Here is a 55,790-nt window from a genome sequence, read left to right as displayed (position 1 = left end):
CGCCGAAAGGCAAGGTCCAGGTCAGATGGGCGCCGAAAGCAGAGGTGTACCAAGCGGGGCGGAAGCCGATCTGCTGAAAGACGACGCCGATGCCAAGGCTGATAATGATCGACGGCACGACGAGGCTGGCGACGGCCAGATAGAACAAGGCAGTTGCGCCGCGAAATTTCTGCCGGAAGGCAAGGCCGGCAAGCAGCGACACGACAACAGTCATCACCATCACCATCAGGCCAAGGACGAGCGAGCGTTTGAAACTGCCGCCGAAATCGCCGACTGCCTGGCGCTCGAACAGATTGGCGAACCAGTGCAGCGAAACGCCGTTCAACGGAAATGTCAGGCCGCCATTCTCGCCTTGGAAGGACAGTATCAGGATCGCCGAAAGCGGGCCGTAGAGGAACAGCACGAAAACCGCGAAGAAGGCCGCCAGCACATAGAATTCGAAGCTGCGCTTGTCGTGGCTCATCGCCTCACAGCTCCTTGCGAATGTCGACGATGCGCAGGATGCCCGCGACCATCAGAAGCACCAGCACCAGCAGCACGACCGCGTTGGCGGCGGCTGCCGGATATTGCAGCAGCGACATCTGGTTCTTCATCATCAACGCGACGGAAGCGCTCTGCCCGCCGGACATCACCTGCACCGTCGAAAAGTCGGCCATCACCAGCGTCACGACGAAGATGGTGCCGATCGCCATGCCGGGCTTGGCAAGCGGGATGACGACGTTCCACAGGATCTGCCAGCCGGAAGCGCCGGCGTCGCGCGCGGCCTCGATCAGCGACTTGTCGATGCGCATCAGCGTGTTGAAGATCGGCGTCACCATGAACAGCGTGTAGAGATGCACCATGGCCAGCACGACGGCGAATTCGGAATAGAGCAGCCATTCGATCGGTTTAGGGATCAGCCCCATCTGCACCAGCGTCGAGTTGACCAGGCCATTGCGGCCAAGCACTGGAATCCACGAGATCATGCGGATGATGTTGGAGGTCAGGAACGGCACGGTGCAGACGAGGAACAGCACCATCTGCATGGCCGTGGTCCGGATATGGAAGGCGAGGAAATTGGCAACCCAGAAACCGATGAACAGCGTCAGCGCCCAGACGATGGCGGCGTATTTCAGCGTGTTCAGATAGGTTTTCCAGGTGACCCAGGAGCCGAGCGTGTCGGCGTAGTTGGTGGTCAGGAAATCCGGATACATCGCCGCGAAATCGTAGTCCCAGAATGAGACCACGGCGATCATCAGGATCGGCAGCAGGAGGAACGCACCGAGGATCAGCGCCAGCGGTGCCGCCTGGAGATAGGGTGCGACGCCGGCAAAGGAGCACCTAGGTCTGGCCGGCTTCGCAGACGTAACGTGCGTGGATTGTTCGAGCGCTACTGCCATCTATCTCTCGGTCCAAGTCGGCGATGCGACTGAGGGGTGTTCCCTTCTCCCCGTGTGGGAGAAGGTGGCCGAGCGAAGCTCGGTCGGATGAGGGGTGTTCCAGCTTGGCACCAACAGTGCTCCGTCCAGCACCCCTCAACCGTCTTGGCGCTGCGCGCCAATCCACCTTCTCCCACAAGGGGAGAAGGCAGAGGGCATCAAGCGGCGATGAACTCATTCCAGCGCTTTACCATATAGCGGTCCTCGTCCATGACCGAGTTCCAGCAGGCGACCTTGCCCATGCGCTCTTCGAACGAGCCGCCGTCACGCACGGCGCCTGCCTTTTCCATGACCTTGCCGTCCGGCGACAGGATTTCGCCCTTTGCCGGCTTGCCTTCGATCCAGTAGCCCCATTCGTCCTCGGACATGAACTTCTTGGCCGACACCATGTTGGCCGAGTAGTAGCCCTGGCGATTGAGGTAGCCGCCCACCCAGCCGGACGTGTACCAGTTGATGTATTCATAGGCGGCATCGAGTTCGGCGCCGGAGAGATGGGCTGCCAGGCCAAGCCCGCCACCCCAGGACCGGTAGCCTTCCTTGAGCGGCTGGAACCGGCACGCGATGCCCTTGGAGCGGACCGCGGCCACCGCCGGCGACCACATTGACTGGATTACCACTTCGCCTGAAGCCATCAGGTTGACGCTTTCGTCGAAGGACTTCCAGAAGGCACGGAACTGGCCGTCCTGCTTGGCCTTGATGAGGAAATCGATCGTCTTGTCGATCTCCTCCTTGGTCATGTTGCCCTTGTCGGCATATTTGATGTTGCCAGTGGCTTCCATGATCATCGCCGCATCCATGATGCCGATCGACGGGATGTTGAGGATGGCTGTCTTGCCCTTGAAGGCCGGATCCATGATGTCGGCCCAGGTGGTGATGTCACGGCCGACGAGGTCGGGGCGGATGCCGAGCGTATCGGCATTGTAGATCGTCGGCACCATGGTGAACCAATTGGTCGGCGCCTTGGCGAAAACCTTGCTGTCCTGCGCCTCGACGTAACCGACCGTGTGCGGCGCGGTGCCCTGGGCGATGACGCTGTCCGGCGTCAGCTTGCCGGTTTTGAACAGCGGCACGAGCTCGTCGTAGTATTTCAGCTTGGTGACATCCATCGGCTGCAGGACGCCTGTCGGAAACACCTTCTTGCAGATCCAGTATTCGATATCGGCGATGTCGTAGCTGTCGGGCTGCGTTACCGCGCGCTGGGCGGCGGCATCGGAATCGGTTGCCGTCATCTCCAGCGTGATGCCGAGATCCGCCTTGCACTTGTCGGCGATGGCATTGAGGTTGGACACGCCGGTGCCGAACTGGCGCAACGTGATGTTCGATTGCGCCCAGATGGTCGGAAAGCCTGATATGGCGCCGGAACCGGCGGCAAAACCGACGGCGGCGGCGCCTGTCTTGAGCAGCGAGCGACGCGATATTCCAGTCTTCTTGTCTGTGGTGTTGGTCATGTTCAGTTCCCCTGTTTTGGTTGGTTATGCTGGATTTCAGGAATCGAGACGGCCAAGGACGATCGCGTCCTCGGCGTCCCAGGCGATCGGCACTGCGTCGCCGACGGCAACCGGTTTGGCGAAGAAGCTGGTGTCGTTGACGATCACCGTGAAATCCTCGATGCCGGCGCCGTTGACCGAGAGTTTCACGGTCGAACCGCGGTATTCGACATTTGCGATGATGCCGGTGAACCCGAGCCCTGCGGCCGGCGGGTCGCCGATCCGCACATGGTCGGTGCGAATGGCGATATCGATCGGCTGGCCGATCTCCCTGCCCTGCCCGCTGGCGGCGAGCGTGACACCGCCGGGCACATCGAAAACAACCATGCCGTCACGACTACCGGTGACGCGGCCGGAGATGACATTGTGGTCGCCCATGAAACGAGCGACGAAGGCCGTGGCCGGCCGCTCGAACACCGTGCGAGGGTGCGCCGCCTGCTCGATACGGCCGTCGTTCATGACCACGATCAGGTCGGCCAGCGCCATCGCCTCTTCCTGGCTGTGGGTGACGTGGACGAACGTGATGCCGAGCGACGTCTGCAGCTTCTTCAGTTCGGCCCGCATACGGATCTTCAGGAACGGATCGAGCGCCGAAAGCGGTTCGTCGAGCAACAGCGCCTCGGGATCGGTGATCAGTGCGCGCGCAAGAGCAACGCGCTGCTGCTGGCCGCCCGAAAGCTGCGCCGGACGGCGGCTGGCATATGCCTCCATCTGCATCAGCTTCAGCATGTCGAGTGCCTTGGCGCGGCGCTCCTCCTTGCCGACGCCTTTCATCTTCAGGCTGAACGCGACATTGTCGATCAGGTCGAGATGCGGAAACAGCGCGTAGGATTGGAACATCATGGCAGTGCCGCGCCTGGCCGGCGGCAGGTCGGTGACCACTGTGTTGCCGAGCCGCACATCGCCGCTCGATATGCTCTCGTGCCCGGCGATCATGCGCAGCGTCGAGGTCTTGCCACAGCCGGACGGACCGAGCAGGCAGCAATAGGTTCCCGCAGGGATTTTCAGGCTGATGCCTTCGACGGCAGTCGTCGCGCCATAGACTTTCGAAACGGACACAATGTCGATTTCGGCGGCTTTGGACATCCAGCTTCCCCTTTGGTCGGATTAGCCAAAGCATCATGCGTGCCAGTTGCGCGCCGCCGCACCAACCGACTGAATCCTCGAAGAAATCAGGGCTGCATCGACATGGCTGCCGATATGGCATCCTTGTGCAATGCACAAATTATAGGCGATTGCCGCCGATCCTCGCAAAAATCGCATGCAATCTTTTTCATCCCTGTATTCACTTTGTCTCTCGTCCAAGCGATGCGATTCAGGGTAGAAGGACGCAGGATCACCGCCATGAACATTGCCGACCAGACTTTCCCTGCTATCGAGGCCGCCAACGAGGATCGCGCGCAGGCGATCCGCGACCAGTTGCGCGACGCGATCGTCGATCGCCGGCTGGCGCCCGGAACCAAGCTTTCCGAAGGCGAAGTCGGCACGCTGTTCGATGTCAGCCGCACCGTGGCGCGCGCCGCACTGCAGATGCTCTCCTTCGAGGGATTGGTGCGCACCGAGCGCAATCGCGGCGCCTTCGTCGCCAATCCGTCGCCGGAGGAAGCGCGGCAGGTCTTTGCTTCGCGCCGGCTGATCGAACCCGGCATCGCGATTGCCGCCGCCGGGCGGATGACGCCGGCGCATGTCGCCGCGTTCAAAGCCCAGCTCGACGAAGAAGGCCGTTTCATCGCCGAACGCGGACCGAACGCAAGGCGATCGGAGATCAAGGCGTCGGGGGATTTTCACCTGCTTCTGGCGTCGGTCGCGGGAAACGTCATCCTGCAGCGCTTCATGGAGGAATTGGTCGCTCGTTCATCTCTGGTGATCGCGCTCTATGGCCGCTCGGGTATCTCGAGCTGCGGCCACAACGAGCACACGCAGATCCTCGATGCGCTGGAAAATGGCAATGCCGAACGCGCCAGCGCGCTGATGCTGCACCACATCGACCATATCGAGGCCGACCTCGATCTGCGCGTCAGGAGCGGCCCGGCACTCAGGCAGGCGCTCGAGTTCTGAGATCACGTCAACGCACGATCCTCACGCACATCGGCGTGCCAATGCCGATGGATCGGCCGGTGTCGGTCAGCCGGCCGGTTGCGGCATCACGGGCGAAAATCGAGATGCGGTCGGCATTCTGGTTGGCCGAGAACAGATGGCCGCCCGAGGGCGTCAGTGCCAGATTGCGCGGCGTGGCGCCGCCGCAAGGCGTATAGTCGACAAGGGCAAGCCTGCCGGTTTGCTGGTCGATCGAAAACACCACGATGCTGTCATGGCCGCGGTTGGAGCCGTAGAGGAAGCGGCCGTCGGGCGAGATCTGGATATCGGCGCAGTGATTGCCGTCGCGTGCCTCGGGCGGCACGGCCGGCTTGCTGTCGACCACTGTAAGCTTGCCTGATGCTTCGTCCAGCGCCAGCGAGACGACCGTCGAATCCAGCTCGTTCATGACGAACACGAAGCGGCCGCCCGGATGCAGCGCGAGATGGCGCGGACCAGCACCCGGCGCAAGCGCCGACTCGGCCAGTTTGGTCAGGCTGCCGTCTGAGCCGATGCGATAGGACACCAGCCGGTCGATGCCGAGGTCGGCGACGATCGCAACACCGCCGGCAACCGTCTCGGTTACGCTATGGGCATGCGGCCGCTCCTGGCGTGCGAGGTCTGGTCCGGTCCCGCTATGGGCGACGCTCGACAATGGCGCGGTCAGGCCGCCATCGTCGCGCAGCCCGAAGACCACGACCGAGCGGTCGGGGCCGCCATCGCCCATGCCGTAATTGGCAACCAGCAGCTTCGTCCGGTCGCGCGTGATGGTGTTGTGCGCCGTGATGCTGCCCAGCGTCGGCTGCTTGTTGATGTAGGACAGCGTGGCGGCCTGCCTGTCGAAACGGTAGGCCGAGACCACGCCTTCGCGCCAGGTGAACACTTCGGAATTGGCGTAGATGTAGGAGCCATCCGGCGTCACCGACAGGAAGGTCGGATTGTCGATGCCTCCCGTCTCGGCCAGTTTCTTCGTCTCCAGCGTCCCCTCGTCGAAACTATAGACGCCCAGCCCGACACCGCGCGCGCCCTGAAAATATGGGGCGTCGCGGTTGAGGCTGCCGACGAAAACCAGACAGGCATTCTGCATCATTTCCTCCTGTTCCGCCGGCGTTGGCCGCCGCGGATCGCAGCAAAATTTCGCCGAGACTCGCTTGCAACACAACCCCATATGTGAAAATACTATTCACAAAAGAAGATTGACGGGAGGATCGATCATGCATTTCGCTGGTCTGCGGCGCGCCCTGATGGACGATTCCCGCTGCCCGGGGAAGTCGTCATGAGCGGCTTCGCGCCAACCGTTGGCGTGGCATCGACACACCCCGCCAACATGCCGAGGGAACACGCCGACCTTCCCGTCTGGAACGCGGAGAACTGGTTCTACGAAGACTGGCCGGTCGGCCAGAAGATCCGTACGCTGCGCCGGACCATTGCCGAGGGCGACAGCCATCTCTTCAACACGCTGGTGCTCGACATCCATCCATACGTGCAGGACCAGATGTTCGCCGAAACGGAAGGCATCTTCGGCAAGCGGCTGGTCGCCGGCGCTTTCGTGTTCTCGGCCGGGCTCGGGCTCGTCGCCACCAATTGCATCAACGCCTTTTCGTATGGCTACGACAAATTGCGCTTCATCAAGCCGGTGTTCATCGGCGACACGATTTATTCGATCCGCTCCAACCTCGACAAGAAGCCGAAATACAAGGAAATGGGGCTGATCCGCGCCAGCTATGAAGTCTTCAAGGGCGAAGGCGAACTCGTGCTTTATTGCGAGCACCTGCAGACGGTGAAGTACCGCAATCCGGCCGACTTCGCCGGCAAGACGGAGAAATAGGCAATGGCTGCCATTGCCGAACTGCCGCTGATCGGGCTCATCGTCGTCGATATGAGCCAGTTCCTGTCCGGGCCTTACTGCTCGCTCAGACTGCTCGACCTCGGCGCCCGCGTCATCAAGATAGAACGGCCGGATGGCGGCGACCTGTCGCGCCGGCTTTATCTCAGCGACACCGAGATCGGCGGCGATTCCACAATTTTCCACGCGATCAACCGCGCTAAGGAAAGCCTTGCCATCGACCTGAAGGACGAGGCCGATCTTGCGGCGCTGCGCGGCCTGCTGGCCAAGGCCGACGTGCTGATCCAGAATTTCAGGCCCGGCGTCATCGAACGCCTGGGCTTCGATTACGAGGCGGTGCGCAAGATCAATCCGCGCCTGGTCTATGCCTCGATCAGCGGCTATGGCGAGGAAGGCCCGTGGGTCAAGCGGCCCGGGCAGGATCTGCTGGCGCAGGCCCGCTCCGGCGTGATGTGGCTGAACGGCGACGAGGACCAAGGGCCGGTGCCCTTCGGCCTGGCGATCGCCGACATGCTGGCGGGTTCCGCCGCCGCGCAAGGCATCCTCGCCGCACTGGTGCGGCGCGGCGTGACCGGCAAGGGCAGCCATGTCGAGACCAGCCTGCTCGAAGCGCTGGTCGACTTCCAGTTCGAGGTGCTGACGACGCATCTCAATGACGGGCGCCGGCTGCCGCGGCGGTCGAGCTTCCGCAGCGCGCACGCCTATCTCTCGGCGCCCTACGGCGTCTATCCGGCCAAGGACGGCTATCTGGCGATCGCCATGACGCCGATCTCGAAACTCGCCGATCTCCTCGGGCTCGAGGAGCTTGCGCCCTATCGCGACCAGCCGTCGACCTGGTTCACCGCCCGCGACGAGATCAAGGCGATCATCGCGCAAAAGATCGCGACGAAAACGGTCGATGAGTGGCTTACGATCCTCGAGCCCGCCGATATCTGGTGCGCCAAGGTTTTGACCTGGCCGGAGATGATGGCCAGCGAAGGCTTCCAAGTTCTCGACATGCTGCAGACGGTGACGCGCGAGGATGACGTTTCGATCCTCACCACGCGCTCGCCGCTCAGGGTCGACGGCATCCGCGCCAAGGTCGAGCGGGCCGCGCCACGCATCGGCGAGCACAGCGCAAAAATCCGCGAGGAGTTCGGGCTGTGAGCGACGTGACGCTCAAAGGCATGACCTGGAGCCATCCGCGCGGCTATGATCCGATGGTCGCCTGTTCGGCGCTGTGGACGGAACGCACCGGCGTCGCCATCGAATGGGACAAGCGCTCGCTGCAGGATTTCGAATCCTTCCCGGTCGAGGAATTGGCCCGTGCCTATGATCTGATCGTCATCGACCATCCGCATATCGGCCAGATCACCGCCGAGAATTGTTTGACGCCGCTCGATGCGGCCGGCCGGGACGCCGAACGTGCAGCACTTGCGACGGGCAGCGTCGGCCGGTCCTATCCGAGCTACAACTGGCAAGGCAGGCAGTGGGCGTTTCCGATCGACGCGGCCAGCCAGGTGGAGGCCTGGCGGCCGGACATGCTTTCGGCTGCACCGGCGAACTGGGCCGATGCGCTCGATCTGGCCCGGCAAGGCCACGTGCTGTTGCCGCTCAGGCCGCCGCATGCGCTGATGGTGTTCTACACGCTTGCCGGCAATCTCGGCCGGCCCGCCGGCGAAGGCCCCGGCGACCATGTGGATCCGGCAACGGGCAAGCAGGTTTTCGAGATGATGCGCGAGATCGCGGCCCTCGTCGATCCGGCATGCCTTGGCATGGATCCGATTGCGGTTCTGGAGCAAATGGCCGGATCGGGATCACGGATCGCCTGTGCACCGCTGATCTATGGCTATGTCTCCTATGCCATCGCCGGGTTTCGACCCAACCGCCTGGCTTTCGCGGATATCCCGGCCGCGGGCAATGCCGGCCCCAAAGGCTCGGCGCTCGGCGGGACCGGCATTGCGGTGTCAGCTTTTTCGAAGGCCAGGCAGGCGGCCATCGACTTCGCCTACTGGATCGCCAGCGGTGACGTGCAGCGCGGCCCTTACGCCTCGGCCGGCGGCCAGCCCGGCCATGCGGCAGCCTGGGAGGATGCCGCCGTCAACGCTGCCACCGGCAATTTCTACAAGGACACCCGAGCCACGCTCGAAGGTGCCTGGGTCAGGCCGCGGCACGACGGCTACATGTCCTTCCAGCAGGCGGCGTCAGATCGCATCAATCTCGGCCTGAGCGAAAGGCACAATGCCGCTCGCGTCGTTGCCGATCTCAATCGCCTGTTTCGGGAAAGCCTTTCGACGCAGGTGTCCGGCGTTGCCGGCGGAGGAGCCTGAAAACAACCGAACGGAGGAGAACATGAACAGCCTGATCCGCGGCCTTATGGCCGCAACCGCACTTGCATCGCTCACGACCATAGCCTGCGCTCAAGACGTTTCGGGCGTGATTGCTGGATTGCCGACCGAACTGAAGGCGCAATATGACGGCGCGCCGCAGAAGATGCTGCCGTCGGCCTGGGACAATTTCACGCCGCCGCCAAAGCCGTGGAAATGGTGCCACTCCGAGTCCTACCAGGGCAATCCGTGGCGCGTCACCGTCACCAAGGAGTTGAAGCGGCTGGTCGACGGGCTGATCGCCGACGGCACGGTGGCGAGTTTCGAAGTGTCGGATTCCAACAACGACGCCAGTCAGCAGATCAACCAGATCCGCGCCTTCATCGATAAGAAATGCTCGATCATCACCTCGATCCCCGGCTCGGCGACGGCGTTGGACGATGCCATCGATGCCGCAGCCAAAGCCGGCATCCCGTTCATCACGGCGGCTGGCTCGGTGACCAGCCCGAATGCCATCAATGTCGATTCCAACTATGCCCGCTGGGGCTACGACATGATGACCGCGATCGGCAAGGCGATGCCGGACGGCGGCAGCGTGCTTATGGTCGAAGGCATCGCCGGCCATCCGATCGTCGTGCAGGAGCGCCAGGGCGGCGACAAGGCGCTGGCCGAAAATTCAAAGCTCAAGGTCTCGCGCAGCGTCAACGGCAACTGGACGGCCAATGTCACCAAGACCGCGGTGCTGCAGGCGATCGCCACCAATCCGGCGCCGATCGATGCGGTGTGGACGACCGGCAGCGAAAGCCGAGTCGTCGCCGAGGCCTTTGCCGAAGCCGGCCGCCCTGCCCCGCTGATCACCGGCTCGATCACCGGCGATGCGCTCGGCTACTGGAAGGCCAATCCCGACAAATACCGCTTCGAAGGCCATGCGGTTCTGCCGCACTGGACGGCCGAGACGCTGTTTCGTGTCGGCGTGCGCATGCTCGATGGGCAGAAGCCGAAGCTCAACACGCTGCTGATCCCGATTCCGCCGGTGCACAATGCCGACCTCGGGGCCTGGTACAAGGACTGCATGACGCCGGACGCCGTCTCGATCTTCCCGGTCCCGCCGAAGGATCCGATGCCGGAGGAATGGCTCGATGCCTACTTCGCCAATCCGGCACCGACCAAGGGCTGGGACTATTCGAAGGTGCCGGACGCCTGCGCCAAGTAGCATTTATGAGGGCCGGCTCCGCACCAGCGGTGCCGGCTTTCTCCATCAGGATTGCTCATGCTGGAAGTCCAGGCCATCTCGAAACGCTACGGCGAAACGATTGCGCTGGCCAATGCCTCCATCGCGTTCCGCGCCGGCACGATCCACACCATCCTGGGCGAGAACGGCTCGGGCAAGAGTACCCTGGTCAAGCTGCTGTCCGGGATCGTCCAGCCGGACAGCGGCGCGATCCTGCTCGACGGAGCGCCCTTTGCCGGCCTCTCGCCGGCGGCGTTCCAGGCCGCCGGGTTGGCCACCGTATTCCAGGAAGTGCTGATCGCGCCTGACCGTTCGGTGACGGACAACATCCTGCTCGGCCTCGACGGCTTGCTGACGCGCACCGTGCCGCGCGCCGAGCGGCGGCAACGCGCCCAAGCGGTGCTGAAACAATTCGCGGTGACCGAGATCCCGCTCGACCAGTTGGCCGGGCAATTGCCGCTGGCGGTTCAGCAATTGATAGTGCTCGCCCGCGCCGTGGTCCGCAACCCGCTCATTCTCATTCTCGACGAGGTGACGGCGGCGCTCGACTTTGCCGATCGCGAGGCGGTTTTCGCCATGATGCGCAAGCTTGCTTCGGAAGGCTGCCTGATCCTGTTCATCACGCATCGCATGGACGAGGTGATGGCGCTGTCCGATCGGATTTCCGTGCTGCGCGGTGGCAGCGTGGTGACGACTGAGGAGCGCGGCACGTCCACCGCATCCGAACTTCTCAGGGCGATGGCGCCTCGTACGGCGGCGGAGCTGGCGCATGGCTGAGCGCGCCAGCCTTTTGGTGCGGGGCCTGGTGATCGCGCCGGGCGCAAGCCCCATGACGCAAACCATTGCGCCAGGCGAGATCGTCGGCCTTGCCGGTCTCGACGGCCATGGACAGGAGCGGTTCCTGAAAGTGCTGGCCGGTCTGGAAAGCCCGGCTGGCGGCGAGGTGACCGTCGAGGCGCCAACCGGCGCGCGCGCGATCACCAATTTCCGCAAGGCGGTCGCCGGCGGCATCGCCTATTTGCCGCGCGACCGGCGCACTACCGGCATTTTTCCGACCCAATCCGTCCTCGACAATTTTGCCGTTTCGACATTGTCGCGCGACATGCGGTACGGCCTGCTCAGCTTCGCCGGGCGGCGGCAGCGCTATGAGAGCTACCGAGACAAGTTGTCCATCATCGCGCCGCGACCGGACGCGCCGATCACCACGCTTTCCGGCGGCAATCAGCAGAAGGTGCTGCTGGCCCGCGCATTGGCGCTGGAACCGGCAATCCTGCTCCTCAACGATCCGACGCGCGGTGTCGACGTGGCGACGCGCCATGTCCTCTACGATGTGTTTCGTGGACTGGCGGCGGACGGCATGGCTCTGGTCATCCTGTCGAGCGAGATCGAGGAGATCCTCCTGCTTTGCCATCGCGTGCTGGTATTTCGCGAACAGCAGGTCGCGGCCGAAATCACCGGAGACGAAATGAAAAGCGATACGGTGATCGCCGCCATGTTCGGGCGCGCGGCATGAGCGGGTTTCGGCGCATGGCGGCGCGATGGCGCGGCGCGGGCTTTGCGGCAGTGCTGCTGGCCATCCTGATCGCGGTCAATCTGCTGCTCAATCCGGCGCGCTTCCATCCTGCCGCCTGGGGCGCGCTGATCGGGCTCGCCGCGCCGCTGATCGGCGCAGCGGTCGCCTCGGCTCCGGTGATCCTCGCCGGGCGCGGCGGCATCGACATTTCCGTCGGGCCATTGATGGGCTTCGTCAATGCGATGATGATCCAGCTGCTGTTTCTCAAGCTCGGCATATCTTCGCCGCTGGTCATCGTGCCGGCGGCACTTCTGATCGGCGCGATCGTCGGCGCCGCCAACGGCTTTCTGGCGACCATCGTCCGCATCCAGCCGATCGTCGCAACGCTCGGCACCTATCTGATCCTCACCGGCATGACGCTGACCGTCCTGCCGGCGCCGATCGGCCCGGCGCCTGGCTGGCTGAAGGCAATGGCCGGACCTTGGTCGGCGCTGCCGCTGGCGCTGATCTTGCTGTTCTGGTGGCTGGTGCGGCAGACGCCTTATTACGACCAGCTGATGGCGGTGGGCAGCGACGACCGCGCCGCCTACACGGCCGGCATTCCGGTGACGAAAGTACGTTTCATAGCCTATGTCATGACCGGCATACTTGCCGCCTGTGCCGGCCTCATGCTGACCGCGCTGATCGGTTCGGCCGACCCTAATATCGGGCCAACCTACACGCTGATCGCGATTGCCGCGGTGGCGCTCGGCGGCGTCAGCCTTGCCGGCGGACGCGGCGGGCTCGCCGGTGCCGCCATCGGCGCTGTCGACATCTTCCTGCTGCAGAGCGTGCTGACCGCCTTCAACGTCTCCACCTATGTGCTGCAGATCGCCTATGGCGCGATCCTGGTTGTGGCCGTCATCATGACGGCGCTGCAGGAGCGGCTCTCGGGACGGAAAGGCTGAGAAGCATGCGCCAGACCTGGTTCCAATCCACCAATGCCCGTGTCGCCGGTGCCTTTGCCGTCGCTGCCGCCTTGCATCTCATTGGCACCTTGCTCATCCCGGGTTACTCCCAGCCGTTCGCCATCCGGGCGCTGCTGGTGATCGCCTCGCTGCTGGCGGTGGCATCGATCGGCCAGACCCTCGTCGTCATCCTCGGCGGTATCGATCTGTCGATCCCGTTCATCATCGGCTTTGCCAATGTCGTTGCCGCACAGCTCTACGGCGGCGGCTGGAATTTTGCTCTTGTCTGCGCGGTCGTCGGCGCGCTCGCCATACTGATCGGGGCGCTGAACGGCCTGATCTCGCGCGGGCTCGACATCCACCCGCTGATCGTCACGCTCGGCACCGGCATGATCGTGCAAGGTGCCGTCCTGTTGTGGACCGGTGGCTTTCCGTCCGGATCGGCGCCGCAAGCGGTTTCCGCCTTCGTTTCGATCGGCGGTTCGGTCGGACCGCTGCCGGTGCCGGGGCTGGTGCCATGCGTCGCGGTGCTGACCTTGCTGGTGGCGCTGGTGCTGGCGCGCACGCCATACGGCCGCCGTCTCTACGCGCTCGGCAGCAATCCAGGTGCTGCGCCGCTGGCGTTGATCGATCCGGTCCGAATGTGGACCGCGACCTATGCCGCGAGCGCCTTCTTCGCCGCCGCGGCCGGCGTGCTGCTGCTCGGCTTCACCGGCTCTGCCTATGGCGATGTCGGCCAGCCCTATCTGTTCCAGACGATCGCGGCAGTGGTGGTCGGCGGCGCCGCCCTTGTCGGCGGCCGCGGCAGCTATTTCGGCACCATTGCCGGCGTGCTGGTGCTGACGGAGATCAACACGCTGCTGATCGGGCTCGGCTTCCGGCCTTCGACCGTGCAGGCGGCACTTGGCCTGGTCATCGTGCTCCTGGTTTCGCTCTACGGCCGCGAGCGGCACGTGTCGGCGACGATCTGAGCCGCTTACAACCTCCACAGCCGCTTGGCGTTGCCTAACAGCAGTTTTTGCCGCTCATCGGCGCTGGCACCGCTGAGCAGCGCGTGCGTTGCCGCAATCCAGGTCGCAAGCCCGCCGCCGAGCGTGCAGACCGGCCAGTCGCTGCCCCACACGACGCGGTCCCAGCCGAAGCATTCGATGGTGTGCTCGACGTAGGAACGCAGCGTTTCGACAGTCCAGGATCCGGCATCCGCATACGCGACCACACCGGAAATTTTGCCGACGACGTTCGGGCGCCGCGCGATCTCCGCCATGTGCTCGCGCCAGGGGTGCTCGGCACCGCCCTTGATGTCGGGCACGCCGCAATGGTCGAGCACGAACTGCACATCCGGCGCGAGATCGGCGAGTGCGATCGCCTTGGGGATCTGGTGGGGCAGAACGACAAGATCGAAGGTCAGGCCGGTGCCGGCTAGCCGCTTGATGTTTTCACGAAACAGCGCGCCCTCCGACAGCTCATCCGGCATGACGTGCAGCACGCGGCGAAAGCCTTTGACGAAAGGATCTGCGCGCTGCGTTTCCAGATAAGCGGCAAAGCCGGGCTCTTCCGGACGGCAGGAGGCAATCGCTCCCCTCAACAAACTGCCCTTTTGCCGCGACAGCGCTTTGACATGGCCGGTTTCGGCCTCGATGTCGGCTGGATCGACATCGACTTCCATGTGCAGCGCCGCCTCGATGCCAGCGCGACGGGCCTGGACTGCATATTCGTCGTAGGAGAAATCGCGGTTGAGCGCCGGCACGCCGGCCAGCCAGGGGTAGCGCAGGGCGGACTGGTCGATCAGGTGCAGATGGGTGTCAAAGATCATGGTGGCGCGCTCCTCCTTGGCGACTCGAGATCATCTCACGGAGAAATTCTTCATTCAAATAAGAATTCATCTCGATTGCTTGACAGTCGATCCCGCCAGTTGCGACAGCTTTTCGGTCGCTGCCAGCAACAGCTCTATCGTCCTGGTGATGTCGGGCGCCTTGGGTGCGTTGACCAGGGTTATGTACGGGATCGACAGTGCGGCGATTGCCTTGCCGTCCGAGCCGAGAACGGGCGTCGACAGGTTGAACACGCCGGCCGTCTGCATCGACGCCATCATCTCGTAGCCGCGTTCACGAATCTGGTCGAGGCGGGCGAAAAACTCCGGCGATTGCGGCGGCTTGTCGGTGCTGCGCAGATGTTCGGAAATCATCATCTGCCGCTCTTCCGGCGGGCGGAACGCCAGCAACACATGGCCGGAGCCGGTGTCGAACAGGCTGATATGCGAGCCGACGCGGATGGAGATGCCCCAGTAATCCGGCGCTTCCTGCTGTGCGATCACCACGGCGGAGCCGCGATCGAAAACGACGAGCTGGTTTGCCTGCTGTGAGGTTTCGGCCAGATCGCGCATCAGCGGCGTCGCATAGGAAACCAGCCGGCGCACCGGCGCGTGCAGCTGCGCCAGGCCAAACAGCTTGAGCGTCAGCGAATAACGGTCGCCATCCGGCCGCGTGACGTAGCCGCGCCGCACCAGCCGATCCAGCATGCGATAGAACTCATTCGGGCTGCGGTCGAGTTTCTTGGCGATTTCCGCCTGCGTCAAGCCGCCGTCGACGCCGGCCAGCAGCTCGAGGATGTCGAGCCCCTTGTCCAGCGCCGGGGCTCGATACCGGTCGTCTTCCTCGTCCTCTGCCATTGCGCCTCTCCAGTGAATTTCACTTTTCATATACGCAACAGCCTTGCTTCCGAAAGAACTTTCGGCTTGACGATCCTATAAATGTTTTGTTTGTATATGAATGAAGCTGCCGATCGACCTCGCTACGCGATCGATGCAGGCTCTTTGGGAGGATACCAATGACGAAACTGTTTTGCGGCCTGTCGGCCGGCGTAACGCTACTCGCATTTGGTGCTAGTGCTGCCCTTGCTGCCGAACTGCCCGGCAAATTTGACGGCGTCACCATCGACGCCAAGCTGATCGGCGGCCAGCAATATGAAGGGCTCTACGCGCGGATCGGCGAATGGGAAAAACTGACCGGCGCCAAGGTCAACGTGATCTCGAAGAAGAACCACTTCGAGCTCGACAAGGAGATCAAGTCGGACATCGCCTCCGGCAGCATCAACTGGTGCGTCGGCTCGAACCACTCGTCCTTCGCGCCGCAATATCCTGATATCTACACCGATCTCAACAAGCTGCTGCCGAAGGAGGAGATCGACGCCTTCGTGCCGTCGACGATCAAGGCCTCGACGCTCGAGGGCAAGCTGGTCATGCTGCCGCGCGCGCAATTCGACGTCTCGGCGCTCTATTACCAGAAGAGCCTCTACCAGGACGAAGCCAAGAAGGCCGCCTACAAGGCCAAGTACGGCAAGGAGCTGACACCACCCGACACCTGGGACGAGGTCGCCCAGCAGGCGGAATTCTTCGCCAGCCCGCCCGATTTCTATGGCACCCAGTTCGCCGGCAAGGAAGAGGCGATCAACGGCCGTTTTTACGAGATGCTCATCGCCGACGGTGGCGAGTACCTCGACAAGGACGGCAGGCCCGCTTTCAACTCGGAGGCCGGCGTGCACGCGCTCGACTGGTTCGTCAATCTCTACAAGGCCAAGGCGGTGCCGGCCGGCACCACCAACTATCTGTGGGACGATCTCGGCCAGGGTTTTGCCTCGGGCACCGTCGCCATCAACCTCGATTGGCCTGGCTGGGCAGGCTTCTTCAACGATCCAAAGTCGTCGAAGGTCGCCGGCAATGTCGGCGTGAAAGTGGCGCCGAAGGGATCGGCCGGCATTCGCACCGGCTGGTCGGGGCACCACGGGTTTTCGGTCACCGAAAACTGCGCCAGCAAGGAAGCGGCCGCTTCGCTGGTCTGGTTCCTGACCAATGAGGACAGCCAGAAGCTCGAGGCGGCAAGCGGACCTCTGCCGACCCGCACGGCGGTGTGGGACTGGGACATCCAGCAGGCGGCAAACGATCCTTACAAGAAGGAAGTGCTGGCGGCTTTCCAGGAAGAGGCAAAGCACGCTTTCGCCGTGCCGCAGACACCTGAATGGATCGAAATCTCCAACGCCGTCTATCCCGAATTGCAGGCCGCCATCCTTGGCGACAAGACCTCCAAGCAGGCGCTGGACGACGCTGCCGCCAAGGCCACCCAGATCCTCGAGGACGCCGGCAAGCTTTGACCATTCTCCCAAGGGGGCGCCGCGCTCATTGAAGAGCGGCGCCCCCGAACTTTTTTCGAACCATGCGCAACCCGCTTTGTCTTGATCCCAGCTCGCCGATGGCGGGCTTCGGTGTCCGGGCACCAACCAGAACCGGATCGCCATGAAAGGCTGGAGACCCTCGCCACCATTGCTGCTCCTGCTGCCGGCGGTGATCGTGCTGGCGGCCGTGGTGGTGGTGCCGTTGCTGCTGTCGCTCTACTCCAGCTTCACGCCGTTCCGGCTGACCAGGCCTGAGACGTTCTGGGTCTTCATCGGCGCCCGCAACTACGTCACCATCCTGACCAGCCGCGATTTCTGGATCGCCTTTGCCCGTACTGTGGTGCTGCTGACGGTGGCGCTCAACCTGGAAATGCTGATCGGGCTCGGGCTGGCCCTGCTGGTGGAAAAAGCCTCGCGCGGCCAGCGGGTCCTGCGCACCATCATGATGTTTCCGATGATGTTTTCGCCGATCCTCGTCGGCTTCCAGTTCAAATTCATGTTCAACGACAATATCGGCCTGGTGAACAACGCCCTGCAGGCGCTCGGCCTGACCGATCGCGCCATCCCGTGGCTGATCGACGGCAATCTCGCCTTCATCGCCATCCTGACCGCCGAGATCTGGTCGTCGACTTCGGTGTTCGCGATCCTCATCCTGGCCGGGCTGCTGGCGATGCCGCGCGAACCGGTCGAGGCGGCCCGCGTCGACGGCTGCACGCCATGGCAGACATTCCGCTATGTCACCTGGCCGTTCATCATGCCGTTTGCCTTCATCGCCATGACCATCCGCTCGCTCGACGTCGCGCGCGCCTACGACATCGTCAAGATCATGACCGACGGCGGCCCTGCCGGCCGCACCGAGCTGGTCTGGACGCTGGTCGCCCGCACCGCCTATGGCGATGCCAGAATGGGCATGGCCAATGCCATGGCCTATTTCTCGATCCTGCTGTCGATCCTGTTCACCGTCTATTTCTACCGCAAGCTCGCCGCGGCGCGCACGCAGATCGCGGCGGAGTGGTGAGGATGGACCAGAACAGCCTGCATCGCGCCGGCAACAAAGCGCTTCGGATCGTCCATGGCATCGGGCTGTTCCTGGCCATGCTGGTCATCTGCCTGCCCGGCATCTGGATCGTGCTGTCGTCGCTGCGGCCGACTGTCGAGATCATGGCCAAGCCGCCGGTGTGGATTCCGCAGCAACTCTCGCTCGATGCCTACGTCGCCATGTTCAGCGGCGTCGGCAAGGGCGGCATTCCGGTGCTCGACTATTTCCGCAATTCGCTGATCATCTCGGTGACCTCGACGCTGATCGCCATCGCCATCGGCATGGCGGGCGGCTATGCCTTTGCGCGCTATCGCTTCCACGCCAAGTCGGCGATGTTTCTCGGCCTGATGCTGACGCGCACGGTGCCCGGCATCGCACTGTCCCTGCCGCTGTTCTTCGTCTTTGCGCGGCTCGGCATCATCGACACGCATTTCGGGCTGATCCTGGTCTATGTCGCGCTCAATGTGCCCTTCACCATCTGGCTGATCGACGGCTTTTTCCGCCAGGTACCGAAAGACCTTGCCGAGGCGGCGCAGATCGACGGCTGCACGCGCTGGCAGGCCTTCTGGCAGGTCGAGTTTCCGCTCGCCGGGCCCGGCATCGCCTCGGCCGGAATCTTTGCCTTCCTCACCTCGTGGAACGAGTTCGCGCTGGCCTCGCAGCTGACACGCTCGATTAACTCCAAGACCCTGCCGGTTGGCCTGCTCGACTATACGGCCGAATTCACCATCGACTGGCGCGGCATGTGCGCGCTCGCCGTGGTCATGGTCATACCGGCGCTCACGCTTACCTTCATCGTCCAGAAACACCTCGTCGGCGGCCTCACTTCCGGCGCGGTGAAAGGCTGACATGGCAACCGTATCGCTCAAGAATCTCACCAAAAGCTACGGCCCGGTGGCGGTGGTGCACGGCATCGATCTCGAGGTCGCCGACCGCGAGTTCATCGCGCTGGTCGGGCCGTCCGGTTGCGGCAAGTCGACAACCCTGCGCATGATCGCCGGCCTCGAGGCGATCAGCGACGGCGTCATCGAGATCGGCGGCCGCATGGTCAACGACCTGCCGCCGCGCTCGCGCAACATCTCGATGGTGTTCCAGTCCTACGCGCTCTATCCGCATATGACGGTGCGCGAAAACCTCGGCTTCTCGCTCAAGATCGCGGGCGCCGCGAAAGAAGAAATGGACCGTCGCGTCGCCGAAGCGTCCGGCATTCTCGGCCTCGACCAATTGCTCGACCGCCGGCCGTCGCAGCTGTCCGGCGGTCAGCGCCAGCGTGTCGCCATGGGCCGCGCCATCGTGCGCGATCCCGATGTCTTCCTGTTCGACGAGCCACTTTCCAATCTCGACGCCAAGCTTCGGACGCAGATGCGCACCGAGATCAAGAAGCTGCACGCCAAGGTCAAGTCGACGGTGATCTACGTCACCCATGACCAGGTCGAAGCGATGACATTGGCCGACCGCATCGTCATCATGCGCGACGGCTTCATCGAGCAGGTCGGCACACCCGACGAGGTCTTCCGCCGGCCGCAGACACGCTTCGTGGCCGGCTTCATCGGCTCGCCGCCGATGAACCTGCATGAGGCGGTCGTCGACGACGGACAGCTGCTGTTCGCCAGCGGCGAGAGATTGCCTCTGCCCAGCCAGTTCAAGGCAAACGTCGAGGCCGGCGACAAGGTCGTGTTCGGCCTCAGGCCCGACGACATCTATCCGACCGGACACGGCATCAGCTCCGGCGAAGAAGTCGACGTCCATCAGGTGGAGTTGCCGGTGACCGTCACCGAGCCGCTCGGCAATGAGACGCTGGTGTTCGCCGAATTCAACGGCAGCGACTGGGTATCACGGATGCTCAATCCAAAGCCGCTCAAAGCCGGCGACCGGGTCAAGATGAGCCTGGACCTGTCGCAGGCCCATCTGTTTTCTGCTGAAACGGGCAAGACATTGCGAGGTTAAAATCATGGCAAAGATCGAGAAAGTCGAACTGCGCATGGTCGACTTGGTGCCTAAGGTCAAGCGCACCGATGCCATCCAGAGTTTTGTCAGCCAGGAAACACCGATCGTCACCATCACCGATGCCGACGGCGCGGTCGGCTCCGGCTACAGCTACACGATCGGCACCGGCGGCTCGTCGGTGATGCGACTGCTGGCCGACCACCTTGCGCCGCGGCTGATCGGCCGCGACGCCGACATGATCGAGGCGGTCTGGCGCGAGTTGGAGTTCGCCACCCATGCCACGACGATCGGCGCGATCACGGCAATCGCGCTGGCGGCCATCGACACTGCCCTTTGGGATCTGCGGGCGAAGAAACAGAGGCTGCCGCTGTGGAAGCTGGCCGGCGGCGCCAAGGACCGCTGCCCGCTTTACACGACCGAAGGCGGCTGGCTGCATATCGAGACCGAGGCGCTGGTCGCGGATGCGCTGGCCGCCAAGGCCAAGGGTTTTCGCGGCTCGAAAGTCAAGATCGGCAAGCCGCACGGTTCCGAGGATCTTGCTCGGCTGACGGCGGTGCGCCGGGCGGTCGGAGACTCCTACGAGATCATGACCGACTGCAACCAGGGCTTTTCGGTCGACGAGGCAATCCGCCGGGCCGAACGCTTTCGCGACCTCGACCTCGCCTGGATCGAGGAGCCGCTGCCGGCCGACGACATTGACGGCCATGTGCGGCTGTCGAGTGCGACGTCGACGCCGATCGCGGTCGGCGAGTCGCTCTATTCGATCCGGCATTTCCGCGAATATATGCAGAAGGGCGCTTGCTCGATCGTGCAGGTCGATGTCGGCCGCATCGGCGGCATCACGCCGTGGCTGAAGGTGGCGCACGCGGCCGAGGCGTTCGACATCCCCGTCTGCCCGCATTTCCTGATGGAACTGCATGTCAGCCTGACATGCGCCGTTCAGAACGGCAGATATGTCGAGTATATTCCCCAGCTCGACGAGCTGACCGGCAAGAAAATGCGTATCGAGGACGGGCATGCATTGGCGCCGGACGAGCCCGGCATCGGCATCGACTGGGACTGGGATGCGATCAAGGCGAAGAGCATCGCGGAATTCACCACGACGATAGTGAAATAGGAGGCGGACATGCAGCGAATGGGAATGGTGCTCGGCCTCAAGCCGGAGAAGGTCGCCGAGTATGTGCGGCTTCACGCCGCCGTCTGGCCGGACGTCCTCAAGAGGATTTCCGCCTGCAACATCAAGAATTATTCGATTTATCTGAGGGAGCCGGAGCACCTTTTGTTCAGCACCTTCGAGTACCACGGCACCGACTATGCCGCCGACATGGCCAAGATGGCCGCCGATCCCACGACGCAGGAATGGTGGGCGCTGTGCATGCCATGCCAGGAGCCGCTGCCGACCCGCAAGGAGGGCGAGTGGTGGGCGTCGATGGACGAAGTCTTCCATTATGACTGATGACATTTTCGATCCTGCCTCGCTCTCCCAGGCCTGGGCACAGCCGTCAAAGCCCAGGCCGATCGTGATTTTCGGCGCCGGCTCGATCGTCGGCGATGCGCATTTCCCGGCCTATGGGAAGGCCGGTTTCCCGGTTGCCGGGCTTTTCGACCCCGACCTGGCCAAGGCCGAAAAACTGGCGCAGAAATGGGGCGTCACCGCTTACCGGTCGGTCGAGGAAGCTGGGTCAATCAAGGACGCCGTCTTCGATCTGGCGACGCCGCCGGCCTATCATGCCGGCGTGCTCAGGGTGTTGCCCGATGGTGCGGTGGCGCTGATCCAGAAGCCTATGGGCAGCAATCTCAGCGAGGCGACCGACATCCTCGAAATCTGCCGCTCCAAAGACCTCAAGGCCGCGGTGAATTTCCAGCTGCGCTTCGCGCCGATGATGTTGGCGCTCAGGGATGCTATCGCCAAGGGCTGGTTGGGCGACGTGGTCGATTTCGACGCATGGCTGGCGCTGGCGACACCCTGGCAGCTCTGGGAATTCCTGTTGCAGGCGCCGCGCGTCGAGATCGCCATGCATTCGATCCATTATCTCGACCTGATCCGGCAATTGCTCGGCGACCCAAGGGGGGTTCACGCCAAGACACTCGGCCATCCCGGCCATAAGGTTGCGCAAACGCGCACCAGCGCGATCCTCGACTATGGCGACACCGTGCGCTGTGCACTGTCGATCAACCACGATCACAAATTCGGTCGAAAACACCAGGCCTGCGAATTCCGCATCTGCGGCACCGAAGGCGCCGCCTACCTCAAACTGGGCGTCAACCTCGACTATCCGCGCGGCGAGCCGGACATCCTCGAAATCTACCCCAAGGGCGGCACGGACTGGATTGCGGTTCCACTCGTCGGCGCATGGTTTCCGGACGCCTTTGTCGGCCGCATGGCCAATGTCCAGCGCTACGCATCGGGCGAGGACGCCGAGTTTGTCAGTTCCGTCGAGGACGGTTGGAACACTATGGCGCTGGTCGAAGCCGCCTACCAATCGAGCGCGGCGCCGGCAACACCGATAGCGGCGAGGCCCTGACATGGAGCAGACTGTCTATTTCGAGGACTACCAGATCGGCTCGTCGCGCATGACCAGCGGGCGCACCATCACCGAGACCGACTTCGTCGTCCATGCCGGCCATACCGGCGATTTCTTTCCCCACCACATGGACGCCGAGTTCATGAAGACGACGCCGTTCGGCCAGCGCATCGCCCACGGCACGCTGGTCTTTTCGGTCGGCGTCGGGCTGACGGCGAGCGTCGTCAACCCGGTCGCCTTCTCCTATGGCTACGACCGGCTGCGCTTCATCAAGCCGGTGTTCATCGGCGATACGATCAAGACCCGCGCCACCATCTCGGCCAAGGAAGACGACCCGAAGCGGCCCGATTCAGGCCGGGTCGTCGAGCGCTGCGAGGTGATCAACCAGCATGGCAACGTGGTGCTGGTCGCCGACCACATCTACATCGTCGAGCGTCGCGACAAGCCGAGCAGGGCCTCGACGGACGGCCCCGAAACCTGAAACAAAAAACCGCCTTGCGGCGGGTCCTCGGTGCGAATCAGCACCATACGCGAATTAGTAGCATAGCTGCCGGCACAAAGCAAGAACAAAATGTGGCGCTGTCCACAAAAAAATGCGAATTCACTTCACCCGTTCCCGTCTTTATCCGCTTGCCGAGATCGCGCTCAAGGCTGCCTGCCCCGGAACGTTAAGGTGGAACTGTCGGCAGGCAGCGGATGGTGCCGGCATCGGGAATTGGTCACACCCGGTTGACCGGATATACCGCCTTGCCGCCGCGCAGGACCGCTGCGACGTCGGCAAACACCTTGTTGCGAACCTCCGCGTAAGACTGCGTCGAGTAGTGCGCCGCGTGTGGACTGACCAAGACGGTGTCCAGCGCCAGCAGCGGATTGTCGGGCGAAGGCGGCTCCTGCTCGAACGTGTCGATGCCCGCGCCTGCCAGATGGCCGCGCCGGATCAGATCCGCCAACGCGACCTCGTCGACGAGGCCGCCGCGGGACACGTTAATGAATATCGCTCCTTCCTTCATCCGCGACAGGGCATCCGCCGACATGATGTTTCTGGTCTCCGGTGTCGCTGGAACGTGCAGCGAGACGATGTCGGCCCTGGCTAGCAGCTCGTCGAAGCCGACCGGTTCGGCACCGCCGGCCATGATGCGCTCTGCCGGCATATGCGGGTCGTAGGCGATGATATGATAGCCGAAGACCCGCGCCCGCTCGGCAGTCAGGCGCCCGATCTGGCCGAAGCCGATCAGCCCGAGAATCTGCCTGTCCGGCCGCGTGATGCCGGCACCGTCGGTCATCGCCGCCCAGCGGCCGGCGCGCACCGCGCTGTCGAACTGCTTCAGCCTGCGCGCCAAGGCCAGGATCAGGGCCATGGCGTGGGTGCTGACTTCCACCAGATTGGCGTCCGGCACGTAGGTTACCTGAACACCGGCACGGCTAGCGGCCTCGACGTCGATCGAGTCGAGCCCTACGCCGAACCGCCCGATGACCTTGAGGTTCTTCAGTTCCGCCAAAACGCGAGCCGTGATCGGCTCCCGCAATACCATCAATGCGTCGGCGTCGCGGCAGTGTTCGATCAGGGCATCTTCTGTGAGCAGCGTCTTTTCGACAAACTCGGCGCTCAAGCCGTCGAGGTAGCGCAGCTGCTCCTCCTCGACTGACAGCACACCGTCGGTCTTGATGATCTTCATGGCAAACTCTTGCTATGAGGCGCTGCGCGCCGAGGCGACGCCGGCGGCAAGGCCGGCGCCGAGAAACATCGTGTCGCTGGCCAGCATGTAGAAGCTGATGCCGTGCCGCGACCATTTGCCGACATCATCCGCCGAAGGGCGAAAGATGCCGACGGCCTTGCCGGCCGCGCGCGCTACGGCCGCAATCCTGGTGATCGCGGCATTGAGCTTGTCCTGGCCGGCCGGCCCCATGGCGTCGATCGAGACCGACAGGTCGCCGGGGCCAATGAAGATCACGTCGACGCCGTCGACCTGGACGATGTCGTCGATGTTGGCCAGGCCCTCTGCCGTCTCGACCTGGATGGCGACCGTCAGGACCTCGTTGGCCGATTTGAGGTAGTCCGGAATCCTGTAGCCATAGCCGGCGGCGCGGCCCGGGCCGACACCGCGTGCGCCGACCGGCGGGTAACGGCAGGCCATGACCACCATGCGGGCTTGCTCGGCCGTCGAGACGCGGGGTACCAGGACGCCCGACGCGCCGGCGTCGAGCGCGGCCGCCATCCATTCCGGCGTGTGGCCGGGAACGCGCACCATCGCGGGAACCTTGTGGACATCGGCGGCGCGAACCAGATCCTCGAGCCGTTCGCGGCCGATCTGCGAATGCTCCCAGTCGATGCACAGGAAATCGACCCCGCTGGCGGCCGCCACTTCGACCGCCACCGGGTGCGGGATGGCGCAGAACGTGCCGATGAGGCGATCGAGAGAGACACATTTCTTGCGAAAGTCGTACATGAAATCTCCAGAGATTTTTCGGCGTCGGCAAAACCTGTTTGCGCTATGTGGCCCGCGGCAAAGGATGCACGGCTTCCGTCGACATCGGGAAATGCCGGCTGCCGCCTGAAAACGGCGGGAAAGTCTTGTAGTCGGCGCGCATCTCCAGCCGCACCGGCGACTGCAGGGCGTGCGTCAATGCCGCGGGGCTGTCGAACATGACCCGGTTGCGCTGCATATGGTCGATGCGCGGCCAGGGCAGCGAACCGCACCAATCCAGTCGCGACAGAACCTCGATGTGGCGAATGCCGGGGAAGCCCCGCATCAATTGCGGATGATGCGTCACATAGTGGTAGAGCCAGACATTCATGTCTTCGGCCGGCCCGGGGTAGTGGACAAGATAGCTGCAGGGGAGTCCCGACGTCTGGACGCCAGCGTCGTCGACGGGAAACGGACGCACGCACATAGCCTGTTGCGTCGGCCTCGAACCGGCGACGCTCGACAGCATACCCGGTGCGGCAAGCGCCTGCAGATGGCCGGACGGCGCCAGCGCCGCCTCCATGTCCGCCAATTCGTCGAAATAGAGCTGGAAGCCAAAGACCGGCGGTGGGCCATCCTTGTTGAACATGTCCGTCGCCACTTCGGGCAGATAGATGTTTGCAAGCGCAAGGCCCGGCGTCGATGCAATCACCCGCCGCACGGCATCAACGTCTTCACCGGCGATGGCCAAATTTGCCTCGCGGTCATCATGGAAGAAAGCAAGATAGGCAAAGCGCATTTGGACACCTGCTGGATCGAGTTCGACTAGATCAAATTCGGAAGAAAGAGAGCGATCTGCGGAAAGAGGACAATCAGCAGGATCAGCAAAAGCGTCAGCGCGATGTAGGGTGCCGCTGACATGGCAACCGTCTTGAGCGATGTGCCTTTCGGCGCAACACCGATCATGATGAACAGCAGCAGACCAAACGGCGGCGTGGTGAAGCCGACCTCGTAGGCGAGCAGCAGGATCAGCCCGAACCATACCGGCTCGTAGCCGAATTGGTGGGCGATCGGCAGGAAGATCGGCAGCGTGATCAGCATCATCGAGACCTGATCCATGAACATGCCGAGCAGCAGGATGACGAGCACCATCATGAGCAGCATGGGATACGGTCCAAGATCATAGCCGACGATGAACTGGATAAAGCCGTTGGAGGCGCCGGAGAAGGCGAATATCTGCGAAAACGTCGTCGAAGCCGAGATGATCAGGAAGGTCATGCCGGTGACCTTCATCGCATCGTCCAGCGACTTCCAGACAACCGACCAGCTGAACCGCCGGTAGACAAACAACAAGGCGAACACGGCGGCACAGCCGAGTCCCGCCGATTCCGTCGGCGTCGCTATTCCAAGGATGATCGTGCCGACCACCATGAACACGATGACGCTCATCGGAATGATGTTGACGGCAACCGCCCTCACCTTCTCGGCCGCAGGAACGGCGGGCACCGGATAGTGCGGAGCGGCGTCCGGATCGATCTTCGTCTGTGCGAAGATCAGCGCCGCGTACATGACAACGAGGAGCAGTCCGGGCAAAGCCCCCGCTATGAGCAGCGCGCCGACGTCGATCTGGGCCAGCGAGCCGAGCAAGACAGCCAGCGAGGATGGCGGGATGATGACGGCAAGGCTTCCGGCGCCAAGCACCGGGCCGTAGGCCATATGCGGCTTGTAGCCCCGCTTCAGCATCTCCGGCACCATCAGCGAACCCATCATGCCGGTATTGGCGAGGCTCGAGCCCGACAGCGCGGAAAAGATGGTGCCGGCGGCGAGAACGACATAAGCGAGGCGTCCGCGCAGATTGCCGATGCACAGGTCGAGCGCGTAGATGACCTTCTCGCCGAGGCCGGAGCGGAAGAACAGGCTGCCCATGACAAGAAACATCGGCAGCGGAGCGAGCGCATAGGTCGAGACGGCGTCGGAGAAGTTGGCGACCATCTGCGTCACGCCGATCGAACCGCCGAAGAACAGGTACAGCCCGATCACATTGGTGACGAAGAAAGCGAAGGCGACCGGCAGCCCAAGCCCCATCAACACGAGGATGGTGCCAACAAGCACGGCGAATGGAAACAGCCAGGCCACCGGTCAGAGCCCTTCCATTTCCAGCGGATCGAGCGTGTACAGCGTGTCACGGCCGAGGAGATATCTGAGCCATTCCAGCGCAGAGAGGTAGAAGGCGAGCATGATGGGCAGAAAGACCAGCCATTTCGGCATGTCGAAACTGCGCGTTTCATATTCGCCGCCCGCCACGGCGCTTGTCAGGGACGACAGAGCGACGCTGCCAAGATAGAGGCTGACGCCGATGCAGGCGAGATAGACCAGTTTTTCAAGCACCGCCCGAGCCCGCATCGGCAGCGCCTTGCGCAGGAACTCGACGAAGACATGGCCCTTGCTGTGGACCAGCCAGGGCATCGGCAGGAATGCCGCGTAAAGCAGGCCGTATTCCGTCGCCGATACCGCCCAGGCAAGCGGCCTCAGGCCCAGATTGCGGACGCACACATCAGCAACCACCGCGACAATGATGAGGCCAAGCACCACTTTTGCCGCCGCCGCCAACGCAAGGCTCAGCTTCCCAATCGCTGCAAACAATCTGTCCATGCCCGACGACCCTCATGTCCACCTTTGCCCAGCTTTGATGGAGGGCACACAAGGCACCCTCGGCTCGGGCTATTGGAAGAATTTCTTCAACTGATCGATGTTGGTGGGATCGCGTTTGGCCATTCTCGCCCAGCTCGCCTGCGTGGCAGCCGCCAGGAATTTGTCGCGGCCGGCACCGGTCAAGCTGATCACCTTCTGCCCGCCGTCGATCATCGCCTGTGCCTGCTTTTCCGACTCGGCAAGATTGGCGTCATAGCTCGCGCGCTCGTATTCGACGGCCGTGTCGGCAAGCAGCTTCTGCGCCTCGGGCGACAGCGTGTCCCATTTGGCCTTGTTGATCGAGATCAGCACGTCGGTTTTGAAGAATTGCGGGTCGACACGGTATTTGGTGAACTTGTCCCAGCCGAACGACGCATAGCCAAACACGGTATAGGCGTTGGCATTGACGACGCCGCGCTCGAGCGAGGTGTAGACGTCCCCTGGCGCTTGCACGATCACCGTTGCGCCCAGGGATTCAAGGAAATCGCGATAGAGCGGCGACGAGCGGATCTTCAGGCTGCTCCAGTCGATGCTGCCTTCGCTGTTGAGCTTGGGTTCGTCGATGGTGAAGACGTTGAAGCCCGAGCCCGCGTCGACATGCGCCAGCAGATGGGCATTGGCCTTCTTCTCGAAAATTCCGCTGATGAAGTCCCAGCCGCCATTCTCGCGAACCTCCCACGGCGTCTTTGTCGATGCGGAGAACACCTCGCCTTCGGGCACGAGCTCGAGGAACTGCCCTGCCGGCGTGTCGATCACGTCGATCAGGCCGCTCCTGAGCGCCGCGCCCTGCTGGATCGGCGGAATGACCTCCGGCCCGCCACGCACGTTGATCTGGACCACGCCCTTGCCCTTTTCGTTCACCTTCTGAACGAACTTCAGGAAGCTCTGGGCATAGCCGTTCTGCGTCGGCGTGAAATGCACGGCGTTGAGGACGACCTCCTCGGCCGCGGCGATACCCACCACACCCGACAGGAGTGCAGCCAGAACAAGGGATTTCCAAATGCGCATTGCCGTACTCCCTTTGATAGTTCGCCCATGATCCGGCCCGTGATCGGGCCGATCTGAAAATTACAATCGCTGCGCCGCCACGCGAACGGCGGTTAACTGGCATCATCTCCTACTGTCAGGAACCGTCCATGTGCGTAGAAGACCGGCGATCGGTCAGCGCGGTCCAGCGCGACGCCTGAGACGATGCCGATGACGATCATGTGCGACGCCCGCACAATGATTTCGGCGACCCGGCATTCGAACATTGCCCGCGCGCCGACAAGCAAGGGCGCGCCGGTTTCGCCACGCACCCATGATCCGGACGAGAACCGCGCGGCCCCCTTGGCTTTGGTCATGCCGCCAAAGGCACGCACAACGTTCTCCTGGTCGCCGGCTGGCAGATTGACCGAAAAGGGCAAGCCTTCGCGAATGGCCGAGGCAAAGGTGCTGCTGCGGTTGACGCAGGCCAGCAGCGAAGGCGGCTCGGCACTGAACGAGCAGAGTGCTGTCGCCGTGATGCCGCAAAAGCCGATCTCGTCATGTTCCGACGCGAGGATGGCGACCGAGCCCGCCACGGCCCGCATTGCCTGCTTGAAGGCGCGCGGATTGATGGCGTCGTGTCCATCCACCCACGGCGTCGGAATGGCGGCCGCCGGCATCAATTTACTCGAAGCCCGGCCTGGCGCATCAGCGGCAGCACGCGGTCGCAGAAGAAGGGCAATTCGTAGGTATAGTTGACGAATGTGAGGGCGGCGCCGGAATAACCCTGGTCCATGATCGCAGTGAGGTCGTCGACGATCTTTTCCGGCGTGCCGATGAGCGGGAAAGTTCCAGCACCGCCGGCGAACCTTTGCCGATATTCGGTGAAGGCCTTCGCATCATGCGAGTTCGCGAATTCCTTCTTCTTGCGCATATGCTCGTCGACGGCGCCCTCGTCCGCGCATTCCAGCGCGTAATGCCGGTAATAATCCTCGGCTTCCTGCTGGGTTTCCCGGCAGACGACGTGACAAACCGTATAGACGCCGACTTCGCGTCCGACTTCGGCCGCTCGGTTGGTGATGTCGACCACATGCGCACGGCCGTCGGCAATTTCGGAAAAAGTCGAAAACAGGTAGTCGCAGTGGCGCGCCGCATAGTTGCGCCCCGGCGCGCCGAAGGCGGCGTTCATGGTCACCGGTCGTGGCGCCTGCAGGCTTGGCGGCCGGCTGACGACACCCTTCAGATCATAGAACTCGCCGCTGAAGTCGAACGGCTCCCTCGATTGATAGGCACGCACGATGATGTTGATCCATTCCTCGGCCTGATCATAGGTCCGCTCGCCGACCGTCTGCCCGAACATGGCGAACTCGTCCGGGTTCCAGCCGCAGACGATGTTCAAGCCGGCACGCCCGTTGGAGATGTGGTCGACCGTCGCCAGCGCTTTTGCAGCCTGCAGCGGATGAACCAGCGGCACATGCACCGTCATGAACAGGCCGATGTTTTCGGTGGCGACAGCAAGACCCGCCGCCCAGGTGAACGTCTCGAACGACCATTCCCGCACATGCGTCAAACCGCCGAAGCCGCGCCACCGGGCGATCGGCAGCAGAAACTCGAGGCCGGCGCGATCGGCGATGCAGGCGGAGTTGAGGTTGTCTTCCCAGCGGGCACGCCAGCGCTCGGGGACGGTGGTCATTGCCAGGCCGCCATCGGCGTTCATGGAAAAGACGCCGAGCTTGAACCTGTTCGGCCCTTTCAGCGGGTGCTGCTTCCTGATCATGATTTCCCCCGCCGTGACATGCTCTTGCCCTCGCCGTCGGAGTTTTGAAACGGTGGGCTCAGCTTCATGAAACGCTCCTCGGCGTTCTGAATGAAGTGCGTCATGCAGTCGTAAGCGGCGACGGCGTCGCGCTTGACGAATGCCTCGTAGATGGCGCGCATGCCGGCCACGATAACGGCCTGCGTCGGCTGGTGCGACAGCGTCCTTAAACGGACGACGAGTACATGGTCGGCGAAGCGGGCAATCGTTTGTGAAAGACGCTCGTTCGCGACCGCGCCAAGCCAACAATTCCTGAATGCCGAATTGGCCTGGAAAAAGCGGTCGGCATCGCCATCTGCGGCCGCAGCCTCTGCCTCCCGGAGCGCGGCTGCCAGGGTCTTGAGGCCAGCGGCGTCAAGTGTCCGTGCGGCGTGCGCGGCGGCCCGCGGCTCGAGCAACCGGCGGACCTCGAAGATGTCGGCGACATCCGTTGCGGTAAGCGTGGGCAGCGTGAAGCCGCGTGTGGTGCCGACGAGATAGCCCTCATGCACCAACTGCATCAAGGCGTCGCGGACAGGCATTCTGGAAATGCCGAGCCGGGCGGCAATATCGACATCGACCAGCTTCTGGCCAGGCGCCAATTCGCCATGCTGTATCGTCAGCCGGACTTGTTGATAGACCTGGGCACGCAGATTGCCATCGCCAACCCGTTTGAGCTCTATCGTTTCCGTCATCCACGCCTTCCCATGCGAAGATTTCGTATATCGTTTGAGGCTGTGATCTCGCAGTCGTGCCGTTGAAATGCAGCCATATATCGGCAGAAATCGACCTGTCAGCCATGTTCCCGGCTCAAGTGGAGCACAGGCTGGATCACCTGGCAAGATATTTCAAGTCTATAATGTATACTGTTTGAGCTCGCTGTCCGGAGGGCAGAGGATCGCGCCGTCTGTGCTGCCGCGCCGCGCGACGGCGGGGACAGCTAACGATCCGCGCGGTTCGGTAAAAAACGTACAGACGTTTTTCCGTGACACATCGAAGTTGGCGGATTTAACTAAAATTACTTGCGATCTGCGCGCGCCGGCACGCCCACCCCCGATCCCCTCGCCGGTGCGCATTACTGGATCGCCCGCCGTATCGAAAGGTGCGGCGGGCTTTTCGTTTCGTTTGGCGGGGAGGCGCTTATGCGAGACTTGCCCAGGAATATCGACGCCGACGTCGTGATCGAAATCAGCAAGTTGCTCGACGACCGGGCGAAGTCCGTGCCGGTGCCGGTGCACAAGCTGGCGGCGATGATCCGGCTGGGCGTCGAAACCCTTCTGACCGATCACTCCATCGAGGAGCTGATCGTGGAAATGGCCGCGACGCGGGGGCTTCCGATGCTGTTCGATTTGCCGGTGGTCAATGTCGACAACGTCGTGCCGATTGCCTTGGCGCGCCGTCCCCGCTGACATTTCGCTCGAGCCCCATCGGTCGTCGCGTCGCCGCCCGACTTCACTTGTCCTGATGCGCCGGCCGAGTGTCGCCTTTCTTTTCGGGGTCATGGGTATGGTGGCTGTCGCGTTCGCCGCCGCCGCCGGAGACCTTGCTGTGGCTGCGCAGGTCTGAATCGGCCGGCGGCTTTTCGACGCTCAGCGGCTTCTTGGCGTTTTCGTGCGCGGCGCCGGGACCGCCCTGGCGGATGCTGGCAGGAGTTTTCTTCGACGTGGACATGGCCTAGCGATCCTGGACGTTGCCTTGATGAGTGGTGTTGACCTTCGTATTGCCTTGCTGACCCTGCTTGTCGGGATCGGGGACGGTGGATTGCGGTGCCTGGTCGGCTGCTACCGATTTTTTGTCACCGGCCCCCTTTGGGCTCAGATTCTTCGGCGGCACAGGGGGAGGTTTTGTGCTCATGGCGTTTCTCCTTCCGCCACCCAAACAAGCGGCTCGGGAGAAAGGTTCCCGAGGGTCCGATACGAACGGTGATTGCCGCAACGAGCCGGGTCCACAGGCCGTGGCTTGGGGCCGGCGGCAGGTCCGCACAATCCAGGATTATTTCTTGATGATGTTTCCGTTGTTCAGATCGAAGGCCTGGGCACCGAACGCCTGCCTGAAGAAATCCTCCTGCAGATCTCCCCATTCGCCGAGATAGGCGCCGCAATTGCTGCAATAGATCGGCGTCGAATCCTTCGGATTGTCGGGAATCTCCATCAGGATCGTCCCGCACGCCTTGCAATCGAGCTTGTCATCCAAACGGCGGCCCATTGGCACATGATCGCGCGTTTTCAGCCGCGCGCCAATTGTCGTTTTCGTACGAAGCCAGACTGGCACGTTTTCCAACCAGCGAGGGGATCGAAAGCTAGCGTTCCGCCGGATTTCCGAAGACCGGATCTCGCCGCCTCGAATACGTCCCCACCCGCGGCAGCTCGTCTGGAAAGTCCACCCAGGGCAACCTCATGTCCCAGTATGCGTGGGCCTGTGGCGGAAACCGTTCGGGGTGATCGAGAAAGCCGATCGCCAGATAGAGTTCGTCAGGCAGGCCCTGGTCGACATAGCCGATCGATGTTCCGCAATCCGCGCAGAAGGACCGGAGCACGCCGGGGGTTTTCGAAAAGGTCTTCGGTGCGCCGGTGAGCAAGGTGAATTCAGAGGGCCGATAGCCGACCCACACCGTTAGCGGGCTTCCTATCGCCTTGCGACAGTCGTCATCGTGATCGGAGCAAACCCAGAACGGCTCGCCGCGCATTTGCGCCATTATGGCGCCGCAAAAACAGGAACCCGTTTCAGTTCGTGGCATTGGCTAACTTCATGGCTGGACTCGCCTTCACTGCTGGCCTGGCATTTCGGTATTTTCCTTCGGGTTCTTCTTGATGCCGGCGGCAGGCGAGGTCTCGGCCGGAGCATTGCCGCCCTGGTTTTGCTCAGGGGCTCTTTTGAGCGGCGAGGTTTGCCAGCCCATATCGCCGTACAAAAAGCCTATGAGAAAGCCGACGATGATGATGGCCGAAATCACCATCGCAATTAACGCGTTGCGTCGCTCCATTTCGCACGGCTCCTTTCTTCGAGCCGAACAAACCATGGCGGAAATGGTTCCGGTGGCACGGCGCGGAGCCGGCCGGAACATTCAGCCCCATGGCGGGTTCGTATGAGTGCTCTTCTACAGAGAGTGGCTCGCATGAGACCCGCCGTAACCGATCGCATCGAAACCAAGAAATACGACCACCCGACAGGCGGCTGGGGATCGCTCAAATCCCTGGTCCGCAAGGCGCGAGGCGAAGGCCTGCTGTTGTCCGGGATATGGAGCACGCTGCTCAAGCAGAACAAGGCCGACGGCTATATGTGCGTGTCTTGCTCATGGGCAAAGCCAGCCCAGCCGAGGCCTTTCGAATTCTGTGAAAACGGCGCCAAGGCGACGATGTGGGACCAGACCAAGCTGCGCTGCGAACCCGCTTTCTTCGCCGAGCATTCGGTGGCGGAATTGCTCGATTGGCCGGACCACGATCTGGAGAAACAGGGCAGGCTTACGGAGCCCATGCGCTACAATGCCGCCGTCGACCGTTACGAACCGGTTTCCTGGGACGATGCATTCCGCGACATAGCTGCCGAATTGCGACGGCTCGATCCCAAATCGGTGGTATTTTACACGTCCGGCCGCGCCTCGCTCGAGGCCTCGTTCATGTATCAGCTTTTTGCGCGGATCTACGGGTCTTCGAACCTGCCCGATTCGTCCAACATGTGTCATGAATCGACCTCGGTCGGCTTGCCGGAATCGATCGGTTCGCCGGTCGGGACCGTGCAGCTCGAAGACTTTGCGAAATGCGACATGATGCTCTTCTTCGGGCACAATACCGGGGTGACGGCGCCGCGCCTGTTGCATCCGCTGCAAGAGGCACGTCAACGCAACGTGCCCGTCTTCACTTTCAATCCTTTGCCCGAGCGGGGACTGAAGCGCTTCAAGAATCCGCAAAACCCCATCGACATGCTGTCGCCCGGACCGGGCACCAAAATGTCCAGCGACTTCTTCCAGGTCCGTTCGGGCGGCGACATCGCCGCGATAACGGGCATCGCCAAAGCGTTGCTGGCGCTCGACGATGCCGCCCGCGAAAGCGGCAGGACGCGTGCCCTCGATACGGCTTTCATCGCCGAGCACACGCATGGCTTCGCCGAGTTCGAAGCCTTCCTGCGCAACACCCAGTGGAGCGATATCGTCGCACGATCGGGCATTGCGCAGGCCGATCTGGAGCATGTCGCCGAGGTCTACAGCCATGCCAACGCGGTGATCGGCAATTACGGCATGGGCCTGACCCAGCATCGGCACGGCACCGAGAACGTCCAGATGCTGTGCAACCTTTTGATGATGCGCGGCAATATCGGAAAACCCGGCGCCGGTATTTCGCCGCTGCGCGGCCATTCCAATGTCCAGGGACAGCGCACCGTCGGCATATCGGAAAAACCCGAGCTCGTCCCGCTCGACAAGTTCGCCGAATTCTACGCCTTTGAACCGCCGCGTGAGAAAGGTCTCGATACGGTCGAGACCTGCGAGGGCGTCATCGACGGATCGGTCAAGGGCTTCGTCGGGCTCGGCGGCAATTTCGTGCGGGCCGTGCCGGAAACCGGCCTGGTCGAGAAAGCCTGGCGTGGGCTCGACCTGCATGTCGAGATCGCGACCAAGCTCAACCGCAGCCATCTGATCGCCGGCCGGACAACCTATCTGCTGCCTTGCCTGTCACGGCTGGAAAGAGATCATCAGGCGAGCGGCGACCAAAGGGTGTCGATAGAGGATTCCACCGCCTGTATCCACGGCTCGTTCGGGTCGCGACCTCCGGCTTCGCCGCATCTGCTTTCAGAGCCCAGGATCGTCGCCGAACTTGCCAAGGCGACGGTGCCGGGCAGGAGTTCGATCCCATGGGATGAGTGGGTTGGCGACTATTCCCGCGTCCGCGACGAGATCGAGCGCTGCTACCCCCAGCATTTCCGCGACTTCAACAAGCGCTTCCTGACGCCCGGCGGGTTCCATCGCGACATCAAGGCGAGCAAGCGGGTGTGGGAGACGCCGAACAAGAAGGCCAATTTCAAGCTGCCAAGTGGCCTTGAAACCGATCCTGACATCGATGTCGCCGGCGGCGATGTGCTGACACTGATCACGGTCCGCTCCAACGACCAGTTCAACACGACCGTCTACGGCTACAACGACCGGCTGCGCGGCATCAGCGGCACACGCATGGTGCTGTTGATGAACGAGAAGGACATCCAGCGCCTCGGTTTGAGCGCGGGACAGGAGGTCGATCTCGAAGCCAATGCGCAGGATGGCGTGGAGCGCCGCGTGCGCGGGCTGCGCATCACGCCTTTCTCAGTGCCGGAGGGAAATTGCGCCGGTTATTATCCCGAGCTCAACCCGCTGATTCCTCTCTGGCACAGAGCCGAGAAGGCTCATGTCCCGGCCGCCAAATCGGTACCGGTGCGGATCTTGCCATAGGCGTTCGTGTTCGCGGCAGGCACGCACCATGCGAATGTGACTTGGTTCAAAATCGAGACCTCAGCAGGCTCGCGCGAGTTCATCCACGGCATTCAGGATCGCACTCTGGCTCGCCGGCTTCTGCACGATCCTGCAAGCGCGGAATCCGGCCGGAATTTCGCGTTCGCCATACCCGGAGAGGAAAGCGAACGGCACGCCTCGCCCCCGCAATGCCTCCGCGATCGGATAGCTGGTTTCATCGTTCAACTGGATATCCAATAGCGCTGCGTCGATGCCGCCTTCGCCAACGAGGCGGAGGGCCGCCGTCACCGACGAAACCGGCCCAACCACCTGATGGCCGGCCTTGCGCAGGTAAGCCGCCGCGTCGTCGGCGATCAGCCATTCGTCCTCGACGATCAGCACACGCACCTTTCCGGTCACGACGAGCCCTCGCGGGTCAGAGGGAATGCAATTTCCACCTCCAAACCATTTGAACGGAAACTTGTTTCAACTTTTCCGCCCAGCCTGTATCCGATTTCTCCACGCAGAAGGGTAAGGCCGAAGCCGCTGTCGGTTGGCTCCTTGATGCGGGGGCCGCCCTTCTCGCGCCAGACGAGCTTGAAGGTGCCATCCACCACCGACCATTTGACAACTATCCGCCCGGCAGGCTTCGACAGTGCGCCATATTTGGCGGCATTCGTCGCCAGCTCATGAATTGCCATGCCGAAGGAGAGCCCCTGCACAGGCTTGAGGCTTACCCGCTTGCCATCAAGCTCGAACCGTTCGGCCCCAAAGGGATCAAGTTCCTGGCGCAGCAGTTCCTCGACGGAGGCTTCCGTCCAGCTTTCTCGCGAGAGCAGACTGTAGGCTCGTGACATCGCCTGCAGCCGGCCGATCAAGGCTTCGGCGAACTCGTCTTTCGAGGCCGAGTTTTCACGCGTCCGGTTGGTGATGCTGGCGACGACCGCCAGCATGTTCTTGACGCGATGGTTCAGCTCCGAGATGAGCACCTGCTGACGCTCTTCGGCCTGCGCCAGCGTCGTCACGTCGACCAGGGTCACGACCACGCCCTGGATGCTGCCGCCTTTGTCCCGGTAAGGGTTGATGCGAACCAGGTAGAACCGGCCCTTGTCGTCGCGCGCAAGGTGATGGTTCAGGGTCTCTCCCGTCTCGAACACCGCCTGGATGTGCCGCTTCAACTCGGGGTAGTCGAGTTGGCTCGAAAGATCGGTCAGCGGTCGGCCGACATCGGACGGACGCAAGTTGAAGAACGACGACGCGGCGGGGGTAAAGGTGCGCACCACAAGGTTGCGGTCGAGGAAGATGGTGGCGATTTCCGTGCTTTCGAACAGGTTTCTGAGATCGCTGTTGGCGCGGTCGAGCTCCTCTATCTTGCCGGTCAGTTCCACATTAATGGTGTTGAGCTCTTCGTTGAGCGACTGCATCTCCTCCTTCGAGGCCTCGAGCTCCTCATTGGTCGACTGCGCCTCTTCATTGACGGATACGAGTTCCTCGTTCGAGGACTTTACTTCCTCCAGCGCGGTTTCATATTCCTCGACGGTCGACTGCAGCCGCTCGCGGGTGTCGCGCAACTCCCGTTCGAGATCGGCCGTATCTTCGGTGCCGCGGCTTTCCCGTGCCGGATCGGAGCGGATCTGGGCCTGTCCCACCGGATTGAACAGGACGAGGTAGAGCGGCTCGCCATTACCGCGATCCGCGTATGGCTCGACCGTCAATGTAACGAACTGAACCTGTCCGTCATCTTCTTCGATCGCTAGGTTCTCCCGCACGACCGTGCGGCGCGTCGTCGCTGCTTCCCGCAACGCGGCGCGCAGCTCAAGTCTCAGCCCACGGCGGGCCAGAGTCAGCAACTGCCGGCTTGGAGCGCCTTGCGGCGCTTCCAGATATTTGCCCGTCCGCGCCGAGTAGTAGACGATGTCGCCATCGCCATTGACCAGCACGTGAGGCGGGGCGAACCGCTCCAGCACCTGAGCCTCGATCGCCTGGCGCAGCGAATGGCTGGCAGCATCCTTCTTCGAGCCGCCGCGTCCGACCGGAAGGGCACCCGTGCGGCCATTGCCGATCAGGACCAGCGGCCGCGGCGTGGCATGCTCCCGCGCCTGGAATATCCGCTGCTTCTTGTCGACCGTGGCGAACAGGTCGCCATGCTGACCGACGCTTTCCGACGTGCCCAGGAACAGATAACCGCCCGGCCGCAGCGCGTAGTGGAAGATCGGAATGACCCGGTTCTGGATCTGCGGGCCGAAATAGATCAGCAGGTTGCGGCACGAAATCATGTCGATGCGCGAGAAGGGGGGATCGCGGATAACGCTGTGCGGCGAAAAAATGCACAGTTCGCGCACCTCCTTGCCGAGCACATAGCTCTCGCCGTCACTGTGGAAAAAGCGTTGCCTGCGCTCGGGCGAAAGCCCGTGCAGCAGCGCTTCGGGATAACGCGCCGCACGCGCCACCGCGAGCGCCGGCTCGTCGATGTCGGTCGCGAATATCTGGACGGGAGGCGGCGCGGGAAGTTTCTCCATGCGCTCGCGCATCAGCATGCCGATCGAGAACACCTCCTCGCCGGTGGCGCAGCCGGGCACCCACACACGCACCGCATCGGACGCGTTCTTGCCTTCGAAAATCTGCGGTATGATCTTGTCCTCCAGCAATTTGAACGCTTCGGCGTCCCGAAAAAAGCTGGTGACGTTGATGAGCAGGTCGCGAAACAGCTTCGCCACCTCGTCGGGATCCCTCTTCAGCCGTTCTATGTAGGTGGTGATCGACTGTAGCTGCGTTATCTGCATGCGCCGCTTTACGCGACGCAGGAACGTCTTGGCTTTGTAGCCGGAAAAGTCGTGACCGGAATGGCTGCGCAAAATGGCGTAGATTTCATCGCGGGCTCGATCCATCTCGGCCTTGTGTTCGTCGTCCGCTTCGGTCAGGCCGTTCAGCACGTCGAAACCGCGGACAAACGCCTGAAGCTTTGCACCGATCTGCTCGGCGGGCGCCGCTATGTCGATCAGGCCGCTCGAAATCGCGCTCTGCGGCATGTCTGGATTGCGCGGGCCGGAACCGTTGGAGGTCTGGGCAATGGTCAGCCCGCCATGCTCCTTGATTGCCCTGGCGCCGAGCGTGCCGTCCGAATCGCCACCCGACAAAATAATGCCGACGGCATACTCGCCCTGGTCCTCGGCCAATGCGCTGAAGAAGATATCGATCGGCTTGCGCTCGCGGTTGAACGTGTTCGGCCGGCGCAGCGAAAGCGCGCCCTTACGGATGGTGAGGACGACCTTTTGCGGCATCACATAGACCTGGTCGGGTTGGACCGCTGCCCCCTCCTCGGCCACCAAGACCGGCATTTCGGTGTAACGTCGGATGACCTCGTGCAGCAGGCTTTCCCGCTCCGGGCTGAGATGCGTGACGACGACGAACGCCATGCCGGTGCCGCCGGTCAGTCCTTTGAACAGGCCCTCCATCGCGGGAATGCCGCCGGCCGATGCGCCGACGCCGACAATGGGAAATCTTCCATTCTGGAATACCATACCAAGCCCCGGTAACAGCCGTACCCACAAACCGCCAAATCGGCCCTCAGACTAAGACCGGACCGAGCCTCGGGCCAGTAAATACTCCAGGAACGGAACAAAGTACCGCCGGTGGGCATTAACATCCGGTTTTCGAGGCGGTTCCAATGGCAAAACGATCACCTGAGATAAAGCCGGCCAAGCGAATCCTGTTGCCCTCGCCGGATCTGACCAAGTTCCCGGTATCTGAAAACATCCCGCCTCGCCTGCTCGCGCTCGCGGAACGGTTGCAAGAGGTCCTGGCCCGCCATTTTGCGGAAGTCCGCGCCGACAGCCGTAAATTCCGCAGGAAGAAGGAACAATGAGGTGCGCGACCTGCAAGGCTTGCATATCCTGATCGTCGAGGACGAATGGATGCTGGCGGGCGATCTTGCACGTTACTTCAGCAAGATGGGCGCCGTCGTGCTTGGCCCAGTGGCGACGGTCGAACAGGCATCGAAACATACGGACGAGGCGGAGGCCGCGATCCTGGACGTCAATCTCAACGGACGACGGGTATTCCCGATCGCCGACGAGTTAATGCGCCGTGGCGTGCCGTTCGTGTTTTTCAGCGGCGACGAAGACATCGTTATTCCTGAGCGCCTTCGCTATGCCAGCAGCCTCAGAAAATCCTCGGACGGCCAAGCTGTCTTCGATGCTCTGTTCCCAGCCGAGACGCCTGCATCGAAAGGAGGCCGAGCGTCGGAGCCCTCGGACGACGTATTTTCGCTGCTGCCCAAGCTCAGGCTCGCGGCGCGCCTGCTGCTGGGAGATGTGGAGGCCTCCGACCGGCTGGTCGAGCGAACGCTCGAACAGGCCATCGGCGAAATCGACAAGAGACGATCCGGTTCCTCCACGGAAGACTGGCTCAACGGCATCATGCGAAACATCGTCAGGGCACGCGGGCCAAACCTGCTGCACTGACCGTGGCCGCTGTTTGCCGCGACCCTACTTCGGGCTGCGTTCGACGAATTTGTTGAAGCGGCTGGTCTTTCCGCCGCTGGTCTCATCCTGGAAGAGGAAGGCCAGTTCGTTCTCATCGAAGATCCTGAAGAACTCGTCCCATTCGACAGGCTCGAACGTCTCTTCAGGCTCGCCGAAGTCGATGCGCAGTATGCCGCCCTCGCCCTTGGTGCGCACCACCGCCGGTCGCCCGTCGCGGTCCTCGGCCCAACGGCGGATTTCGTCGTGATCGGTGGTCGTCTTGGATTCAGACATCGCAATCTCCCTTCGATTCCACCGCAGGCCGCGAGATCTCCCGCGTTGCTCCGGTCTGCCTCCACACAACCAGCAGATGCATTGCTGCCCGGCATGTGCGGGCGGTTGGTTGATTATGGCTCCTAACACCAAGCGCGCTTCGATGTTCCCGTGCCCAGCCCAAGGCGGGTCGCTTTCGGAGCGCAGCGTTCCGGGAACTTTGTTGAAGCAAGGGAACAAACCTTTCGCCCGGAAGTTTGGGGCGGCAAAGCCATTCGTATGAGGAGTTGTCGTGAAACGTATACTGGTCACGGGAGGCTGCGGTTTCATCGGCCGCCACGTCGCCCAGGAACTCGTTGAACATGGTTATGGGGTTTCAATTCTCGATGCGCTGCTGGATCAGGTGCATGGTGGCGAGGCAATCAGCCTGCCGCCAGGCGCCAAGCTGATCAAAGGCGACGTTCGCGATCGCGACGCCATCGCAGAGGCGGTCGAAGATGTCGACGCGATCATTCACCTGGCGGCTGAAGTGGGCGTCGGCCAGTCCATGTACGAGATCGCCCGCTATGTCGGCGCCAACGACCTCGGCACCGCCACGTTGCTGGAAGCGCTGATCAAACGCCCGATCGAACGTATCGTCGTTGCTTCGTCGATGAGCGTCTATGGCGAGGGTCTCTATGCCACGCCGGACGGCCGGCGCATCGACAATGCAAGACGGCAGCCGGACGACATCCGCAGCGGCCAATGGAATCCCCTGTCGCCGGAAGGTGAAGTCCTGTCGCCGTTGCCCACCGACGAGCAAAAACCGGTCGACCTCGCGTCGATCTACGCACTGACAAAATACGCCCAGGAACGCGCCGTACTGATCTTCGGCGAAGCCTATAGCGTCGACGCGGTGGCGCTGCGCCTGTTCAATGTCTTCGGCGCCGGACAGGCGCTCTCGAACCCGTATACCGGCGTCCTGGCGAACTTCGCCTCCCGCATCGCCAATGGCCAGCGGCCGCTGATTTTCGAGGACGGCGAACAGCAGCGCGATTTCGTGCATGTGCGCGACGTTGCCCGCGCCTTCCGCCTGGCTCTGGAACAGCCCCAGGCGCGCGGCCACGTCATCAACATCGGCAGCGGTCGGGCCTACGCGGTCAGCGACGTCGCCCGGCTGCTCGCCGAAGCCATGGGCGTGCCTGGCCGCCAGCCGGAAATCCTCGGCAAGGCACGCTCCGGCGATATCCGCAACTGCTTTGCCGATATCTCGAAGGCGCGCGAACTGCTCGGCTTCCAGCCGCAGCACCGGCTGGAGCATTCGCTCGGCGATTTCGTCGCATGGGTGCGCAACACCGTCGCCATCGATCGCAGTGCCGAGATGAAGCGGGAACTCGAAGCGCGAGGGCTGGTATCATGAGACCGGAGTCACCCGATTTTCGCGAAGCGCCCATCGCCATTATCGGCGGCAGCGGCTTTATCGGCTCCAACCTCGCCGACAGCCTGTTGTCGGATGGCGAACCGGTGCTGGTCATCGACAACCTGAGCCGTCCCGGCGTCGAACAGAACCTGGAATGGCTGACGCAAAAGCACGGCAGCCGTGTGACCATCGAAATCGCCGATATCCGCGACGCAGAGGCGCTCGCGCCGCTGGTGGCGCGTTCGAAAGCGGTTTTCCACTTTGCCGCGCAGACCGCCGTCACCACGAGCCTGGTTCGGCCGGACGAGGATTTCGACGTCAACCTGCGCGGAACGTTCAACGTCCTGGAAGCCGCTCGCCGCAGCGGCAAACGCATCCCCGTCGTTTTCGCCAGCACCAACAAGGTCTATGGCCGCCTCGCCGACCTCGCCATGGGCGAAGAAGACGGCAGATACGCGCCTCGCGACGCGGCCATCCATGCGCACGGCATCGACGAGACGCGCGGCCTCGATTTCTGCACGCCCTATGGCTGCTCCAAGGGCGCGGCGGACCAGTATGTCCTCGACTACGCCAAGTCATACGACCTGCCGACGGCGGTGCTGCGCATGAGCTGCATCTATGGACCGCGCCAGTTCGGGACGGAGGATCAGGGCTGGGTCGCCCACTTCCTGCTTAGCGCCTTCTCCGACCGGCCGATCACCATCTATGGCGACGGCAAGCAGGTGCGCGACATCCTCCACGTTGCCGATGCGGTCGCGGCCTATCGCGCCGTGCTCGACCGGATCGAGGAAATCAGCGGCCAGGCATTCAATCTCGGCGGCGGACCACAAAACGCCGTCAGCCTGCGCATGCTGCTGAAGGAGATTCGCGACATAACGAAACGTGACGTTCCGATCCGTTACGACCGCGAACGCACCGGCGACCAACCGTTCTTCGTCGCCGACACACGCGCGATCGAGGCGGCGCTGGGATGGAAAGCGCACGTCCCGTGGCAAAACGGCATCCGCGACCTCGCCGACTGGCTGCAGCGTCATCGCCTCGACCCGCATCCCGAACCGGCGAGGTACGTGGCATGAGGGTCGCTCTGGTCAATCCGTCCTGGACGTACCAGGACAGCATCTATTTCGGCTGCCGCCAGCCGCATCTGCCGCTCGAACTCGGCTATTCGAAAGCGCTGCTCGAAGCTGCCGGCCACGAGGTGCTGATGCTGGACGGGCAGATCCAGAAGCTCGACAACGCCGCGCTCGCCGATCGCGCCGCCGCATTCGAGCCTGACATAACCGTCGTCAGCACCGCGCCGACCTACCTGTTCTGGCGCTGCGCACCGCCCGAGTTGCGCGTGCCGGCCGATTTCCTCAATCATCTTGCCGGGCGCGGCGGTCGCACCGTCGCAGTCGGGCCGCATGGCTCGGCGACGCCGACGCCGACTTTGCGCAAGCTTGGCGTCAACATTGTCGTGCGCGGCGAATGCGAGGAAGTGGTCGCGGAACTTGCCCGGCGCGACGACTGGACTGCGGTGCCGTCCACCGCCCATTTCGAGGATGGAGAACTGGTCTCGAACGGCGGCGTGCATGCGAGCTCGTTCATCGATCACCCGCCGCTCGAATGGCCATCGGACTGGATTGCCGCGCATTCGCACCACCATCACCGCTTCGACGACAACCAGGTCGGTTTTGGCGCGGAGGTCGAGGCGTCGCGCGGCTGCCCGTATAATTGCAGTTTCTGCGCCAAGATCGATTTCCGCGATGCCTATCGCCGCCGGAACCACGAAGCAGTGATCGCCGAGATCGACCGGCTGATCGCACAGGGTGTCGGCTACATCTACTTCATCGACGAGATCTTCCTGCCGCAAAAGGCATTGCTGGAGGCGCTGGTCGATCGCGATGTGAAGTTCGGCGTGCAGACCCGTATCGACCTCTGGAAGCCGGAATTGCTGAAGCTGCTCGGTGCCGCCGGCTGCGTCTCGATCGAGGCGGGCCTCGAAAGCCTGACTGTGGAAGGCCGCGCCATGCTGGCAAAACGCTGCCGTTTGGGCACCGAGGAGTTGGCCGCGCTGCTGGTCGACGCAAGGCGCCACGTGCCGTTCGTGCAGGCCAATCTGATCGGCGTGGTCGAGGACGATCCCGCGCTCGTCGATTATTGGCGAAAGCACCTGATCGACAACGGCGTTTGGGCCAACGAACCGGTGCCGCTCTATCCTTATCCGAGTTCGCCGAGCTACCGCGAACTTTGGGGCGAGCCCGACGACCTTGCCTGGGAGCGCGCGCATGAACATTACCTCGCATCCTTCCGAACGTTCAGCGACATCCAGGAGAAGCGGCCGCGTCCGCTGGCCGAATTGGAGGCCACATGTTGCGGACACTGAGCCCGCCGCGTCGCATACTGATGACCGTCGATGCCGTCGGTGGCGTCTGGCGCTATGCGCTCGATCTGGCCGGGCAACTGGTCGCCGGCGGCGACAGCGTCGTGCTTGCCGGGCTTGGTCCGGAACCGTCCAGGCAGCAGGCCGAGGAGGCCCAGTCTTTCGCGGCGCTGACATGGCTCAACACGCCGCCGGACTGGATGACCCGCAGCGAGCACGTTCTCGACACATTGCAGCAGGAGCTGCGCCCACTCATACGTGACTACGCTGTCGACGTCGTCCATCTCAACGCGCCGACGCAGGCGGCGGCGCTCGACGTGCCCTGCCCCATCGTTGCGGTATCGCATTCCTGCGTCGTGACATGGTTCCACGCCGTCAAGGGACAGGCGGCGGACGGCGAGTGGGCCTGGCAAAAGGACCGTAACCGGCGCGGTTTCGACAAAGCAGGCATGGTCGTTGCACCGAGCCGCAGCCATGCCGACATGCTCGAAACCTGCTACGGGCCGATCGCGCGGCTGAGCGTCGTCGGCAACGGCGCACGGCCGGGCGCGAAGGGCGAAAGGCGGGAATCGGTGGTTTTCGCCGCCGCGCGCTGGTGGGATGAAGGAAAGAACGCGGCGGTGCTTGACCAGGCCGCCTCCCTGACGCAATGGCCGGTCTTCGTCGCCGGTTCGCTGCAAGGGCCGGACGGCCAGCATGTTGGCTTCAGCCACGCCGTTCCCGTCGGGCCGGTACCACACGAGGAAGTGCGCTCGCTGATGGCGCGGGCCGGCATTTTCGTATCGCCGTCACTCTACGAACCGTTCGGCCTGGCCACGCTGGAAGCCGCAATGTCGGCGACGCCTTTGGTGCTTGCCGATATCTCGACCTACCGCGAATTGTGGGACGGGGCGGCCATGTTCTACGACGCGCGCGATCCGGGCGATCTCGCCAGATGCATCAATGGTCTTTGCAGCGACACGCAGCGCCGGCGAGAACTCGGTGAGGCAGCCGCCCGCCGAAGCCGCAGATTTTCATTGGCAAGACAGGCGACCGCCATGCGCGGCGTCTACGACAAGGCGGCCCTGGCCACCATGGCGGATAGTTGATTATGCGGTTTTTATTCTACACCCATTCGATCGTTTCCGACTGGAACCACGGCAACGCACATTTCCTGCGCGGCATCATGCGCGAGCTGGTCGCGCGTGGGCACCAGGCGATTGCGCTGGAGCCCGCCGACGGCTGGAGCCGGTCGAACCTGCTGGCCGAGAAAGGGTCCTTCGCGATCGAGCGATTCCGGAAAGATTTTCCGGAGTTGATGACGGTCACCTATGACGCCGCCTTCGACCACGAAGCCTGGATCTCCGATGCCGATGTGGTGATCGTGCACGAGTGGACCGCGCCGGACCTTGTCGCGCGGCTGGGCAGGGCGAAAGCAATTGGCGGCCGTTTCACGCTGCTGTTTCACGACACGCACCATCGCGCCATCTCGGCCACGCAAGCGATTTCCGCCTTGCAGCTTGAACATTATGATGGCGTGCTCGCCTTCGGCGAGGCGCTGCGGGAGAGCTATCTTCGCGCCGGATGGGGCAGGCGGGTCTTCACCTGGCACGAGGCAGCCGATGACCATCTGTTCCAGCCCCATCCTGAAATCGACCGTAGCGCCGACCTGATCTGGATCGGCAATTGGGGCGACGACGAGCGCAGCACCGAAATCAGGGAGTTCCTGGTCGATCCGGTGCATGAACTTGGCCTGAGCGGCACTGTCCACGGCGTCCGCTATCCACGCGAGGCGCTCGCCGACCTCGCCGCCGCCGGCCTGCGGTACGAAGGCTGGATCGCCAATGCCGACGTGCCGAAGGCATTCGCGGCGAACCGCATCACGGTTCACATCCCGCGGCGTCCATATCGCGAAAGCCTGCCCGGCATCCCGACCATCCGCATGTTCGAGGCACTCGCCTGCGGCATCCCACTTGTTTCAGCACCGTGGTCCGATGTCGAACGTCTGTTCAGGCCCGGCACCGATTTCCTGTTTGCAAACACCGGCTTCGAGATGCGGCATCATCTTCGCACCGTGCTGCGTGACGCGGATCTCGCCGCATCTCTGGCGACATCGGGCCTCGAGACGATCCGCTCACGGCACACATGCCGGCACCGGGCGGATGAATTGTTCGGCGTGCTCGCCGAATGCGGGCGCCGCCAAGCCGCCGACACGATCCTTGCAACGGAGGCCGCCGAATGAAGATCGCATTTTACGGGTCAAGCCTGCTGTCGTCCTATTGGAACGGCGCGGCCACCTATTACCGCGGACTGCTCAAGGCCCTGGCCAGGCTGGGCTATGACATCACCTTCTACGAGCCGGACGTCTACGATCGCCAGAAGAATCGCGATATCGAGGCGCCGGACTGGTGTGCCGTCGTCGTCTACGAGGCCGCCCCGCATGCGCTCATGCAGGTGGCGCCGCGAGCGGCCGAGGCGGACATCGTCGTCAAGGCGAGTGGCGTCGGTTTCGAAGACGACGCGCTGTTGCGGGCGGTGCTCGATCACGCCCGTGCCGATGCGCTGACCGTATTTTGGGATGTCGATGCGCCGGCGACGCTTGGCCAGTTGCGCGACGAGCCGGATCATCCGCTGCATCGGGCGCTGCAGGAAATCGACCTGGTGCTGACCTATGGCGGCGGCGATCCCGTGGTCTGGGCCTATCGGGCCATGGGGGCCGCCGAATGCGTGCCGATCTACAATGCGCTCGATCCGGAAACGCATCATCCGGTCGGCAAGGATAGGCGCTTTGCCTGCGATCTCGCCTTTCTCGGCAATCGGCTGCCGGACCGCGAGGCACGCGTCGAGGCTTTCTTCCTCGATCCGGCCAGCCGCCTGGCCGATCAGCGCTTCCTGCTCGGCGGATCGGGCTGGGGCGACAAGCAGATGCCCGCCAATGTCCGATGGCTCGGCCATGTCGGCACGCGCGACCACAATGCATTGAACGTCACGGCCAAGGCGGTGCTGAACATCAGCCGCGACAGCATGGCGGCCAATGGCTTTTCACCTGCGACGCGCGTCTTCGAGGCGGCGGGTGCCGGCGCATGCCTCATCACCGACGACTGGCTCGGTGTAGACCTGTTCCTGAAACCCGGCGAGGAAATCCTGGTCGCGCGCGATGGCGACGATGTCGCCGAGATCATGCAAAGCCTTAGCGCCGAACGGGCCAAGGCGATCGGGGCATCTGCGCTTCGGCGTGTGCTTGGCGAACATACCTATACGACACGGGCCGTTTTGGCCGACGCCATTTTCAGGCGCCATTTCGAGCGCCCGACCGTGGAGGCTGCGGAATGACAAAGCCACTCGACATCGTCTTTCTTGGCCTGTCGCTCTCCTCATCCTGGGGAAACGGCCACGCCACCACCTTTCGGGGGCTGCTTAAAGGTCTCCACGAGCTCGGCCACCGCATCACCTTCCTCGAACGCGACGTGCCGTGGTACGCAAGTCACCGGGATCTGCGCGATCCCGATTTCTGCGCCTTGCGCTACTATGAAACGACCGATGATCTTCGCCGCAATTTTGCGCGCTGCCTGCGCGAGGCCGATATCGTGGTCGTCGGCTCCTTCGTTCCGGAAGGCCCTGAAATCATTGAGGTCGTGGCGTCGCTGTGCACGGGTCAGTTCTGCTTTTACGACATCGACACGCCGGTTACGCTGGTGAAACTTTCAACCGATGATTGCGAGTACATTGCCAGGCGGCAGGTCCCGTATTTCGATGTCTATTTCTCGTTCACCGGCGGACCGACGCTTGCCCGTCTGACGGCTGAATTCGGCGCGAGGCGGGCCGAGCCGCTCTACTGCTGCGTCGACCCGGAACGGCATCACGGAACCGGTGATCCAATCCGCTGGGATCTCGGCTATCTCGGCACCTACAGCCCCGACCGCCAGGCGACGCTGGAGGCGCTGCTGTTCGAGCCGGCGCGTCGCATGCCGGAGCGCCGCTTCGTCGTGGCCGGCTCGCAATATCCGCGCGAAATTGCCTGGCCGGACAATGTCGATCGCATCGAACACCTGCCACCGGCAGATCACGCAGTCTTCTATAGCCGCCAACGCTACACGTTGAACGTCACGCGCAGTTCCATGATCGCGGCCGGATGGTCGCCCAGCGTGCGCCTCTTCGAGGCAGCCGCCTGCGGCACCGCGATCATCAGCGACTGCTGGACCGGATTGGACAGCCTGTTTCCGGAGCGGACAATCCACACGGCGCGCAGGACCGAGGACGTGATCGGCATCCTGTCTGGGGAATCCGACGGTGCCCGGCTTGCCATGGCCAGGCAAGCGCGCGCGCTCGTCCTGGCAGCCCACACAAGCACCGCGAGAGCCCGCGAATTCGTTTCGCTGCTGGCGCGGGCCAAATCGCCACGTTCTGCTCTCGATCTGGATGTCGAGAGTGCAGCATGACCCGCAGACGGGAGAAAATAGAGATGCAGCTATCAAGAAAGGCGGAACGGACCAGGACCGTGCTTGTCGCCGGCGGCGCAGGCTTCCTCGGTTCGCATCTTTGCGAGACATTGCTCCAGGCCGGCTGGCGCGTGATCTGCGTCGACAATTTCCTTACCGGCCGCATGGAGAACATTGCATCGATCGCCGATCGTCCGGATTTTCGGCTGATCAAGCAAGACATTTGCCGGCCCTTGGAGCTTGGCGAACCTGTGGACCGCATTTTCAACATGGCGTGCGCGGCCTCGCCACCACGCTATCAGGCCGACCCGGTCCACACGACGCGGACTTGCGTTATCGGGACGCTCAATCTGCTGGAGCTCGCCGCCCGCAACGGCGCCCGCTTCCTGCAGGCGTCCACCAGCGAAGTGTATGGCGATCCAGAACAGCATCCGCAAAAGGAGGACTATGTCGGCCATGTGAACTGCATCGGCCCCCGCGCCTGCTATGACGAAGGCAAGCGCACCGCCGAAACCTTGTGTTTCGATTATTTGAGAATGGGAAAAGCCGATATCCGCGTCGCGCGCATCTTCAACACCTATGGTCCCAGGATGGACCCTGCGGACGGACGGATTGTTTCCAATTTGATCGTGCAGGCACTCGAGAGACGGCCGCTGACGATATTCGGCGACGGGCTGCAGACCAGGTCGTTCTGCTACGTTTCCGATCTGGTCGACGGCTTGATCCGGTTGATGGAGGTCAATCCCAGCCCGCACCAGCCGGTCAATCTCGGCAATCCGGGGGAGTTCACCATCCTGCAGTTGGCGGGCCTGGTGAGGCGCATGACCGGAACCGGATCGGCCTTGAAATTCCTGCCGCTGCCGCAAGACGATCCTCGTCGTCGGCAACCCGACATTTCCCGTGCAAGGAAGCTTCTCGGCTGGTCGCCAAAAGTGCCGCTCAGGCAAGGTTTGATGCATACCGTCAGCTATTTTGCCGAGCTTGAGGCGACGCAGACGGTCGACAGAAGACGTCGAATTGCCGCCAGCATGCGTTCTGCATCAGGCCGGCTGCAAAACCTGCCGGCCTGACGGCAGTATTTGCCACGTTCCCTCGGAGATCACGGTCGTTTCGCGCCGATCGTCGGTCACTTTTTCTCGTCGCGGGAACAACCCGTCCAGCTTCCGGTTCGGCCAGGATACCGGCATGGAGACGATTTGTGCATCCAAAGCGATCCGCCAAAGACATCGAGCAAATGGCCGCAAGAGAGACGGCTGCCTTCCTGCGGCGGGCCTCCATCACCTATCTGGAATGTTGCGTGAGCCTGATGCTGACGCATCTTCAGCGGGAAGAGGTAGCGGCCATCCTCGAAAAGGAAGCGGATATGCTTCGCCGGCTGGACTGATCCGGCTCGAAGGGCCGCAGGTGCCCTTGGTTATCCAGGAACCGAAGCAACATCGCCGTATAACGTCTTGCCGCGGCCGCCAGCCGGATCTGTTCCCGATCATCGCCAGATCGTGCAGCCATGCTCCACAAGCCAAGCTGGAAGGCGAGATAGCAGGGCCCGTAGTAGTGGACCAGATTGGCATCGACGGGACGGGAGGCTCTCACTTCCACAGCCTTGCAAAGCGCCGCAGTCGCCGCGCCGGAGAGGCTGTATTCGACGCGGGCGCCGGCAATGTCCCAGGCGATGTCCTGACAGCCGACCAGATCGTGCGACCGGCAATGGTCGAGGGCGTCCGTCTTGATCAGCGTTCCGCCGCGCGAAAGGATGAACTCCCAAGGATGAAGCCGCCCGTCGATCTCGACCCGGTGCATATTCTTGGGTGGAGCCTGTGTCGAAAACCAGTTCTGCAGCTCCGCCGCGCGGCTTTCGCCCAGCGCCTCATTTGTATTCCGCACGGCCATGTCGGCAAGCACCTCCAGCGAGGCGCCCGGCTCGGAGGCGGGCAGATTGGCTGCACGCCAGGCCAGATAGCGCGCGAGACGAGCGACCACTCTTTCTTTCGAATGCCTTGCCCGGTCCACAGTTGTACCGTCGATCCAGCGTTCGACGAGAAAGCCATGGCACAGCCCGGCGACTTCCGGACCAAAGCCTGCATCGTGCAGCCTCCTGGCGGTCTCGGCCTTGTGCATTCCGATTTCGCCGAGGCCAACGAACTTGACCGACCATTTTTCCCGGCCCGCAGAAGCGAGAAACTTTCGCCGTTCGAAGCCGCGGTGAACGGGTGGCCAATGATCCTTCGAGTAATAGTGAAAGCGACGCCACTCTCCGCCGGATGTTTCCGTCAGGCTGACCGCTGTGCTGCCGATCGTCCGGGCTACCCAATTCCGCAACGTCGGGACAGCGGATCCAGCGGGGAAAGTCCGTTCGAAATCCGCGGTGTGTTTTTGGCAAACCCTCCATGCCTCACGACTGTCCGCCGAAGCCTCGGGACCCGGGCCACCCAAATGGCTTGGGAACAGATGGATGCGCCCGGCATCGATGCCTAGCCCTTGCAGCCATGCGACCACGGCGTGGAACGAGCTGCCGGACAGGCCCGGGCCTTCGTCGACGATGGCAAAGCGGGCCGACGGCTTCGTCATCCAGCCACCGATCAGCTCCGGATCGGCGGCAAGCCGCCTGCGAAACGGGTGGCCGGTCGGACGGACGCTGACGGGTGCTGGTGCGCCGATGGCTGCAGCCACCATCGCTGCAAGCCCCAGGCCGATGCTGCGGATGCCGATTACGCATGTGTTCGCATCGAGACCCGACTGCCGCGCGGCGACGAAATAGCTCTCCGGATAAAGCGCGTAATGGGCGTAGCCCTCAGCCGTGCCGGTCAGAATGTCGCCATCGCATTCGAGTTCGGCCAACATTCGCGGCACGTCAGCATCGACCGGGCCATCGATCGTGAATCCGGCCTCCCACGATCTACCCACGTGCCGGGCCAAGCCAACCAGCAGGTTTGCGCCCGCGATCCGCTGTCGGGAATTCCTGTCCGCGCCGTTGGCCTCGAATTCAGCATCGGCAAGGCCCTGGACCAGTTCCGAGGCCGTGATGAACAAGCCGACCAGGGCTGCGTGGCGTTCGATCCCACTTGGCATGTCGGCAATGTGCTCGGCCGCTTTGCACGCTGAGCCGCGAACATGTTGCGCACTCTGCATTCGCTTGTGGTCGCCATAGACGATCATTGTCCCGTCCCGGTTGGCCTCACCCTTCGCTGCACAACTCGGCGGGCGCTACTTTGATCCACTATCGGTTGCACGATTTTTGCAGCCGGCAAGGAACAATCCGGGAGGAAGGCGGTTTGGCACGAAGAACTTACCTTCAACAGCATAGGCAGCGGTTTCGTGGGATCGAAGAAAGTTCGAATCGGTATAGTCGGCGTCGGCAACTGCGCTTCCTCCCTTGTTCAGGGCATCACCTATTACCGCGACGCAAGGAGCAATGAGCCCATACCCGGGCTGATGCACGCCGATCTTGGCGGCTACCATGTCAAGGACATTGAAGTGGTCTGCGCATTCGACGTCGCCAAGGGCAAGGTCGGACGCGATGTGGCAGACGCGATCTACAGCGCGCCGAACAATACTTTCCGCTTTGCCAATGTGGCGCCTACCGGCGCTCGCGTCGAACGCGGACCGACGCTGGACGGCATCGGCAAATATCTGCGCGACGAGATCGAGGAGGCCGACGAGCCGGTCGCCAATGTCGGCAAGATCCTCGCCGACAGCGGCGCCGAAATCCTGGTGTCCTATCTGCCAGTCGGCTCGGAGGAGGCAACGCGCTTTTATGCCGAGTGCGCGCTTGATGCGGGCTGCGCCTTCGTCAACTGCATACCAGTCTTCATCGCCTCGCGGCCGGAGTGGCGCCGCCGCTTCGAGCAACACGGCCTGCCGCTGATCGGCGACGACATCAAGAGCCAGGTCGGCGCGACGATCGTACATCGTCTGCTTGCCAACCTGTTCCGCGAGCGCGGCGTGCGTATCGATCGCACCTACCAGCTCAATTTCGGCGGCAACACCGACTTCCTCAACATGCTGGAGCGCGAGCGGCTGGAATCGAAGAAGATCTCAAAGACGCAATCCGTCACCAGCCAGATTGACGTTCCCTTGGCGCCCGGCAACATTCATGTCGGGCCGAGCGACCATGTGCCGTGGCTGACCGATCGCAAGTGGGCCTATATCCGGGTCGAAGGCACGACCTTCGGCGGTGTGCCGCTGAATGCCGAGCTCAAGCTGGAAGTGTGGGATTCGCCCAACTCGGCCGGGGTCGTGATCGATGCGGTGCGTTGCGCCAAGCTGGCGCTCGACCGCGGCATCGCAGGCGCGCTGACCGGTCCCTGCAGCTATTTCATGAAATCGCCGCCCGAGCAGTTCACCGACGCGGAAGCCCGCCAGCGCACGCTCTCTTTCATCGCCGGTAAGGACGAGCCGATGCTCGATGCCGCGGAATGACGACGACGTTCTTTCTGGTCCGCCACGCCGCGCATGACAATGTCGGCTGTTATCTTGCCGGACGGATGGCGGGCGTTTGCCTCGGCGAAGCCGGCAGGGCACAGGCCTCGCATCTGGCTGACCGTATGGCACGCGAGGCGATAGCGGCAATCTTTTGTAGCCCGCGCGAACGCACGCAGGAGACGGCCAATCCGATTGCGCTCGCCTGCAATGCCGGTGAAATCGTGATCCGCGAGGAACTCGATGAGATCGACTTCGGCACCTGGTCGGGAAAGACCTTCGAGGAACTGAACCAGGATGCCGACTGGCGGGTGTGGAACGACCAGCGCCAGCAGGCGAGAACACCGAGCGGCGAGACCATGCTGGACGTGCAGCAACGCGTCGTCTCGCTGATCGAGCAGGTCCGCGGAACATACCAGAACCAGTGCGTTGCACTGGTCAGCCATGCCGACGTCATCAAGGCCGCCGTGTGCAAAGTGCTCGGCCTGTCGCTGGGGAACTGCTTTCGCTTCGATATCGACCCAGCATCGATCACCACGGTTGTTTGGGGAGACTGGGGGTCGAAGCTGATCAGACTCAACGAAGCTGCCTGACGAGGAATTGCCGGATGCGCATGGTCATTTTCGGTCTTACCGTGACATCGTCTTGGGGCAACGGGCACGCCACGCTGTGGCGCGGATTGATCCGGGCGATGGCCGGGCTGGGCTGGTCCATCACCTTCTTCGAACGCAACACTCCCTATTATGCCGGGACGCGCGACCTCGACCAGCTGGATGGCGGCAGCATTGTCCTTTATCCGGACTGGCAGGACATCCAGAGCGTTGCCGAGCAGGCGATGAATGAGGCCGATGTCGTCATCGTCACCTCCTATTGCGCCGATGCGGTGAGCGCATCGCGCCTTGCCCACCAGGCCTGTCGCGGGCTGAAGGTCTTCTACGACCTGGACACGCCGGTGACGCTGGCGCGAATCGAACAAGGTGAGCCTCCGGCCTATTTCGGGCCGGAAGGGCTTCGCGATTTCGACCTCGTGCTGAGCTACACGGGAGGAACCGCGATCGATGCGCTGAAGACGATGCTGGGCGCGCGCCGCGTCATGCCACTCTACGGCCATGTCGATCCAGAGCGACACCGGCCGGCCCCGCCCAAGCCGGAGTTTGCCGGCGACCTTTCCTATCTCGGGACGTATGCGGCAGACCGCCAGGCCGGGGTCGAAAGGCTGCTGGTCAGTCCGGCTGCGCGCCTGCCGGATCGCCGTTTCATCATTGGCGGCGCACAATATCCGCAAGAATTCCCGTGGAGCGACAATATTTTCTTCGTCCGTCACCTGCCGCCCGCCGAACACCCCGCCTTCTTTTCATCATCACGGCTGACCCTGAACGTGACCCGCGAGGCGATGGCCGAAAGGGGCTGGTGTCCTTCCGGCCGGCTATTCGAAGCCGCCGCTTGCGGTGCTGCGATGGTGAGCGACACGTGGCCGGGACTGGAGGCCTTCTTCCGGCCCGGCGAAGAGATCGTCGTGGCCAACAGCACCGACGACGTGGTCGCCGCGCTCGACCTGCCCGACGCCGAGCTTGACGCGATCCGCCGCCGAGCGCGGGAGCGGGTACTGGACGAACACACCTCGGCGCGGCGGGCGAAGGAATTCGACCGCATCCTGTCCGATGCACTGCACGGCTCCACGCATGGCGAGCCGTTGAAGGAGGCAGTTTGATGTTGGGCATCGTGCCCGCAGCCGGACGGGGAAGCCGCATCCAGCCGCTCGGCTTTTCGAAGGAGCTTCTGCCGGTCGGCAGCCGCATAGACGGCAACACCGAGCGGCCTTGCGCGGTCAGCGAATACCTGGTGCGCCGCATGGTGCGCGCGGGGGCTGACAAGATCTGCTTCGTCATCGGCTCGGGTAAGTCGGATATCCTCGAATATTATTCTGCCGGCTATGCCGATGCGGCCGCGATGTTTGTGGTGCAGCCCTCTCCGGTCGGCCTTTGCGACGCCATCTTCCGCGCCGCACCGCTCGTCGCGGCCGATGAGACCGTTCTGGTCGGGTTGCCCGATACGATCTGGTTTCCCGAAGACGGCTTCCTGGCCCTCCCGGACGACGGCCTGTCCTTCCTGCTGTTTCCGGTGGACCAGCCTGAATTCTTCGATGCCGTCGTTGTCGACCAGGATGACCGGGTGAAGCAAATCCAGGTCAAGCAGCAGAATGCCCAATCGAACTGGATTTGGGGTGCGTTCAAGATGCCCGGCCACACCCTTCACCAGCTCGCCGCGCTGTGGCGGGAGCGGGACCGGTGCGACGAATATATCGGCACGCTGGTCAATGCCTATCTCGCCGCCGGGGGTGAAGCGCATGGCATCAAGGCTGGCACCGCCTATGTCGATGTCGGTACCTTCAACGGCTACCGCACCGCACTTCGCCTGCTTGAAAGCAGCGCCGGAACCAAGGGCGATCAAGCCGCCATGACGCTGCCCAGCCACCAGCACGTCCCTATCCTCGCAGGCGAAGGAGGCTAGCCATGCTGCATTCCGATGCCGAGATCCGCCGCCGTATCGACGCGCTCGGCCCATGGTTCCACAATATGGAGCTGGCCGGCGTGGAAACGGCTCCCGATCATTTCCTCGGCAATTACCCGCTGATTAAATGGCGCAAATTCGCCGACGCCATTCCCGCCGATCTTTCCGGCAAG

60 protein-coding genes (2 of these 60 only partly in view) are annotated in these 55,790 nt (G+C 62.9%); 35 read left to right on the top strand and 25 right to left on the bottom strand.

The genetic code is table 11. The features are described 5' to 3' along the window. The 4 genes from NKH91_RS16135 to NKH91_RS16120 form a co-directional block, all read right to left on the bottom strand. Window positions 1-463, bottom strand: the 5' portion of a protein-coding gene (locus tag NKH91_RS16135) for an ABC transporter permease (RefSeq protein WP_352638976.1). Its footprint begins 356 nt before the window's first position; only the first 463 of its 819 coding nucleotides appear in the window; the start codon lies at window positions 461-463; the stop codon falls past the left edge of the window. 4 nt (window positions 464-467) lie between these two features. Next, the gene (locus NKH91_RS16130; protein WP_352638974.1) at window positions 468-1,379 is read right to left on the bottom strand and encodes an ABC transporter permease; all 912 of its coding nucleotides are present in this window, start codon (window positions 1,377-1,379) and stop codon (window positions 468-470) included. A gap of 197 nt (window positions 1,380-1,576) precedes the next feature. Further along, window positions 1,577-2,866, bottom strand: a complete 1,290-nt coding sequence (locus tag NKH91_RS16125; RefSeq protein WP_352638972.1) for an ABC transporter substrate-binding protein — start codon at window positions 2,864-2,866, stop codon at window positions 1,577-1,579. A gap of 36 nt (window positions 2,867-2,902) precedes the next feature. Then, entirely contained in the window at window positions 2,903-3,991 is a 1,089-nt protein-coding gene (locus tag NKH91_RS16120; protein WP_352493940.1) for an ABC transporter ATP-binding protein, read from the bottom strand. 258 nt (window positions 3,992-4,249) lie between these two features. On the opposite strand from NKH91_RS16120, the gene NKH91_RS16115 reads away from it, so the two are divergent. Beyond that, window positions 4,250-4,963, top strand: a complete 714-nt coding sequence (locus NKH91_RS16115) for a GntR family transcriptional regulator (protein ID WP_352493939.1) — start codon at window positions 4,250-4,252, stop codon at window positions 4,961-4,963. Window positions 4,964-4,970: 7 nt separating this feature from the next. On the opposite strand, the gene NKH91_RS16110 is transcribed toward NKH91_RS16115, so the two are convergent. Beyond that, entirely contained in the window at window positions 4,971-6,068 is a 1,098-nt protein-coding gene (locus NKH91_RS16110; protein WP_352493938.1) for a lactonase family protein, read from the bottom strand. Window positions 6,069-6,257: 189 nt separating this feature from the next. On the opposite strand from NKH91_RS16110, the gene NKH91_RS16105 reads away from it, so the two are divergent. The 8 genes from NKH91_RS16105 to NKH91_RS16070 are packed head-to-tail and all read left to right on the top strand — an operon-like array spanning window position 6,258 to window position 13,795. Next, window positions 6,258-6,809, top strand: a complete 552-nt coding sequence (locus NKH91_RS16105; protein ID WP_352493937.1) for a MaoC family dehydratase — start codon at window positions 6,258-6,260, stop codon at window positions 6,807-6,809. 3 nt (window positions 6,810-6,812) lie between these two features. Continuing rightward, window positions 6,813-7,973 (top strand): CaiB/BaiF CoA transferase family protein, encoded by a 1,161-nt coding sequence (locus NKH91_RS16100; protein ID WP_352493936.1) that lies wholly within the window; start codon window positions 6,813-6,815, stop codon window positions 7,971-7,973. Between the two features lie 20 nt (window positions 7,974-7,993). Beyond that, window positions 7,994-9,136, top strand: a complete 1,143-nt coding sequence (locus NKH91_RS16095) for an extracellular solute-binding protein (RefSeq protein WP_352884802.1) — start codon at window positions 7,994-7,996, stop codon at window positions 9,134-9,136. A 22-nt stretch (window positions 9,137-9,158) separates the two neighbouring features. Next, on the top strand, window positions 9,159-10,346 hold the full coding sequence (locus tag NKH91_RS16090; protein WP_352493935.1) for an ABC transporter substrate-binding protein: 1,188 nt from the start codon (window positions 9,159-9,161) through the stop codon (window positions 10,344-10,346). 57 nt (window positions 10,347-10,403) lie between these two features. Next, on the top strand, window positions 10,404-11,141 hold the full coding sequence (locus NKH91_RS16085; RefSeq protein ID WP_352493934.1) for an ATP-binding cassette domain-containing protein: 738 nt from the start codon (window positions 10,404-10,406) through the stop codon (window positions 11,139-11,141). After that, window positions 11,134-11,877, top strand: a complete 744-nt coding sequence (locus tag NKH91_RS16080) for an ATP-binding cassette domain-containing protein (protein ID WP_352493933.1) — start codon at window positions 11,134-11,136, stop codon at window positions 11,875-11,877. Before NKH91_RS16085 ends, NKH91_RS16080 begins: the two co-directional genes overlap by 8 nt. Further along, complete coding sequence (locus tag NKH91_RS16075) at window positions 11,874-12,824, top strand: ABC transporter permease (protein ID WP_352493932.1); 951 nt, start codon at window positions 11,874-11,876, stop codon at window positions 12,822-12,824. The genes NKH91_RS16080 and NKH91_RS16075 overlap by 4 nt, the downstream gene beginning before the upstream one ends. 5 nt (window positions 12,825-12,829) lie before the next feature. Continuing rightward, complete coding sequence (locus NKH91_RS16070; protein ID WP_352884721.1) at window positions 12,830-13,795, top strand: ABC transporter permease; 966 nt, start codon at window positions 12,830-12,832, stop codon at window positions 13,793-13,795. A 5-nt stretch (window positions 13,796-13,800) separates the two neighbouring features. Here NKH91_RS16070 and NKH91_RS16065 read toward each other — a convergent pair whose 3' ends face one another. Both NKH91_RS16065 and NKH91_RS16060 read right to left on the bottom strand, forming a co-directional pair. After that, on the bottom strand, window positions 13,801-14,637 hold the full coding sequence (locus tag NKH91_RS16065) for an amidohydrolase family protein (protein ID WP_352493930.1): 837 nt from the start codon (window positions 14,635-14,637) through the stop codon (window positions 13,801-13,803). A 66-nt stretch (window positions 14,638-14,703) separates the two neighbouring features. Beyond that, on the bottom strand, window positions 14,704-15,492 hold the full coding sequence (locus NKH91_RS16060; protein WP_352493929.1) for an IclR family transcriptional regulator: 789 nt from the start codon (window positions 15,490-15,492) through the stop codon (window positions 14,704-14,706). A gap of 158 nt (window positions 15,493-15,650) precedes the next feature. Here NKH91_RS16060 and NKH91_RS16055 point away from each other — a divergent pair, with 158 nt between their 5' ends. From NKH91_RS16055 to NKH91_RS16020, 8 genes are all read left to right on the top strand, one after another. Next, window positions 15,651-16,970 (top strand): ABC transporter substrate-binding protein, encoded by a 1,320-nt coding sequence (locus NKH91_RS16055; RefSeq protein ID WP_352493928.1) that lies wholly within the window; start codon window positions 15,651-15,653, stop codon window positions 16,968-16,970. 142 nt (window positions 16,971-17,112) lie between these two features. Then, entirely contained in the window at window positions 17,113-18,009 is an 897-nt protein-coding gene (locus NKH91_RS16050) for a carbohydrate ABC transporter permease (protein WP_352482776.1), read from the top strand. A gap of 2 nt (window positions 18,010-18,011) precedes the next feature. Then, a complete protein-coding gene (locus NKH91_RS16045; protein ID WP_023716656.1) occupies window positions 18,012-18,878 on the top strand; it encodes a carbohydrate ABC transporter permease in 867 nt (288 codons plus the stop codon). A gap of 1 nt (window position 18,879) precedes the next feature. Continuing rightward, window positions 18,880-19,977, top strand: coding sequence for an ABC transporter ATP-binding protein (locus NKH91_RS16040; protein ID WP_352493927.1), 1,098 nt, complete (start codon window positions 18,880-18,882; stop codon window positions 19,975-19,977). 4 nt (window positions 19,978-19,981) lie between these two features. After that, on the top strand, window positions 19,982-21,094 hold the full coding sequence (locus tag NKH91_RS16035; protein WP_352493926.1) for a mandelate racemase/muconate lactonizing enzyme family protein: 1,113 nt from the start codon (window positions 19,982-19,984) through the stop codon (window positions 21,092-21,094). Window positions 21,095-21,103: 9 nt separating this feature from the next. Then, window positions 21,104-21,433, top strand: coding sequence for an L-rhamnose mutarotase (locus NKH91_RS16030; RefSeq protein WP_352493925.1), 330 nt, complete (start codon window positions 21,104-21,106; stop codon window positions 21,431-21,433). Then, window positions 21,426-22,502, top strand: coding sequence for a Gfo/Idh/MocA family protein (locus NKH91_RS16025; RefSeq protein ID WP_352884723.1), 1,077 nt, complete (start codon window positions 21,426-21,428; stop codon window positions 22,500-22,502). Before NKH91_RS16030 ends, NKH91_RS16025 begins: the two co-directional genes overlap by 8 nt. Window position 22,503: 1 nt before the next feature. Then, window positions 22,504-22,983, top strand: a complete 480-nt coding sequence (locus NKH91_RS16020; RefSeq protein WP_023716652.1) for a MaoC/PaaZ C-terminal domain-containing protein — start codon at window positions 22,504-22,506, stop codon at window positions 22,981-22,983. A 238-nt stretch (window positions 22,984-23,221) separates the two neighbouring features. Here the strand turns inward: NKH91_RS16020 and NKH91_RS16015 are convergent, their stop codons facing one another. The 9 genes from NKH91_RS16015 to NKH91_RS15975 all read right to left on the bottom strand — a co-directional run bounded on the left by NKH91_RS16015 (window position 23,222) and on the right by NKH91_RS15975 (window position 30,961). Further along, window positions 23,222-24,178, bottom strand: a complete 957-nt coding sequence (locus tag NKH91_RS16015; RefSeq protein WP_352638966.1) for a C-terminal binding protein — start codon at window positions 24,176-24,178, stop codon at window positions 23,222-23,224. A gap of 12 nt (window positions 24,179-24,190) precedes the next feature. Then, a complete protein-coding gene (locus NKH91_RS16010; RefSeq protein WP_352884725.1) occupies window positions 24,191-24,949 on the bottom strand; it encodes an HpcH/HpaI aldolase family protein in 759 nt (252 codons plus the stop codon). A gap of 43 nt (window positions 24,950-24,992) precedes the next feature. Continuing rightward, entirely contained in the window at window positions 24,993-25,706 is a 714-nt protein-coding gene (locus tag NKH91_RS16005) for a hypothetical protein (protein WP_352638964.1), read from the bottom strand. Window positions 25,707-25,732: 26 nt separating this feature from the next. Then, window positions 25,733-27,043 (bottom strand): TRAP transporter large permease, encoded by a 1,311-nt coding sequence (locus tag NKH91_RS16000; protein WP_352482787.1) that lies wholly within the window; start codon window positions 27,041-27,043, stop codon window positions 25,733-25,735. 3 nt (window positions 27,044-27,046) lie between these two features. Further along, window positions 27,047-27,559 (bottom strand): TRAP transporter small permease, encoded by a 513-nt coding sequence (locus NKH91_RS15995; RefSeq protein WP_352638962.1) that lies wholly within the window; start codon window positions 27,557-27,559, stop codon window positions 27,047-27,049. Between the two features lie 69 nt (window positions 27,560-27,628). Next, window positions 27,629-28,606, bottom strand: a complete 978-nt coding sequence (gene dctP, locus NKH91_RS15990; RefSeq protein WP_352547442.1) for a TRAP transporter substrate-binding protein DctP — start codon at window positions 28,604-28,606, stop codon at window positions 27,629-27,631. 92 nt (window positions 28,607-28,698) lie between these two features. Continuing rightward, window positions 28,699-29,244 (bottom strand): flavin reductase family protein, encoded by a 546-nt coding sequence (locus tag NKH91_RS15985; protein WP_352493919.1) that lies wholly within the window; start codon window positions 29,242-29,244, stop codon window positions 28,699-28,701. Then, entirely contained in the window at window positions 29,244-30,338 is a 1,095-nt protein-coding gene (locus NKH91_RS15980; RefSeq protein WP_023716644.1) for an LLM class flavin-dependent oxidoreductase, read from the bottom strand. Before NKH91_RS15980 ends, NKH91_RS15985 begins: the two co-directional genes overlap by 1 nt. Then, window positions 30,338-30,961, bottom strand: a complete 624-nt coding sequence (locus tag NKH91_RS15975; RefSeq protein WP_352494028.1) for a GntR family transcriptional regulator — start codon at window positions 30,959-30,961, stop codon at window positions 30,338-30,340. The genes NKH91_RS15980 and NKH91_RS15975 overlap by 1 nt, the downstream gene beginning before the upstream one ends. Between NKH91_RS15975 and NKH91_RS15970 the strand changes: the two genes are divergently transcribed. Both NKH91_RS15970 and NKH91_RS15965 read left to right on the top strand, forming a co-directional pair. Further along, on the top strand, window positions 30,866-31,120 hold the full coding sequence (locus NKH91_RS15970) for a hypothetical protein (protein ID WP_352639243.1): 255 nt from the start codon (window positions 30,866-30,868) through the stop codon (window positions 31,118-31,120). The two genes, NKH91_RS15975 and NKH91_RS15970, sit on opposite strands and share 96 nt — an antisense overlap. Window positions 31,121-31,381: 261 nt before the next feature. Continuing rightward, the gene (locus NKH91_RS15965; protein WP_352950980.1) at window positions 31,382-31,768 is read left to right on the top strand and encodes a hypothetical protein; all 387 of its coding nucleotides are present in this window, start codon (window positions 31,382-31,384) and stop codon (window positions 31,766-31,768) included. Between the two features lie 43 nt (window positions 31,769-31,811). Here the strand turns inward: NKH91_RS15965 and NKH91_RS15960 are convergent, their stop codons facing one another. From NKH91_RS15960 to NKH91_RS15940, 5 genes are all read right to left on the bottom strand, one after another. Beyond that, complete coding sequence (locus tag NKH91_RS15960; RefSeq protein ID WP_352482793.1) at window positions 31,812-32,030, bottom strand: hypothetical protein; 219 nt, start codon at window positions 32,028-32,030, stop codon at window positions 31,812-31,814. A gap of 3 nt (window positions 32,031-32,033) precedes the next feature. Further along, the gene (locus NKH91_RS15955; RefSeq protein ID WP_031193315.1) at window positions 32,034-32,213 is read right to left on the bottom strand and encodes a hypothetical protein; all 180 of its coding nucleotides are present in this window, start codon (window positions 32,211-32,213) and stop codon (window positions 32,034-32,036) included. A gap of 138 nt (window positions 32,214-32,351) precedes the next feature. Continuing rightward, window positions 32,352-32,510 carry a hypothetical protein gene (locus tag NKH91_RS15950; RefSeq protein ID WP_023716639.1) on the bottom strand — a complete coding sequence of 53 codons (159 nt, stop codon included), beginning with the start codon at window positions 32,508-32,510 and terminating at the stop codon, window positions 32,352-32,354. 148 nt (window positions 32,511-32,658) lie between these two features. Further along, complete coding sequence (locus NKH91_RS15945; RefSeq protein WP_502898996.1) at window positions 32,659-33,096, bottom strand: GFA family protein; 438 nt, start codon at window positions 33,094-33,096, stop codon at window positions 32,659-32,661. A gap of 27 nt (window positions 33,097-33,123) precedes the next feature. Then, on the bottom strand, window positions 33,124-33,342 hold the full coding sequence (locus NKH91_RS15940) for a hypothetical protein (protein WP_023716637.1): 219 nt from the start codon (window positions 33,340-33,342) through the stop codon (window positions 33,124-33,126). Between the two features lie 132 nt (window positions 33,343-33,474). Between NKH91_RS15940 and NKH91_RS15935 the strand changes: the two genes are divergently transcribed. Then, complete coding sequence (locus NKH91_RS15935; RefSeq protein ID WP_352638959.1) at window positions 33,475-35,775, top strand: FdhF/YdeP family oxidoreductase; 2,301 nt, start codon at window positions 33,475-33,477, stop codon at window positions 35,773-35,775. Window positions 35,776-35,835: 60 nt separating this feature from the next. Here the strand turns inward: NKH91_RS15935 and NKH91_RS15930 are convergent, their stop codons facing one another. Both NKH91_RS15930 and NKH91_RS15925 read right to left on the bottom strand, forming a co-directional pair. Further along, window positions 35,836-36,177, bottom strand: a complete 342-nt coding sequence (locus tag NKH91_RS15930; RefSeq protein ID WP_352638958.1) for a response regulator — start codon at window positions 36,175-36,177, stop codon at window positions 35,836-35,838. A gap of 14 nt (window positions 36,178-36,191) precedes the next feature. Next, window positions 36,192-39,296, bottom strand: coding sequence for a CheR family methyltransferase (locus NKH91_RS15925; RefSeq protein WP_352884734.1), 3,105 nt, complete (start codon window positions 39,294-39,296; stop codon window positions 36,192-36,194). Window positions 39,297-39,442: 146 nt separating this feature from the next. Between NKH91_RS15925 and NKH91_RS15920 the strand changes: the two genes are divergently transcribed. Together NKH91_RS15920 and NKH91_RS15915 are read left to right on the top strand one after the other, a co-directional pair. Further along, window positions 39,443-39,640 (top strand): hypothetical protein, encoded by a 198-nt coding sequence (locus NKH91_RS15920; protein ID WP_352638956.1) that lies wholly within the window; start codon window positions 39,443-39,445, stop codon window positions 39,638-39,640. Window position 39,641: 1 nt separating this feature from the next. Beyond that, on the top strand, window positions 39,642-40,238 hold the full coding sequence (locus NKH91_RS15915; RefSeq protein ID WP_352638955.1) for a response regulator: 597 nt from the start codon (window positions 39,642-39,644) through the stop codon (window positions 40,236-40,238). A 24-nt stretch (window positions 40,239-40,262) separates the two neighbouring features. On the opposite strand, the gene NKH91_RS15910 is transcribed toward NKH91_RS15915, so the two are convergent. Then, window positions 40,263-40,532: a hypothetical protein gene (locus NKH91_RS15910; RefSeq protein WP_352638954.1), complete on the bottom strand. Its 270-nt coding sequence runs from the start codon at window positions 40,530-40,532 to the stop codon at window positions 40,263-40,265. A gap of 271 nt (window positions 40,533-40,803) precedes the next feature. On the opposite strand from NKH91_RS15910, the gene NKH91_RS15905 reads away from it, so the two are divergent. The 8 genes from NKH91_RS15905 to NKH91_RS15870 are packed head-to-tail and all read left to right on the top strand — an operon-like array spanning window position 40,804 to window position 49,760. Continuing rightward, window positions 40,804-41,910 carry an NAD-dependent epimerase/dehydratase family protein gene (locus NKH91_RS15905; RefSeq protein ID WP_352884737.1) on the top strand — a complete coding sequence of 369 codons (1,107 nt, stop codon included), beginning with the start codon at window positions 40,804-40,806 and terminating at the stop codon, window positions 41,908-41,910. Next, window positions 41,907-42,986: an NAD-dependent epimerase/dehydratase family protein gene (locus NKH91_RS15900; RefSeq protein WP_352884739.1), complete on the top strand. Its 1,080-nt coding sequence runs from the start codon at window positions 41,907-41,909 to the stop codon at window positions 42,984-42,986. Before NKH91_RS15905 ends, NKH91_RS15900 begins: the two co-directional genes overlap by 4 nt. Continuing rightward, window positions 42,983-44,275: a TIGR04295 family B12-binding domain-containing radical SAM protein gene (locus NKH91_RS15895; RefSeq protein WP_352638950.1), complete on the top strand. Its 1,293-nt coding sequence runs from the start codon at window positions 42,983-42,985 to the stop codon at window positions 44,273-44,275. Before NKH91_RS15900 ends, NKH91_RS15895 begins: the two co-directional genes overlap by 4 nt. Then, window positions 44,260-45,360: a glycosyltransferase family 4 protein gene (locus tag NKH91_RS15890; protein ID WP_352638949.1), complete on the top strand. Its 1,101-nt coding sequence runs from the start codon at window positions 44,260-44,262 to the stop codon at window positions 45,358-45,360. Before NKH91_RS15895 ends, NKH91_RS15890 begins: the two co-directional genes overlap by 16 nt. Before the next feature lie 2 nt (window positions 45,361-45,362). Next, a complete protein-coding gene (locus tag NKH91_RS15885) occupies window positions 45,363-46,493 on the top strand; it encodes a CgeB family protein (protein WP_023716626.1) in 1,131 nt (376 codons plus the stop codon). After that, window positions 46,490-47,584: a CgeB family protein gene (locus tag NKH91_RS15880; RefSeq protein WP_352638948.1), complete on the top strand. Its 1,095-nt coding sequence runs from the start codon at window positions 46,490-46,492 to the stop codon at window positions 47,582-47,584. Before NKH91_RS15885 ends, NKH91_RS15880 begins: the two co-directional genes overlap by 4 nt. Then, the gene (locus NKH91_RS15875; protein ID WP_352638947.1) at window positions 47,581-48,690 is read left to right on the top strand and encodes a CgeB family protein; all 1,110 of its coding nucleotides are present in this window, start codon (window positions 47,581-47,583) and stop codon (window positions 48,688-48,690) included. The genes NKH91_RS15880 and NKH91_RS15875 overlap by 4 nt, the downstream gene beginning before the upstream one ends. Before the next feature lie 23 nt (window positions 48,691-48,713). Further along, window positions 48,714-49,760: a UDP-glucuronic acid decarboxylase family protein gene (locus NKH91_RS15870; protein WP_352884741.1), complete on the top strand. Its 1,047-nt coding sequence runs from the start codon at window positions 48,714-48,716 to the stop codon at window positions 49,758-49,760. 250 nt (window positions 49,761-50,010) lie between these two features. Here NKH91_RS15870 and NKH91_RS15865 read toward each other — a convergent pair whose 3' ends face one another. Continuing rightward, on the bottom strand, window positions 50,011-51,843 hold the full coding sequence (locus NKH91_RS15865) for a hypothetical protein (protein ID WP_352884742.1): 1,833 nt from the start codon (window positions 51,841-51,843) through the stop codon (window positions 50,011-50,013). 159 nt (window positions 51,844-52,002) lie between these two features. On the opposite strand from NKH91_RS15865, the gene NKH91_RS15860 reads away from it, so the two are divergent. The 5 genes in view from NKH91_RS15860 to NKH91_RS15840 are tightly spaced (at most 14 nt apart) and all read left to right on the top strand, a layout consistent with a single transcriptional unit that may run on beyond the window. Next, window positions 52,003-53,106, top strand: coding sequence for an inositol-3-phosphate synthase (locus NKH91_RS15860; RefSeq protein ID WP_352482811.1), 1,104 nt, complete (start codon window positions 52,003-52,005; stop codon window positions 53,104-53,106). Continuing rightward, window positions 53,103-53,699, top strand: a complete 597-nt coding sequence (locus NKH91_RS15855) for a histidine phosphatase family protein (RefSeq protein WP_023716620.1) — start codon at window positions 53,103-53,105, stop codon at window positions 53,697-53,699. The genes NKH91_RS15860 and NKH91_RS15855 overlap by 4 nt, the downstream gene beginning before the upstream one ends. Window positions 53,700-53,713: 14 nt before the next feature. Then, window positions 53,714-54,817, top strand: a complete 1,104-nt coding sequence (locus NKH91_RS15850; RefSeq protein ID WP_352845800.1) for a CgeB family protein — start codon at window positions 53,714-53,716, stop codon at window positions 54,815-54,817. Continuing rightward, complete coding sequence (locus NKH91_RS15845) at window positions 54,817-55,617, top strand: nucleotidyltransferase family protein (protein ID WP_352884743.1); 801 nt, start codon at window positions 54,817-54,819, stop codon at window positions 55,615-55,617. Before NKH91_RS15850 ends, NKH91_RS15845 begins: the two co-directional genes overlap by 1 nt. A gap of 2 nt (window positions 55,618-55,619) precedes the next feature. Next, on the top strand, window positions 55,620-55,790 hold the start of the coding sequence (locus NKH91_RS15840; RefSeq protein WP_352884744.1) for a TIGR04290 family methyltransferase. Its footprint extends 591 nt past the window's final position; only the first 171 of its 762 coding nucleotides appear in the window; its start codon is at window positions 55,620-55,622; its stop codon lies off the right edge, out of view.

The sequence above is a fragment of the Mesorhizobium sp. M0894 genome, from assembly GCF_040319725.1.
Lineage (GTDB): Bacteria > Pseudomonadota > Alphaproteobacteria > Rhizobiales > Rhizobiaceae > Mesorhizobium.
Note: the sequence above shows the minus strand (reverse complement) of the source record. Positions and strands in the feature narration are given on the sequence as shown.

Coding starts and splice junctions, on each gene's coding strand:
- NKH91_RS16110 (WP_352493938.1), bottom strand. CDS start 6,068: ATGCAGAATGCCTGTCTGGTTTTCGTCGGCAGCCTCAACCGCGACGCC.
- NKH91_RS15925 (WP_352884734.1), bottom strand. CDS start 39,296: ATGGTATTCCAGAATGGAAGATTTCCCATTGTCGGCGTCGGCGCATCG.
- NKH91_RS16115 (WP_352493939.1), top strand. CDS start 4,250: ATGAACATTGCCGACCAGACTTTCCCTGCTATCGAGGCCGCCAACGAG.
- NKH91_RS16010 (WP_352884725.1), bottom strand. CDS start 24,949: ATGTACGACTTTCGCAAGAAATGTGTCTCTCTCGATCGCCTCATCGGC.
- NKH91_RS15955 (WP_031193315.1), bottom strand. CDS start 32,213: ATGAGCACAAAACCTCCCCCTGTGCCGCCGAAGAATCTGAGCCCAAAG.
- NKH91_RS15970 (WP_352639243.1), top strand. CDS start 30,866: ATGCACCAACTGCATCAAGGCGTCGCGGACAGGCATTCTGGAAATGCC.
- NKH91_RS16040 (WP_352493927.1), top strand. CDS start 18,880: ATGGCAACCGTATCGCTCAAGAATCTCACCAAAAGCTACGGCCCGGTG.
- NKH91_RS16090 (WP_352493935.1), top strand. CDS start 9,159: ATGAACAGCCTGATCCGCGGCCTTATGGCCGCAACCGCACTTGCATCG.
- NKH91_RS16075 (WP_352493932.1), top strand. CDS start 11,874: ATGAGCGGGTTTCGGCGCATGGCGGCGCGATGGCGCGGCGCGGGCTTT.
- NKH91_RS15940 (WP_023716637.1), bottom strand. CDS start 33,342: ATGGAGCGACGCAACGCGTTAATTGCGATGGTGATTTCGGCCATCATC.
- NKH91_RS15880 (WP_352638948.1), top strand. CDS start 46,490: ATGAAGATCGCATTTTACGGGTCAAGCCTGCTGTCGTCCTATTGGAAC.
- NKH91_RS15920 (WP_352638956.1), top strand. CDS start 39,443: ATGGCAAAACGATCACCTGAGATAAAGCCGGCCAAGCGAATCCTGTTG.
- NKH91_RS16130 (WP_352638974.1), bottom strand. CDS start 1,379: ATGGCAGTAGCGCTCGAACAATCCACGCACGTTACGTCTGCGAAGCCG.
- NKH91_RS16065 (WP_352493930.1), bottom strand. CDS start 14,637: ATGATCTTTGACACCCATCTGCACCTGATCGACCAGTCCGCCCTGCGC.
- NKH91_RS15890 (WP_352638949.1), top strand. CDS start 44,260: ATGTTGCGGACACTGAGCCCGCCGCGTCGCATACTGATGACCGTCGAT.
- NKH91_RS15885 (WP_023716626.1), top strand. CDS start 45,363: ATGCGGTTTTTATTCTACACCCATTCGATCGTTTCCGACTGGAACCAC.
- NKH91_RS16125 (WP_352638972.1), bottom strand. CDS start 2,866: ATGACCAACACCACAGACAAGAAGACTGGAATATCGCGTCGCTCGCTG.
- NKH91_RS15895 (WP_352638950.1), top strand. CDS start 42,983: ATGAGGGTCGCTCTGGTCAATCCGTCCTGGACGTACCAGGACAGCATC.
- NKH91_RS16070 (WP_352884721.1), top strand. CDS start 12,830: ATGCGCCAGACCTGGTTCCAATCCACCAATGCCCGTGTCGCCGGTGCC.
- NKH91_RS16100 (WP_352493936.1), top strand. CDS start 6,813: ATGGCTGCCATTGCCGAACTGCCGCTGATCGGGCTCATCGTCGTCGAT.
- NKH91_RS16095 (WP_352884802.1), top strand. CDS start 7,994: ATGACCTGGAGCCATCCGCGCGGCTATGATCCGATGGTCGCCTGTTCG.
- NKH91_RS15900 (WP_352884739.1), top strand. CDS start 41,907: ATGAGACCGGAGTCACCCGATTTTCGCGAAGCGCCCATCGCCATTATC.
- NKH91_RS16030 (WP_352493925.1), top strand. CDS start 21,104: ATGCAGCGAATGGGAATGGTGCTCGGCCTCAAGCCGGAGAAGGTCGCC.
- NKH91_RS16005 (WP_352638964.1), bottom strand. CDS start 25,706: ATGCGCTTTGCCTATCTTGCTTTCTTCCATGATGACCGCGAGGCAAAT.
- NKH91_RS16060 (WP_352493929.1), bottom strand. CDS start 15,492: ATGGCAGAGGACGAGGAAGACGACCGGTATCGAGCCCCGGCGCTGGAC.
- NKH91_RS15960 (WP_352482793.1), bottom strand. CDS start 32,030: ATGTCCACGTCGAAGAAAACTCCTGCCAGCATCCGCCAGGGCGGTCCC.
- NKH91_RS15950 (WP_023716639.1), bottom strand. CDS start 32,510: ATGGAGATTCCCGACAATCCGAAGGATTCGACGCCGATCTATTGCAGC.
- NKH91_RS16080 (WP_352493933.1), top strand. CDS start 11,134: ATGGCTGAGCGCGCCAGCCTTTTGGTGCGGGGCCTGGTGATCGCGCCG.
- NKH91_RS16055 (WP_352493928.1), top strand. CDS start 15,651: ATGACGAAACTGTTTTGCGGCCTGTCGGCCGGCGTAACGCTACTCGCA.
- NKH91_RS15910 (WP_352638954.1), bottom strand. CDS start 40,532: ATGTCTGAATCCAAGACGACCACCGATCACGACGAAATCCGCCGTTGG.
- NKH91_RS16035 (WP_352493926.1), top strand. CDS start 19,982: ATGGCAAAGATCGAGAAAGTCGAACTGCGCATGGTCGACTTGGTGCCT.
- NKH91_RS15945 (WP_502898996.1), bottom strand. CDS start 33,096: ATGCCACGAACTGAAACGGGTTCCTGTTTTTGCGGCGCCATAATGGCG.
- NKH91_RS16045 (WP_023716656.1), top strand. CDS start 18,012: ATGGACCAGAACAGCCTGCATCGCGCCGGCAACAAAGCGCTTCGGATC.
- NKH91_RS15875 (WP_352638947.1), top strand. CDS start 47,581: ATGACAAAGCCACTCGACATCGTCTTTCTTGGCCTGTCGCTCTCCTCA.
- NKH91_RS15845 (WP_352884743.1), top strand. CDS start 54,817: ATGTTGGGCATCGTGCCCGCAGCCGGACGGGGAAGCCGCATCCAGCCG.
- NKH91_RS16050 (WP_352482776.1), top strand. CDS start 17,113: ATGAAAGGCTGGAGACCCTCGCCACCATTGCTGCTCCTGCTGCCGGCG.
- NKH91_RS15985 (WP_352493919.1), bottom strand. CDS start 29,244: ATGCCGGCGGCCGCCATTCCGACGCCGTGGGTGGATGGACACGACGCC.
- NKH91_RS15865 (WP_352884742.1), bottom strand. CDS start 51,843: ATGATCGTCTATGGCGACCACAAGCGAATGCAGAGTGCGCAACATGTT.
- NKH91_RS16025 (WP_352884723.1), top strand. CDS start 21,426: ATGACTGATGACATTTTCGATCCTGCCTCGCTCTCCCAGGCCTGGGCA.
- NKH91_RS15995 (WP_352638962.1), bottom strand. CDS start 27,559: ATGGACAGATTGTTTGCAGCGATTGGGAAGCTGAGCCTTGCGTTGGCG.
- NKH91_RS16015 (WP_352638966.1), bottom strand. CDS start 24,178: ATGAAGATCATCAAGACCGACGGTGTGCTGTCAGTCGAGGAGGAGCAG.
- NKH91_RS15855 (WP_023716620.1), top strand. CDS start 53,103: ATGACGACGACGTTCTTTCTGGTCCGCCACGCCGCGCATGACAATGTC.
- NKH91_RS16105 (WP_352493937.1), top strand. CDS start 6,258: ATGAGCGGCTTCGCGCCAACCGTTGGCGTGGCATCGACACACCCCGCC.
- NKH91_RS15935 (WP_352638959.1), top strand. CDS start 33,475: ATGAGACCCGCCGTAACCGATCGCATCGAAACCAAGAAATACGACCAC.
- NKH91_RS15850 (WP_352845800.1), top strand. CDS start 53,714: ATGCGCATGGTCATTTTCGGTCTTACCGTGACATCGTCTTGGGGCAAC.
- NKH91_RS16085 (WP_352493934.1), top strand. CDS start 10,404: ATGCTGGAAGTCCAGGCCATCTCGAAACGCTACGGCGAAACGATTGCG.
- NKH91_RS16120 (WP_352493940.1), bottom strand. CDS start 3,991: ATGTCCAAAGCCGCCGAAATCGACATTGTGTCCGTTTCGAAAGTCTAT.
- NKH91_RS16020 (WP_023716652.1), top strand. CDS start 22,504: ATGGAGCAGACTGTCTATTTCGAGGACTACCAGATCGGCTCGTCGCGC.
- NKH91_RS15870 (WP_352884741.1), top strand. CDS start 48,714: ATGCAGCTATCAAGAAAGGCGGAACGGACCAGGACCGTGCTTGTCGCC.
- dctP (WP_352547442.1), bottom strand. CDS start 28,606: ATGCGCATTTGGAAATCCCTTGTTCTGGCTGCACTCCTGTCGGGTGTG.